Below are 54,719 nucleotides of genomic sequence, written 5' to 3'. Positions count from 1 at the left end.
TCAAAGCTTCTCTCATAACGTCCGTTTTATTATGGCAATCTTTCACTTCATGAAACGTGAGGCAGCTGACAACGACATCGAATTCCGCGTCCCGGAACGGTAGCTTTGAGGCACTTGCTTTCAAAAACTGAATTCGATCTGCAACCCCTTCGATTTCAGCGTTTTCTTCGCATTGAGTTTTTGAATATTCCCAGTTCTCTCCCCAGTAGTCGATGCCGGTCAACGAGGAGCCTGGGAACACTTTTGCGAGCTTGATGATCAGAGAGCCGCTGCCTGTACCGATATCAAGAATTTTTCCACCATCATTTTCTACTCTTGAGACAATGACATCATGAATCTTCGACTGGTAATTTCCGCCGAATCCTGAGAATTGATAAATAGAGTAAGAGAGGATAAAGACGATATAAAGAAACGGTACCGCCAGCATTCCTGATAGGACGCGCAGAAAAATGTGGATGGGGAAGAATGCGATCATCAGAAAAAGAAGGGATATCCCCAGGAAAATAAGAAGTTTATTCATTCGAATCCACGTTTGATACTTTGGTTTGGTTCTCAATCCATTCCCCGTCCTTAACATTTAAAATGAGTTTGTTATTATTATAAGGGAATAGACATTGTAAAAGAAGGTGCTCAAGTGGATATCAGACACTTAAAATATTTTATAGAGGTAACGAGATTCAAAAGTTTCACCCGTGCGGCGGATCATTTGTTTGTGACCCAGCCGACGATCAGTAAGATGATCCGGAACCTTGAGGACGAGCTCGGAGTGGAGCTGTTCGACCGTTCCCGGAAGCAGCTTGTACTGACGGATGCGGGACGGGCGATTTTGACGCAGGCCCAGACGATCGATAAGGCGTTCGAGAATGTTCAGCATGAGCTTGATGATCTGATCGGTTTGCAGCGGGGGCATATCCGCATTGGTTTGCCGCCGATCATGGATGCGGGTCAATTCATCAAGGTCCTGGGTGAGTTCCATGCGCTCTATCCGGGCATCACGTTTCAGCTGATTGAGAACGGGACGAAGAGGATTGAAGAGGATATCCTTGCCGATCAGCTGGATGTCGGGGTCGGAGTGCTTCCCGCAGCAGAAGAGGATTTTCATCATTTTTCCTTTATGAAAGAAGAATTGAGGATCGTGGTTCCGAAGACACACCGATTAGCGGACAGGAAGCAAGTGAAATTAATGGAGCTCGAGGATGAGCAGCTCATTCTTTTTAACAAGGACTTCGCGTTAAATGACCGGATCCGTGAGGCGTGTAAAGAAGCCGGCTTTCTTCCGAAAGTGGTATCAGAAAGCTCTCAATGGGATTTCATCGGGAAAATGATTGAGGCTAAGCTTGGGATTTCGATCCTGCCTTACAGCGTGTATGAACAGTTGAAGGAGGACTTGGTTTCCATCAGGGTCGTGAAGCCCGTCATCGAGTGGGACCTCGCCATCATTTGGAGGAAAAATCAATACTTATCGTATGCCACGAAAGAGTGGCTCACCTTTACCCAGGAACGATTGATGGGGAGCATTTCCGAATGAGGAATGCTCTTTTTTTTTCCCCGATTTAAGAAAAATGGGTATTGATACCATCCAATTGTAAGCCGTTGCATAGACAGTGTCTATGGTGATGATGAGGAACATTCATTTCACTTATCCTGTTTCGGGGCGTACACTTTGGGTATCAAACGTTTGAAATACCAATACACAAACAGAAGGGACTTGTTCTTCATGCCAAACAAGAAGCATCCGAAAGAGAGTCTGGTCGTCAGCACGGACCAGGTTATGATCAATGATTTAAACAACTACAATACCCTGTTCGGTGGGGTTTTGATGAAGAAGCTTGATAATAATGCGACGCTATCCGCCAGACGTCACGCCCGGGTGAAGGAATGTGTCACGGCGTCAACTGATTCCATCGACTTCCTGTATCCGATCCACCAAAGTGACTCCGTTTGCGTTGAATCTTTCGTCTCCTATGTGGGGAATAAATCGATGGAAATCTTCTGCAAAGTGATTGCCGAAGATATGATTACAGGCGAAAGACGAATGGCAGCGACGGCTTTCCTAACCTTTGTCGCACTTGATGAAAATAAAAATCCCGTCAAGGTACCGGAAATCGTACCAGAAACAGAAGAAGAGAGATTCTTATTCGAATCAGGAAAAGAGCGTGCGGAAAGAAGAAGGGTCCGCCGCAAGCAGAGCAAGATCCTGAATGACATCATCGGACTCGAAAAACCTTGGAACATGGGAGGGGAGGCATCATGAGCATGATGGTAGCGGGAATGAACGAACTGCACGAAGCAAAAAAAGATGTAGAAGCACTGAAACAGGATTACCCTGAACTGAATGAGCAGCTCGTCCACGTCACCAGCCTGACGCGACAACTGCAGTTGAAGTATGGCTATATGGGGTCCTTGCTTCGGGACAAGGAGCTGCCGGATTATGAACCACAGTTTGTCCGTGACTCCATCCTCTCACTCTATCAGGATGAGGTACAGAAACTGAAGGCACACCCGAATATCGTTCAGCTGAAGGACATCATGAAAAAGCATAGACAAATCAGTGACTCGAAATTATTTTTATTGATCCTTGGCGCGAAGCCGGAACTGCTGCAGGGATCCACGATTATAAAATAATGGAGAGTGAAGCCGGAAGAGGGGAGTCTTCCGGCTTTTTTAATCTTGAATTCGCGGGATTAACGGACTATCTCCACATCACTCCTTTTTTTCGCTCAATTATCATTTCCTGAATGGTTTCTGCCATGAGTGCAACGCCTTCTCTAATCATTTGATCCTTTACATGGGACACACTGAGCCTGAGCTCATCATATCTCATGAATTCCTCAAGGTACATGGATTCCGTGCTTTGCATCAGCACGTTTTTATCCTTTAACCGTTGGATGAAATCACTCGCTTTCAATGAAGAAGGTAGCCTGACCGTAGAGTAAAAGCCAGATGCAGGGCATGTATAGGACGTATCCTCCGGCATGAAAGCATGATACGCCCTGCAAAGCACCTCTCCCTTTTTCCGGTATAGGTTCCGGATCTTTTCAATGTGGGCAGCGAACATCCCGTTTTTTAAATAGATCTCCAGAGCCCCTTGGGTGATGACCGGTGTATGGACGTCTGCGGCAAACTTGGCACGTTTGAATCCTTCGATCAACTCAGTGGGAAGGACGGCGAGACCGAGACGCAGACCCGGCAAGAGGGTTTTAGAGAAGCTCTTCGTATAAATGACCCTTCCATTGGGTTGAAAGGCAAACATAGGATCCTGCTTCAGATCAGGATCGAGATCCCCCATATAATCGTCTTCCACGATATACACATCATACCGTTCAGCGAGCGCAACGATTTTTCTCCGTTCTTCGTTCGTGTAACTATGCCCGGTGGGATTATGGAATCTCGAGACAAGGTAGAAAAATTTAATCTCTTCATTTTGAAAAATGGTCTCGAGCTGTTCCAGGTCAGGTCCGTCCCTCCCGATGTCAATCCCCATACTGGGCTGGTCTTTCACAGACTCTATGAAACTCGGATGGGCGGGCTGCTCGGTCAGGATGGTCCGCTTGCCGTTGGGGAACGGAAGGCGGATCAAGAGATGGAGGGCCTGTTGGGATCCCGTCGTGACAGCAATGCGTGAAGAATCGGTAAACACCTGAAGGTCCCGGAGATGGCGGGCGAGTTCTTCGCGCAGGGAGAGAAGTCCAAGCAGCTCGGAATAGGTGAACATGTCTTCTTTGTACCGGTCGATGGCCTGGTTCATGCAGTGCTTGTAGTCGAGATAGGGCATGGCATGTTTGTCGGGACCGGCAGATAGGAAGTCATAGACGGGTACTGCTGAACCGGTCTGTTTTTTATAAGGATAATCTTCAACCAGGTAATAGCCGCTTTTACTCACGGCATAAATTTTATGGCTGAACTCTAGTTCTTTGTAGGCTTTGATGACAGTATTCAAGCTGCATGAGAACTCTCCTGCAAGGGATCTGATCGACGGCAGGCGGGTCCCGGGCTTGAGGCGGCCGGACTCGGCAAGCATTTCAATGTAATGGATGATTTCTTCGAACTTGGTATGGGGCACTTCTATTTCCTCCCATCTGTATGGGTACAGTCTATGAAAAACGGCGTTGGACCCTGCCGTTTCTGTCAGTATACTAAAAATCAAGAACGATAGGCCTGTCATTCTAGTAAACCTTAAGGAGTGGAATGCAATGAAGCGAATCGCTGTCCTAATCATGAGTATGGCCCTGGTCGTCATGGGAGGAACGTATGCCGACGCCAAGACCAATGTTCAACCGGAAATCGATGACATGTTGAATGGAAAAGACGCGACCATCGTCATCCGCAACCTGAAGACAGACAAGGAATTCGTTTACAACAAGGAGAGAAGCGAGCGGAGATATACTCCGGAGTCAACGTACAAAGTACCACACGCCTTGATTGGATTATCGACGGGTGCCGTCAGGGATGAATATGAAGTGAAACGCTGGGACGGAACAGTGAGGGAGTTCCCGGACTGGAATCGGGATCATACCCTCGCTTCCGGCATGAGATACTCCGTCATCTGGTACTATCAGTCTATGGCCCGTGATATCGGGGAAGAGAGGATGCAGGAAAACCTTGAAAAGATGGATTATGGGAACGAAGATCTATCTGGTGGCATCGACTCTTTTTGGCTCGACAGCAGTCTGAAAATATCAGCCCGGGAGCAGACGGATTTTTTCGAAGGTCTGGTGGAAGAAAGCCTGCCTTATGACAAACAGCAGATGAGAACCGTAAAGCGGATCATGATCAATGAAGAGCAGGACGACTATATCATCCACGGCAAAACCGGGACCCGGCTGTCGGATTTCGGACTCGGCTGGTACACGGGGTATGTGGAAACCGATAAGGGAGAGTGGGTATTCGCCGTCAATTTGGACGGAAGCGGGACAGATGCGAAGAATCTGACGGTAGAGGTGCTGGAGAAGCTGCACATCATTCCGGAAGAATAATGGAGAGAGCTTACCCAATGAGGGGGTAAGCTCTCTTTTACATCTTGTGAAAAGTTCTATTATTTGAAATAATTAGGAAAAAGATACTTGGGGGAATCGAATTGCATGATCTATCTTGTAAATGACATCTACGACATTCTGAATGGCGTGGGGATCGTCTTTTTGATTTTGATTTCCTTTTTGATTTTTACGATTTTGAAAGAGAAAAAATAATGTTGGGGTGCTCCATGATGAAACGATTGGTGGGAAGGCTCATTTATCTGGTCTTCACGTTGTTCATCTTTGTCTTGTTATGGAAAGGGACGGCTATTTTATGGGAGGCTTTCGTGCCGTGGAATTACAGGACCGATTTATTTGGCATTTTGATTGTAACGCCACTACTGATTGTCTTGTCGTTCATTCTGTCAACGCTTGCCTTTCAGTACAGGAAAGATTCTTGAGGAGGAACATGGATGAGATCAGAGATCATTCCCTTTGACCCGAAGTATGCCAAGGAAACCGTGGCCATGTGGCGGGAAAGTAAGGAGCGGGCCATTGGGCAAAAGGAAAAACATACTGTGGAAAGTCACCTCTATTTTTTAACCAACATCCTGACTCGCCAGTACCAAGTTGATCTGGCACTCATAAATGGAAAAGTAGCCGGAATGGCAGCATATAATAAAACGGAAATCAGTCAGCTTTACATTCACGTTGATTATCAAGGACTCGGGATCGGTCAATTGTTTCTGGATAAAGCAAAGGCGAAGTCAAGCGGGTGCTTGACCCTGTATACCTTTGAAGTGAATGAGAATGCCCGGAGGTTTTACGAAAAGAACGGATTTGTGGTGATCGGAAGAGGTCACGAAAATGAGGAGAATCTGCCTGATATTCAGTATGAATGGAGACGGACATGAGAAAATACTTTGGTCTTCTGTCAATAGGGATTCTAATCGGCACGTTTTTGGTTTTACAGTCCCTTGTCGGGAAACAGGTCGGTCACCTATGGGGGTGGATCATCGCCATCGGATATGTCGGGGCTGCCTGGGCATCCTGGTACAGTGATCCGGGTTTTTGGAGGAAGGCATCGGCTGTGATTCTGGTGTTGCTGCCGGTTGGGTTTATCCTTGTGGTCGGGTTGTTTATTGTGGGCCTGAGGGGGGCGGGGTTTTAATACGTGAAAGAAGCAATCAGGCTTTACTGGTTGCTTCTTTATTTTCCTCGAACTTTGGAAAAACAGGATTACGACTGGGTCTCGGCGAATAGTTTAGAAGAATGGAAACAATTGTATAAAAACGGGGAGGTAAAGGATATGACCGAACCCACGAATGAAAAGCAAAGGCGAGTACAAGAAGTGTACAGAAAGTATAAGAGAGAGGGATCTTCCAACCAAACCTGGACATGGATTCTCATCCTCTGCGTTATCCCGGTGCTCATCCTCATGGTGACGAGCGCGTTATTCGATCTCGGGGTTCAACTGCCGAGGTTCTTTGGAAGATAGGGTGTATGTGATGAAACGATTGTGGATTGGGATAACCTGTTTGATGGTCAGTGCGATTCTTTATGGGTCGACACTTATAGCGGCTGCGGTTTATTCAGGCTTGCTGATGGGAGATGGCGGACTCGGATGGGACTTTCGGTACGGTGTATTCGGAACTGCATTGATTGAGGTTGGGACCTTACCATTGGTGTTGGCGGTGATTGCAGGGGGAATGGGAATCGTGTTGATTCTGTTGGAGTTTCGAAAGAACATGGCAGGGAATGAGGAGCAGCCTAAGGAGATAGAGGGATGAAGAAGCGCTTGTGGATGGGGTTAAGGAGGGTCCCACAAATGCAAAACAAATGGATCGCTTGGACGACGGAACAGCCACAAAGGAAGACAGGATCTATGCCGTGAACGTGTTTCATGATGAGAAAGTCATGCAGGTGCAAATAGAGTATCAATCTTTAGGGATGACGTATAGAGAAACGGTGGACATTGAGTAGGGATGGATGATCTTTTTCCGAGCTCGAACCTAATCAAAACCGTTTATCTCTTATTGGCTAGTTTGAGGACGGGTGGAAGAGGACTTCACGAAGAGTCCTCTTTTTTATGTGGATCGCTCAACTTCCCTTTTTCCCAATCGCATCGATATCCCAATCGATATAACCGAAAGGGTGACGATCATCCACACCACACCCGGCCAGTTCCACTGGTGATAGAAGCTTCCACTAACTGTACCTCCCACACTTGATCCAACATAATAAGCAGAAAGGTAGAGTGCCGACGCCTGTGCTTTATCATGGAGTGCTAATCGTCCGACCCAGCTGCTGGCGATGGAGTGTCCTGCGAAGAATCCGTATGTAAAGACGGCGATTCCGATGATTTTCACCCATAGATTCGGGTGCAGGGTTGTCAGGACGCCTGCTAACATGATGATAAGCGACAAGGGAAGGATTTTATTTTTTCCATATTGATCGGCGAGCATTCCCATCCACGTGGAGCTGAAGGTGCCGACGATGTAGACGATGAAGATGAAGCCGACGACGGTCTGGCTGAGTGAGTAGGGTGGTGCGATCAGCTCGAATCCGATGTAATTGTAGAGGGAAACGAAGCCGCCCATCAAGAGAAAGCCGATGGTGAACAAGTATGTGAGTCCCGGGACCTTGAACTGACTGAAAAGGGAGCCTGACAGGGACGTGAGCTTAAAGCTCTGTGGCTCAAAATGTACAGACTTTGGAAGCAGGGTCATGAAGATGATACTTGATAATAGACTGATGAAGCCTATTCCCATCAGTGCAATATGCCAGCTGAAATAATCGGTCAGGACGCCGCTGATGATCCGGCCGGACATGCCCCCGATGGAGTTCCCGCTGATATATAATCCCATGGCCATCCCCAGGCTCTTCGCCTCGATTTCTTCACCCAAATACGCCATGGCGACGGCGGGAAGCCCGGCGAGCGTGATGCCTTGGAGGATCCGTCCGAACACAAGCATATGAAATCCGGTGGCAAAACCCGTACAGATGGCAAGGATGGAAGAAGCCAGTAATGAGAACGTCATCACGGATTTCCGGCCGTATACATCCGATAACGATCCTGCAATCAGCAGACTGATCGCCAGAGCAATGGTGGTGGACGATTGGCTGAGACTCGATGTGGCCGGGGAGACATTGAACTCACGGGCGATTTCCGGAAGCAGTGGCTGCGTTCCCCACAGGATCGCGAAGGTGCTGAAGCCTCCCGCAAACAAAGCCAGATTGGCATGCTTGAAAGCTGATGTTCCCCGCTTGATGTATTCCATATTGCAGGACTCCTTCGTACAATTCTTGTATCTTCATCATACACCTAGCGAGAAAGCACTTCTATTAAAAGGCCCTATCCCCAAAAAGTATAAATTAAATTACAGAAATGTTAAAAACCCCCAAAACTGTTTATCTTTCGAATCACGAGGTATATAACCAATGTACAATCGTACAACACCATTTAACCAAACATAAGGAGGATTTTATTTATGTCAAACAGTAACAACAACAGCAATAACAACGGTAAAATGAGCTACGAAGAAGCCGGTCGTAAAGGCGGGGAGCAGACAGCGAAGAACCATGACAAGGAATTCTACCAGGAAATTGGTGAAAAAGGTGGAGAAGCCACTTCAGATAATCATGATAAGAAGTTTTATCAGGAAATCGGAGCAAAAGGCGGAAGTCAGTCCAGCAACTTAAGCAACAGCAACTCGGGTAATTCAAACAGCTCAAACAGCTCGAATAATTCAAACAGCTCAAACAGCTCGAATAATTCAAACAGAAACAATAACTAGAATCTGAGTCCTTGATGATTTCATGAAATATAAACTTGTACTAACTTTAAGGAGGATTTTATAATGTCAACCAACAATAACAATAACAGCAGCAATAGCAATAACAATAACAATAACAACAAAATGAGCTACGAAGAAGCCGGCCGTAAAGGCGGGGAACAGACAGCGAAGAATCACGACAAGGAATTCTACCAGGAGATTGGTGAAAAAGGCGGAGAAGCGACGTCCGAGAATCACGATAAGAAGTTTTATCAGGAAATCGGAGCTAAGGGTGGAAGTCAGTCCAGTAACTCAAGCAACTCTAGTAACTCAAGTAATTCAAGTAATTCAAGCAACTCCAGCCGCTCAAACAATTCAAACAGCAATAACTAGCACCGGATAATGTCCGGAAACGAAAGAAGACCTGTCGATCGATAGCGGCGACGGGTCTTTTTTTTTGGAATTTCATATGTTTACCGAGCGGAGCATTTTAAATCATCTAATAATGATTCTAACCTGGCTAAAGCGGACGATAGGTCCGGATAGGTTTCCACTGAGTCATGTTGTGAGATGACAAAGGCTTTGGATTCATGGGAATAAGAAACCTTCAAGAGGTCAGTATCATGTTCAGAAAATGAATGGGTGATGTCACATTGGGAATAGGTCTCCAGTGTCCGTAAGATGGTGTACAGCTCATTATTTTCTGACATTATCTACATCTCCTTTCAATAAAGGGAAGAATTTTTGTCTGATTTTGGATTATTTTAACATGATTGAAAGAGGGGGTGAAGGGAGAAAAGTCATGTTTTACATACATGTTTAAACCAGCGGGTGTGTATGAACGTTAGTTGAAATGAAAAAGGGAGCAAACCTGCCCCCTCACTTTCTATTTTAAAAGAAATAAATAAAGAAAAGTCAGCCCGCCGACAAGCAGGCCGCTCGATAGAGAAAGCCACTTCCACTTTGTCAGGGGTGCTTTCGTTTTCATCAATACCGTCAACTGCAGGCTGATGGATAAAAGGGCAAGGAATAAGAGCAGGAGGAGAAGTGTTGAACGGTCAAGTTGCTCCCTGCTGTATTCTACGAGTACATATCCGCCGATCGCGGAACCGATCACGATGATATAAAGGAAGAAGAACGCAGCTTTTTTCACGTTTATCCCACCTTTCCAAACAGATAGACGAGGGTGAAGATCAAGACCCATACGAGATCCACGAAGTGCCAATATAGGGAGAACACCGAAAGCCTAGAGGATGTTTCCCGGCAAACCCCTTTCACTCCAACGTGAATGAGCAGGATTCCCATCCAGATGACTCCTGCCAGGACGTGCATGCCATGTGTCCCGACCAATAGATAAAAAGAGGATAGGAAAGGACTGGTGTCCAGTTCAAACCCTTTTTCATAGTAGTGGATGAATTCTCTTGCTTCCATGATCAAAAAGACGCCTCCGAGGAGAAGGGTCAGTAGTAATAAGAGCAGCGTCTGCCTCGTTTTTCCCTTTTCACTCGAGCTGACACAGGCATAGATGGTGAAGCTGCTTGATAGTAGGAGGACCGTCGAGATTACGACACTCTTCAATTCCAGCATTTCTTCACTGGAAGGACCATCGGATAGATGGGATCTAAGGGTTAAATACACCCCGAACAGGGAGGCGAAGATGACGACCTCCGCCGCAATAAAGAACCACATGGCAAGCTTCTTGTCCTGCTCTTGTTCGATTTCAAATGCGTGTTGATTCATTGTGACCTTTTCCTCCTTTCTGCCCGCAGTTCATCAGGCGTATAAGGCGTCCATGTGCGTCCCGCCGTGAAGGATCGGAGCGTCAACATACCGATTACACTGATAAAACCGAACCATTGCAGGGGTGGGAAACCAAAGATGAATCCAAAGGATGAGACAAACAAGGCTCCTGCGAGCATCATCGGCTGTGCCGTATGATTCGATACGAAAATGACGTCTTCTTCCTCTGCCGTACGAATGGTTCCATCCCCTTCCTGCTTTTCATACCAGAGCTGATCGATCGTGGTGACGAGTGGGCGCTTGATGAAATTGCCCAGGGGCGGGGGTGATGGAATCGACCATTCAAGTGTCCGTCCTTCCCAAGGATCACCGGTGAGATCCCGCTTTTCATTCCGGTAACTCCAGAAAATATTCCAAAGAAAGATCATCACGGCGAGAGCCATGAGGAAAGCTCCGATTGTGCTGATAAGATTCAGTGTCCCTAATCCGTCGCTCTTTAAATACGTAAACACGCGGCGGGGCATCCCGTTCAATCCCATGAGATGCATCGGGAAAAAGGTGACATGAAAGCCGATGGTGAACAGCCAGAAATGCCATTTTCCGAGTGCTTCATTAAGTAGGAAGCCGAACATTTTCGGCCACCAGTAATACACTCCTGCAAAGATCCCGAGGACCGTCCCACCGACGATCACATAGTGAAAGTGTCCGACAACAAAGTAACTGTCGTGGTACTGATAATCGGCAGGGGCCGATGAAAGCATGACACCCGTCGCACCGCCGATGAGGAAGGTAGGGATGAACGCCAGTGAAAATAACATGGCGGTCTTAAATCGTATGACCCCTCCCCGCAGTGTGAAGAGCCAGTTGAATACTTTAATGCCCGTCGGAACTGCAATCGACATGGTGGACAGGGCGAATATGGCGTTTGAGATCGGCCCGAGCCCGACGGTGAACATGTGATGGATCCACACCATGAATCCGAGGAACCCGATCAGGACGAGGGCGAACACCATGGCCGGATAGGCAAACAGATTGCGTCTTGAGAAGGTGGTGATCACATCGGAAAAGATGCCGAACGCCGGCAAAATCAAAATGTATACTTCCGGGTGACCGAAGATCCAGAATAAGTGTTGCCATATGATGGGGTTTCCTTCTGTCCCCGTGAGAAAAGCCGTCCCATACACCCGGTCCATCGTCAGGAGTAACAAGGCGACGGTCAGAGCGGGAAAGGCGAATAAAATCAGGATCGATGTCACAAAGGAAGACCACGTAAATAATGGCATTCTCATAAAAGTGAGCCCGGGGGCCCGTTTGCGGATGATCGTCACCAGGAAGTTAATGGCGGACATGATCGTCCCCGCACCGGCGATCTGGATCCCGAGGGCATAATAATCGAGACCGGGACCCGGTGTATATACATCAAGGCTTAAGGGGGCAAAGCCCGTCCAGCCTGCAGAAGGCGATCCCCCCAGAACGAAGCTGATATTCACCAAAGCCCCACCGACAAGGAACAGCCAAAAGCTCAACAAGTTGAGGTGGGGAAACGCCAAGTCCCTGGCTCCGATTTGAAGGGGGACGGCGACATTCATCAGCCCGATCAATAACGGCATGGCGACGAAGAAGATCATCGTCGTACCGTGTGTGGTCATCATTTGGTTATATTTTTCACCCTGGAAGACCCAGAATTGGTTCTCCGGAAGTGCGAGCTGAAGCCGTATGATCAGGGCATCAAGACCACCGCGAAGGAAGAAGGCTCCTCCTGCCGCAAGATATAAGATGCCGACTTTATGATGGTGAGTGGAGGTTGCCCACTCCCAGGCCCACTTCCACTTTTTATAACGGGTCAACAAGAAAAGGGCAGCCGCGGCCATGAGGATGATCGAGATGTCTGCCGCAACGATATCAGAGGGGAATACGAATTCCCGTCCGAAAAGGGTGTACTTGATATCCATATTCTCCACCTCCTATTCTAATTGGGAAAGATACGTGCTTAAGGCGTCAAGGTCTTCTTCTGTCAGATCAGGAAATGGAGGCATGTTGACGTCCGGTTTGAATGAGGACGGGTCCCTGATCCATTTCTTCCTATTTTCTTCTGTGTTGGGTAGAACATTCCCAATCCGCTCTTTACCGGCCATTCCGGAAAGATTCGGTCCTTTGCTTCTTTCTGAAGGCGATACGGCATGACAGGTCAAGCACTTGGAGATAAACAGTTTCTCTCCTTTTTCAGATGCAGTGGACACCGCATCTGGTGCCTTTTTCTTCTGTTCCTGGTCGATCCATTGAGCGAACTCCCTTTCTCCGACTGCTTGGACCTGGAATCTCATATAGGAATGGGAAGCCCCGCATAACTCGGCACATTGGCCTTTGTAGACGCCTTCCTTAGAGGCATTCAACGTCAGCGTATTCGTCTTTCCTGGTATGAGATCTTTTTTTCCGCCAAGCCTAGGCATCCAGAAGGAATGAATGACATCGTCGGATTTCAACTGGAATACGACAGGCCGATCCACTGGTATGTAAGCTTCATTGGTCAGGGTGATGCCCTGATCGGGATAGTGTACTTCCCACCAATATTGGTGTCCCGTGACCTCGATCTTCAGTGGGTTATCACTGTTTTCAGATGATTCGGCGAGGGAAAAGGTTCCCTTAACGGTAGGGACGGCAAGAATCACCAATAAGAGAATGGGAATGACGGTCCACGCCACCTCAAGCTTCTTATTCCCTTTGACGTAAGAAGGAGTGACATGTCGGCGCTCCGGCGTTTCTCGATACTTCCATGTGAAGTAGACGAACATGGAAAACACGACAAAAAAGACCAGCAGCATGATGGCAATGGAAATTTGGAATAAGTTCAATTGAAGTTCGGCCACGGTTCCTTTCGGATCGAGGACTTTAAAAGAGCTGCAGCCTGTGAGGAAAACTACGGCCGGCAAAATAGCGAAACGAAGACGTTTCATGGAATCCCCCTTTCTTTATTTCTCCTGTACCGTCCCTGGACATAGGGCGGTAAACCTTTCCATACATACCCTACCTCTAAATTCTAACGTTTAAACGAAAAATTTAGAAAATAGTGGGGATTAGGGGATTTGTACCATGACGGAGAATAATATCTCTTGCTTGGCCAATACTATGATTGAAATATAACCTGCATTCAGAGCCCTCTTAGATTATCTATGAGGGCGTTTTTTAAAAGGGGATAGTGTATGCAAGAACGATATGATCAAATAAGAGAAAAGTCTCTGGAAGTGACCAGGGAGAATATCAACTATTGGCTGGAGTATTGTTTTCTAAGTCCCCGCTGGTGGTCCATCCTCGCACTTTTCATTCTGACCTGGGTGGTGTTTGTTTATTTAACGAGAAACGAAACGAATAAGCCGAAACTGCTATTCCTGGGACTTGTATGGATCATCGTTGCCGCCAATTTAGACGGATATGGATTTGACCTCGGGATGTGGGGATACCCTGGACAGCTGATTCCGATTCTTCCGAAAGCATACTTATTCGACTATGCCTTGATACCGGTCACTTTCATGCTGTTATATAAATATTTTCCTAAAGGGAAGCCGTTCTTTTATGCCACCCTTGTCCTTGCCGGTGGAGCTTCATTTGTTGGAGAGAGCCTGTTTGAATGGCTCCATATTTACAAGACCTATCACTGGAAAATGTGGTGGTCATTTGTGATTTATTTTGTTCTTTCCTATTTGATCAGAGGAATGGTAGAGTATATTTTTAGAAAAAAGGATCCAAACGATGATTGAGTTGTGAATAGAATGGGTAGAAAGGCTAACGTATGGTGTTGGCTTTTTTTAATGGGATGAATTGGCAGGGAATACCATCATTCTTGCTATCTAGTAAAACAATCTGTATCGTAGGAGGAAAGGGAGTGATCGTGTGACCGTTTCGGTGGCAGAAGTAGATTATTTAGAAGTGATGGAATATTCAAGGGATCCACTAATCATTCACACGGACTATAAGGTCCTGTACATAAACCAAGCAGCGGAAGAGTTCTTTAGAAGCAACAAAGAGAGCATGATCGGTGCGAGTCCCCTCGATATTTTTCAGGAAAGCTCGAAGGATGCCATCAGTCGGAGAATTCAATCTGCGTATGGAAAGCCGGCGGATGTCATTGAAGAGACCGTCTTCCGGATAGACGGGACGAGAGTGGAGGTCGAGTTGTATTGCCACCCTGTCAAAATCGGGGATACAAGGGCGATTCAAACCTACGTCTGGGACATCACAAAGCGGAAAGAAACGGAAAAGAATCAACATGATATGAATGATGAGATCAACGAGTTATCAGCGACCATCGTACCGTTGATCGATGATGTGGCCGTTCTACCATTGAGAGGGAAAATAGATCAAGACAAAGCCATGACCTTACTTGATTTAATTCCGTGCAAAGTAAAGGATCGAAACGTCAATCGCTTAATCATCGATTTCTCCGGTGTGTATACCCTTGATCGCATGGTCATCGATTATCTCTTCAAGATTACGAACGTATTATCCCTGCTCGGTGTGCGTTCCATCATCACAGGAATAAGGCCGGAATTAGCCGTTGAAGCGATCGAGGTGGGAATCGATTTATCCGCGATCCCAACGGTGGCTACTGTGAAAGAAGCCCTGGCGCAAATCGGCATGACGCTACAAGAACAGAATGAATCATAGAAAAAGCCCCCAAAGATCATACTATTGGGGGCTCGGAACTGTGTTCATTAATTGGTTTGATCCGCAAGTTTTACTAACACATGAGCCATATGCTCACGCTCTTCCTTATTGGCTACATGCCACATCTCATTCAATACCTTCTGTTCCCGATTACGCGGTTCCTCATGCTCCGCTAAATAGTCGGCCACGCGTTTAGCCCCCTTCGAAAGAGCTTCCTCTCCGAGACCCAGCTTTTCACCCTTCTGAACCTGATTTCCCAAATAGTCCTTGAACGAATCGAAATGCTGCAGAATGTCTTCCTTTTTGTCTTCATTCATATTTGCCGCTGCTTGTTTAGGATCGTGTGCGATAATGAATTCCTCCTTTAGTTGGTTGTAGTAGTGTGTTTCCCTATAAAAATAAGGTTAAACTTTTAGAGCACATTAGAAGGGGTCTTCCAACTCATACAATTTATGGTATGATATTATTGTGAAGTATATCACAATCTCATTTAGGAGGTTGGAAGAATGAATAAACTAAAAACCGCTCTTTACACGAGTCTGATCCTTTCTACATTCATGCTGATGCTAAGCATAATGGACGGAGGGCTCTGGATTTTTCCGATTGTTCTGATCTATGCTTTGGCCGGAAACGTTGCGTATGGAATTCCTGTGTCCCTGCTGTCAGATTGGCTGACGAAAAAGATGTGGAAAGGGCGATTGATGACCGCAGGATTTATCCATGCTTTATTTGGTGGTCTTACATACTTTGTGATCGACGGGTTTGCCTGGTTTGCGGTCATTTGTGCCGTTATCTTTTTTTTCATTGATGAACGGTTGAAAAAGAAGCATAGGTCTAATGTAGATTCGGATAACAAGAAGTTTTACCTGAAATTAGGAAGCGTTGTTTTTGTTTTATCTGCCATGATTGTGGTTGTAAATTGGATACCTGGTAAGGAGAAGGAAGAAGGGATCAAGTCTCAGTACCTCATCCCAGAAGGACATGAGGGGACAATTGTTGTTTTCTATGGTGTTGTGGATCAGCCACCACTTGAAAAAGAGGATGGGTTTTCCATGGTTCCAGTCGGGATTGAAAGTTTGCCTACCCTTATGAGGACGGATATTGAACGATTCGGAGTCTATCGGACTTCGACAAAAGATCAAGTACATCATGTGAGTGAAAATCAATATTTCTATGTGGATGAAGAAGGGAACCGGGTTCTGATAGAGGATGAGTGCATTTATCTTAGCGGAGGCGGCAGGGTGACTCAATCCGACGGGGGTAATATGACGTACGATGCATTCCAAGTGACGAATTCTGCATGCGGGGAAGACTTCCATCTAAACGGAAATGAACGATACTCAGCACAGGGAAGGGAAATCGAAAAATATTATGAAGAGCATGGGGAGCGTGACGAGTGAGTCGGGCTTCTTTTTTATAGGGATTGAGATTGCGACTGCGTTTTGAAATAATTGGTAGATATAAAGTGTAGGAGGTTACAATGGACAATCAAACTTTTAGAGCAGATCTTGACGCGTTTTTACAAGCATGGAGGAATTCATCACTCACAGAATTGGAGACTTTCATTTCCGCTGACTATCAAGCGAGGGAAGTAAGGGATGGAGACATCGAGGCATTCGAATATAAGGAGTCGATAGAAGGCTGGAAGCAGGGATTTGCCTACGTGAAAGGCGAACAAGCAGAATGGGACATCCGCGAAATGTCGGTCATTCCAATGAAAGAGGATGAAAGGATGGTCATTCTCTACGCCACCATCGTACTGGACGGAAAACCGATGGAAACCGGAAATATGTTCTTCGACACCTTTAAGAAACGAGAAGAAGGTTGGAAGCTGGTGAGGAGTTATATTGAGACGGGGGTTTCTGTTGGAGGGACGGACCTCAAAAATGATCTTTAAGAGTTGGGGTGTTTGGGAACTGGAGGTCCGTCCCTCAGTGTAAGGTGGGGAAAATAATAGTAGGATTTATAAAAGGAGTACATAAGATGAATTCAAATCGTGGGGTTGAAACGGAAAAGAAAGTGGTCTTTTCTGTATTGGGTCTCTTTGCTGTTTGTGTGATTGGATTTGGGATCTATGCAGTCTATTGGGCATTTTATGATATGAACAGGCTGCCGGATGGGGAGTTTCTGACAGAAGAAGCGTCTCCTGACGGGAAATACACGTTGCGGGCATATGTCACCAATGGGGGAGCGACGACTTCTTATGGGGTAAGAGGTGAATTGGTTGATAACGAAAAAGAGAACAAGACGAAGAATATCTATTGGAACTATCGGGAAGAGACGGCCAAGATTTCGTGGACGGATGAGGATACGGTCGTAATCAATGGAGTAACGCTGAACGTTCCTGGTGAAGAATTTGATTTCCGGCATCAATGAAGGAGGTCTGGACCACTTTTCCCCTGTGGAAAATTGATATCAAAATCATTGATATAACAGGGGTTTCCCCATGTCAACGTGGGGTTGCGGGTGTGTGCAACGATTCCGTTCTTTACGTTTAGAAGATGATGGGCAACAATGAAACTATCAACAACGAAAGGTGACTGATGGAATGGTTTTTGGGGAGAAGTTAAAAAAGGAGAGAACCAATAAAGGGTGGTCCCAGGGTGAATTGGCCGAGCAGCTGTTTGTCAGCAGACAATCGGTTTCGAAATGGGAGAACGGTCAGAATTATCCGAGCATCGAAATCATTATTCGATTAAGCGATTTGTTCGGAGTGACAATTGATGAATTATTGAGGAGTGATGAAGAGTTGACTGAGAAGGTCATTCAAGACAGTAAACAACTCGCTTATCCTAGGCTGAAATTTATGTTCGACGTATTGTTTTTAATAGGTCTTATATTACTTGTCACTAAATTGATCGTCCTGGGAGTGAATCATTTCACTTCGATGGACACAGCTTTATATGGCGGTTCATTTTTGTGGAATTTCGGTCCACTGATCCTTATGCTGGGTGGGGGATTTGGTTCTGGCTTGGTGAAGGATAAGTTTAAAGAGGAGTAGGGGAGATTTGTGTTAAGAATATAATCATCAACTAAAAGGGGCTTCATAGCCTCTTTTTTTCATGCCAAGAAATTTGAGTTCCCCGTCCAGGTTTGGAATAATGAATAGTGAGAAAACTCATTGGAAAACAGGGGGCCGACATGAAAACAGTCATAGCATACAGCGGTGGAAAGGATTCCACTCTGGCATTATATAACATACAGCAAAATCCCGAATACGAGGTGGACTCGCTCCTCGTAACGCTGACGGAAGGGTTCGACCGGGTGTCGATCCATGGTGTGCGATACGAGATGTTGAAGCGGCAATCGAAGTCTCTTGGAATTCCACTGAGAGAGGTATGGATCCCGCAGGACTGTCCGAATGAAGTGTATCAGGATCGGATGGGGAAAGCCGTTTCCGGGATGCTGGAGGACGGGGTCACCAATATGGTCTTCGGGGATATTCATCTTGCTGATGTACGGGCATATCGGGAGAAGATGCTTGAAGGGACGGGCATTACGCCGATTTTTCCGTTGTGGGGTCAGGATGTAGGAGAACTGGGCCGTGAATTTATTGAGCGCGGCTTCAAAACCGTGCTCACCTGTATCGATATGGAACAGCTGGATCGGTCGTTTGCGGGAAGAGTATATGATGCGGATTTCCTAAAAGACTATCCTGAGAACTGTGATGTGTGCGGAGAGAATGGTGAGTTCCATACATTTGTGTTTGACGGTCCGAACTTTGAATTTCCAATCCGGTACGAGCTCGGGGAGGAGAGAGTGACCCCGGACGTGGTGACGGGTCGGGATCGCTTTTTGTTTCGGGATGTGGTCCCGAAGTAAGTCGAATCTAGGAATCGCTGATATATTCGGAATTCCGCTGATAAAATCAATTTTCCACTGATATATTGAAAATTTCGCTGATAAGTGACTCCTGAGAGCCCTTTTCACAACAAAGTATATTTCTAGTAAGGAAGTGTTCACATGAAACTGCACCACATCACCATCAAGGGGGACGGACCTCTAAACGAAGATGCATTGATCTTCAATGAGGGACAGTCCCTATTCGGTGTCGCGGACGGGGTATCGTCCCTGGTCCCTTTCACCTCAAAAGAACATCTGACAGGAGGCTATATCGCCTCCCATACGGTGAAGGATGGGCTTGAATCCATGGAGTCGGAGGATCAGTCACTCTATGAAGCACTGACCAGAATCAATGAACGTTTACATATGAAAATGACAGACTATCAAGTTGACGGCAATCGGAAGGAACAGCTGTGGGGGACGGCCCTTGCAGCTGTCCGCGTTGGGGTTAGCGGGATTGAGTTCATCCAGACCGGGGATTGCATGATCCTCGCCGTCTATGAAAGTGGGGAGGTCCGTCCCTTGACGAGGCTGCAGGTAGAACATCTGGAAGAAACGGCGATTGAAATGTGGAGGGAGTGCATCCGGAGAGGATTCAGGACGAAGGATGAAATCATGCCCCACGTGAAAGAACAGCTGATTGCAAACAGGCAGCTGAGCAATGGGGAAGGGGGATATGGAGTCCTGAACGGGGAGCCGGAAGCGGTCAAGTACTTTGAATACGGGAAGATCAATAAGGTCGGACTGACCCATTTGATCCTCTTGACCGATGGATTATTCCCCCCGGCTGAATCGATTCCAGAAGGAGAGCCGTATTGGGAATACACAGCGTGCAGTATCCTTGAAAAAGGAATCGAGAAATATGCTGCCGACCTGATCGACCTCGAAGAATCAGACCCCGAATGCATCACCTATCCAAGATTCAAGAAAAGCGACGACAAAGCCGGCATCGTCATGGACTTCGGGGGAGGGTCCTAGGAGAGGGACGGACCTCCAAACCCGTCCAAAAGAATCTCCCCTCAAGACAAAAAGAGGTCCGTCCCTCAAAAAGGGGCGAACCTCTCAATCTCTCTAGTTCCGAATCATATAGTCAAATGCGCCAAGTGCAGCGGTTGCTCCTGATCCCATGGAGATGATGATTTGGTTGTAGGCGCTGTCTGTGCAGTCTCCTGCAGCGAATACGCCAGGGACGTTGGTGGCACCGTGTTTGTCCACGATGATTTCACCGAATTTTGTACGTTCTACAAGGTCGCCGAGCCAGTCTGTGTTTGGAACAAGACCGATTTGGACAAATACACCTTGCAGTTCGACGTGCTTCTCTTCAAGAGTTTCACGGTCCTTGTAAGTGATACCGTTCACCTTATCTGTACCCGTGATCTCCTGCGTTTGTGCGTTCGTGATCACGGTCACGTTCGGCAGGCTGAACAGGCGTTTCTGTAACACGTCGTCAGCTTTCAGTTCTGAGTTGAACTCAAGGACCGTGACGTGCTTGACGATTCCTGCAAGGTCGATGGCTGCTTCGATACCGGAGTTTCCTCCGCCGATGACAGCGACATCTTTCCCTTCAAATAGAGGTCCGTCACAGTGAGGGCAGTATGCCACTCCTTTGTTCTTGAACTTCTCTTCACCCGGGACATTGATGTTGCGCCAGCGTGCACCTGTCGAGATGATCAGACTCTTACTCTTCAGGACTGCGCCGTTTTCAAGCTCAAGCTCCACAAGATCTTTCTTCTCGAGGCGTTTTGCGCGCTGAAGGTTCATGACATCGATGCCATAATCCTTCACGTGCTCTTCAAGACTTGCCACAAGTTTTGGACCTTCCGTCTGCTTCACGCTGATGAAGTTCTCGATGCTCATCGTGTCAAGGACCTGACCGCCGAAGCGTTCAGCAACGATTCCTGTACGGATTCCTTTACGTGCCGCATAAATCGCCGCACTGGATCCCGCAGGTCCGCCACCGACGACAAGAACGTCATACGGATCTTTATTCGATAGCTCATCCGCACCGGGACCTTCCACGATTTTAGAAAGGATTTCTTCCAACGTCGTACGTCCGCCGTTGAAGAATTCCGCATTCAGGTAGACAGCAGGAACAGCCATGACGTTCTTGCGTTCCACTTCTTCCTTAAATGCAGCTCCATCGATCATCGTGTGCGTGATGTTCGGATTCAGGACACTCATGATGTTCAGTGCCTGTACCACATCAGGACAGTTGTGACAGCTAAGGCTGACATACGTCTCGAAGTGGTGTTCACCTTTGACGCTCTTGATCTGGTCAATGACGCTTTGATCCACTTTTGGCGCTCTGCCGCTCACTTGAAGGAGGGCAAGAACCAGGGAAGTGAATTCATGTCCAAGAGGGATCCCGGCAAAAGTAATACCGGTCTCCTCACCAGGACGATTCACGCTGAAGCTAGGTGTTCTTGTCAGTTCTGCTTTTTCCACTGAGATGCGGGATGACATGGAAGAGAGCTCCTCTACAAGAGCAAGCATCTCCTTCGACGTGTCATCGTCACCTGCACTGACTTTCAGGACGATGTCGCCTTCCATCATTTGCAGGTATTGTTCTAATTGTGCTTTAATATCTGCTTCGAGCATGTTTAGCACTCCTTATAATTTACCAACTAGGTCAAGGCTTGGCTTAAGTGTTTCAGAACCTTCCTGCCATTTAGCCGGGCAAACTTCGCCTGGGTTGTTGCGCACATATTGTGCAGCCTTGATTTTGCTTACTAAGATGTCTGCGTCACGGCCGATTCCGCCAGCGTTGATTTCAACTGCTTGGATCACGCCATCCGGGTCGATGATGAATGTTCCGCGGTCAGCAAGACCATCTTCTTCATTTAATACATCGAATCCGCGAGTGATGCGTTGTGACGGATCACCGATCATTGCGTATTTGATTTTACCGATTTTTTCTGAGCTGTCGTGCCAGCCTTTATGTGTAAAGTGAGTGTCTGTAGAAACTGAGTACACTTCTACGCCAAGCTCTTTAAGAGTTTCATAGTTATTTTGAAGGTCTTCAAGCTCTGTCGGGCATACAAATGTGAAGTCCGCAGGGTAGAAGCAGAAAATGCTCCATTGACCTTTCAGGCTTTCGTCTGTAACAGTGATGAACTCACCATCTTTGAATGCTTCTGCTTTAAATGGTACGACTTGTGAACCGATTAATGACATAGTGTAAATTCCTCCTAGTAGTGGTATGTGATTGAGAATCATTAACAGATTGTAATAATTCTAATTCGATATTTATTATTATATAAATGCGTTTTTTTGTCAAGGGAAAAGATTCTGTTTTAGAAGAGAGGGATTTTATGTTCAAAAAAGCAATGATAGTACTATTCTTGCTCATACTTTTTCCACTACAGATCAATGCCGAAACATCCGAGATGATACAGGAAGGAAGTGCGGGCGGTTTTCATTATCAAATGAGCATGGAAAGTCGTACGCTATATTGGGAAATCGGGCATGAGAAACGTAAGAAGACGTTTCAGGAAAATAGTGAAAACGAAGAAACACTGGAAAGTTTTCGGAAAGCGGTAAACGAAGCTGCAGGTCACCGATTTACCATGATCATATCGGCTGTATATGTTGTCATTGTCTGCATCACGACCATGATTTTTTATAAAAAAACAAAGCATGTTCCTAGGTCAGCTGGGATCATTATTGCCTGTTTGGGAGGTATTGGGCTTTATTTTGCATTGACGAATTATATAGATATGAAGGCTGCGCTTCAGGATGCAGGGTATTATTATGTATCACTGCTGATGGATTGAGGCTATTTGATGTAGACCGATGCATATACGGACCCCCTTTTCTTATAAGGCAAGTATACCTATTTTTAAATAAATTTAAAAAGCTGGTTGCAAAAAGACACTCGTGTCGATATACTAAGATTAATAAAACGACAATAATGTCATTTTTAATAAAGGGGCGATGGGAAATGGGATCTTCTTTGCGGAAAAATAAGGGGTTCATCACGTTGATGACGGCGCAGGCGATTTCGGGACTTGGGGATTGGTTGAGTATTGTGGCGATCATTACGCTGGTTGGGTTAAAATGGGAAGCAACACCGATGCAGATGTCGTTAATCATCTTGAGCCTGGCGCTGCCGATGGCTTTATTCGGACCGATCACGGGAACGATCGCGGACCGGATGGAGAGGAAGACGCTGATGGTGTTTTCCGATGTGGTGAGGGGTGTGCTGATTCTGCTCCTGACGCTTGCGACGAATGTGTGGATGGTGTACGGCTGTTTGTTCCTGACGGGGATCTTCTCCTCCGTGTTCATTCCGGCAAAGAATGGGAAGCTGAAGGAGCTTGTGGCAGATGAGAACATCAAGGGGGCCATGTCGCTTTCATCCACCATCGACTCAGGCACGAAGGTCATCGGGCCGCTCGTAAGCGGGATCCTCGTGTCCCTGATCGGAACGTACAACGTCTTCTATCTGGACTCCGCCACCTTTTTCCTGTCAGCGATCTTCATCTTTCTTTTGCCGAAAGCGGTGAAAGAAGTGAAAGTGGAAGAGGAGAAGAGGGACGGACCTTCCTTCAAAGAGGAAATCAAAGTCGGATTCTCGTTCATTAAGAAAAGCCGTTTCTTATTATATGGATTGTTTTTACTTGGGGTCAGCTTACTGATCCTTCAATTATCGGACTCTCAATTCATTGTCCTGCTCCGACAGTTGACAGATGTTTCACCGAATCTCCTGGGGTATCTGGTGGCAAGTGCGGGTGTCGGAATGCTGATCACAGGGATTTATCTGTCGAAAAAGACCGATTATAACGCATTCGTCTATATGTGTATCGGGGTATTCGGAATCGGGTTGGGGTTTGGTCTGATGGGAGTCCTGACGCATTATGACCTCAGCCTGTCGATGCTGTGGGTTCCTGCTTTGGGCTTGATGGCAGGGGCATCTGCCGGCCTCGTCTTCATCCCGTTCCAGGCAGCGACCCAGGAGAAGACGCCGGTTCATATGACGGGAAGGGTATTCGGGGTCGTCAACAGCACCACGACGACAGCCACGATCATCGGACCGCTCGCAGGGGGAGCCCTTGCCACCGTGATCGGGATCATCCCGTCTTTCATCATCACCGGTTCATTATTGATCGTATTATTCTTCGTATCCATTGCAGTAAAACATAAAGTAGAGGAGGAGCCAGATGTCACCGAAAGTCAGTCAGGAGCACAAGGAGCAACGCCGCTCTAACTTATTGAAAGCCGCCAGGGAAGTCTTCTGCGAGCACGGTTATGAAAACACCACTATGAAGCACGTCATGGAACGGGCCGGTGTAAGCAGGGGAGGCTTGTATCAGTACTTTGAAAATAAAGAGGATCTCTTCGAAGCCTTGATCGCCGGAGAGCAGGAGGAGGTCATTGAGGGAAGTATCCAGGCCATGCTGAAACAACAGGGATCCTACTGGGATGTCCTGCTCATGAGCTTCCTCGGGGAAAGCAAGGAGGCAACCAATGACATGGACGCCCTGGCCCCTTCCAAGCTTGAATATTTCATCACGGGACGTAATGACGAAAGCAGGAAGGAACACGCGAGGAAACGGTTCCTACAGGCCTACCAAATGACCGTCAACATCATCGAAGAAGGCGTCAAGGCAGGGGAATTCTCTCCCCGATTTGATCCTGAAGTGATTGCCAAGAGCATCATCTCACATATCGATGGGATGGCGGTGGATCATGCCATCCTTGATTCCGAGACGATTCAGTTGAAGGAACAGACGGAGTTATTGATGGGATATTTGAAGTGGGGATTGGGTGTTGGAGAGTAGAGGAAGATTGCTGATAAAATTGGTATTTCGCTGATATATTAAAAATTTCGCTGTTAAAATCAGGATTTCGCTGATATATCCAATATTCCGCTGATAAATACATCATTCCCTATACAAAATGCAAAGGGAAAGGCACTCTGGACCAATCGGGTCCAGAGTGCCTTTCCCTTTTTCTGCATGCCAGATGCAAAATAAGGAATAATAGTAGCGACAAGTAATCAGGAGGTAGAAGAATGACCCACGTATTTGAAGCGATCTCAGCCATTATGAAGAACTTCACAGATGAAGCACCCAAGCCTCCGCTCCATGTCGGAGAGGTGATGGATCTTTGGACCGCGTTCACGGCATTTCACGAAGCCCATGCCCTTTATCAGGTGGGACTGAACACCACGACGGACAAGGATTTGAAACATGTGCTAGAGAGCGCATTGGAAGGAAGCAAGCTGGATACGAAAAAAATTGAGAAACTCCTACTAAAGGAAGGGGTCCCATTGCCCCTGGTCAACCCGCGAAAGCCGTTATCAGAACAAAGCGCCGTGCCGGAAGGGGTCAGGCTGTCCGATGACGAGATTGCGAACCTCATCTCAGCCAAGGTGGCAGCATCCATCACCTATTGCGCCCAGGCCATGTCAAAGACCGTCCGTACCGATGTCGGGCTGATGTTCTTTTCTATTCAAATCAACTTGATGAAATTCGCTGCTCCGTTGAAAAACTTGATGATCTCAAGGGGATGGCTCAGAGTCCCGCCGTTTTACAATCCTCCTGGGGCTCCGGAGAGAAAGTAGGCTTGTTCCGGATGCGTGTGCAAACAATGAAATTGGAGATCTCGGGATTTCGCCAATAAAACGAAAAAAATTAGGGGACAGGTACCTTGGTTCAATTAAGACCACGGTACCTGTCCCCTTAGCTGTCTCTTTTATGAAGCTCGTTTTCTCGTCTTCCAAAACACCACGATGCCCAATAACAAGGGGATGACGAATTGAAGCGGAATATGGAGATAGTAGGGGACGAGCTTCAGTCCCACATATAAATGCTCTGCGATGTTGCCGCTACGGTGTAGGGAGAGGAGGTACACGACTCCCATTAAAATGAAGACATGCCAATTCTTTTGCTTCCTCTTGAACAGTTGGGTGAGGACGACCCGTGCAGCGTAGATGAATACCGATACTTTAATGAATCCTCCACCGATCAAAAGAAGATACGTGAAGATTTCCATATTCTGGATGATTCCTAAATAGGAGATCAATTCCATCGCTTTCACAAAAGGGAAATAGTAGGTGTTGGCGAAAGGGGCATGAAGGATCCCTATGATCAGTTCCATGGTGATCATGATGATCATGCCTGCAATGACGATGGGAATCCACACGACTTTCTGTACTTTCTCTTTATGAGCAACGTATGGTAGAAACACAAGGAATACAACGAGTTCTCCGTAAGGGAAAGTCAGACCTGTAGGAAAGATCATCTTTCCTAGTTGTTTCCATCCATGTGAGAAGAGTGGCAGGAGGTACCTTGCCTGGAATTCTTCCGAAAAGAAACCGAGGAGCCATAATACGACCAGGATCAATAGAAAAAAGAAGGTCATGATGACAGCGCTTCTGGAGATCGCTTCAATTCCGAGCATCGCGCTATAGCCGACAACGAGTAAGAACGGGACGGAGGCAATCCAGTTTGGGGCATCCGGATAAAGGATCTGGGTCGTGAAAAAGGCAAAGTCATTCATGACCCTTGCCGCTATGTATAAGAAGTAAAAACTGAATAAGACGGCCAGGATCCTGGCTAAGACGGAACCGAACCCCATCTCCAAAAGGGGGACGAATTCCTTCCAGGAGCTCTTCTTCGCGATAAGAAGATAGAAGTAGAATAAAATGATCCCAAATCCTACTTCCATGGCAATCGCCAGGATGCTGTCTTCCAGGGCAGTAAAGTTCAAACCGACTACGATCGTGCTCCCTGTAAGGAAGAGAAGCATCATGGAACATAACTCAAGCGCGGACATGGATACCTTATTCATGTCTTCCATCCTCCTTCTGGTTTATTGTTTGATATGGCCGAAACGAATGAATTCCACTTTGACGCTGGTGTCCACATTCACTGTTGATAGAAAATCTTTCTCGTTCCGCTTCTTTTTCCACATCTTCGGCTCTTGCCGGTATAGGGCATCCTTCAGTCCAAGGACGTCTGTACCGTCTTCCTTAGACTTCTTGATGACTGCGTCCATATCGGATTTGATCTTCTTTTCTAATTGTGGTTCCAGTGTTTTTTGGGAAGAAAGCTTTGTCAGATCTTTCCCACACCCGAGTTGATCAAGGTTTCCTTTGATCTTCACCTTTAAGTGAAAAGAAACTGGTTCGGTGTCTGCTTTCAGGGAGGCAGAGGTGGAGATGGTATCGATCGTGAATTCATCATGTGAATCCCCGCATGGAGCGGAAATGTTCACAACCTGGTTAACCCCTCTCATAAGCGCTAATGTATTGCTTTCCTCGTTGGTCAAGTAGGAATTCAGCTTCTCCCCTTTAAACGTCGCAAACCCTTCGAGGGAAATATGGGAAGCAGGGGAGAATTTTTCGATATTCTCCTTCGTCATCCCTTTAGCGAGGTCGCCATGAATTTCCACATACGGTACGACGATATCCGATGTACGGTCTGTTAAATAACTCATGATGCGCTCCGATGATGTATTCACGAGACTTCCCCAGACGGCTTTTGAATTCCTCAGCATCGTATTGGTATAGAGGGCTGTCAGTTTCTCCTGGGGGGTGAACAAGGTTAAAAAGGATTCGGGACTATCATTTTTGACAATGATGGTGTTAATGCTCGCCGGTACACGGGGATTGCGGACCAGAAAATCCAATGTTTCATTCATGCCCTCTTCTTTCGCAAGCTTTTCGCCCAGGATGACCACTTGCAGGGTATCGAGTATTGGTTCCTTCAAGCTTTCTTTTTTGATTTTTTCGATGGCTTCCGGTATGGTTTTGCCGTTCTGGGTGTAGGTGAATCCGCCTGTCGGGTCCACCGAATTCTTCTGATTGGCAGAAGGGTTGAAGATTTGCAGGGTAACGGCATATTGACCATCTATCTGGTCAATCCCGAGGCCGGAGACCAATTCTACTTCATTTAATTGGTTGGCCTTTATATATCCCACAACAATGGTTCCCAACAGAATGAATAAAATCGTGATGAGACGCAGTTTGGATAGATTCACGAGTCATTCTCCTTTTTCGGCTGATCTTCCATCTGTTCTTCTTTATGAAAAACAGGAATGTTATGGTTGATTTCTGGCATCGGTTTCCGGATGAAGACATCCTTATCCATGTCCTGACGTGAGAAGGGTGAAATCGGTGCCAGGTAAGGGACCGAGAACGATCTCAGGTAGCAGAGATGAACCAAGAGAAGTAATGTGAATAGAGCGATCCCGTATAATCCAAGCAGGGCTCCGATCAAGATCAAACTGATCTTAATGATCCGGACCGAATAGTTTAAAGCAGCAATCGGGATGATGCTTGAAAAGGTGAACGATATACTGATGATAACCAGGGTGACAGGCTGTACAAGCTGTGCTTCCACTGATGCCTGACCGAAAACAATGGCACCAAACAGCGAGATGGTGATGACGAGATTCTGTGGAAGACGACTTGACCCTTCATAAATGGCGTCTGTCAAACTTAATACAAGTAGGGTCTCAAATACGGTGGGAAAAGGTACGGCTTGCTGCTGTGCCGTGAAACCAACCAATAAATTGACCGGCAGGAGACCTTTGTGGAAGGTCGTGAAGGCCACATACAATCCGGGTATGTAAAGAGACAACCAGAAAAAAATAAACCGCAATGGCCGCACATATTTAGTGGCTTCGCTGCTTAAGTAATAATCATCAGGCGACTGGAAGAACTGAATGAGGACAGCTGGTGCAATCAGCACGAACGGGGTACCGTCCACCACGATGCACACCCTCCCCTCCAAAATCTCCGCTGCCGCCACATCCGGTCTATCAGAGTTCAAGATTAACGGGAAAAGGGATTTTGACTCTTTTGTCAAATACTCGGTAATATAATTCGAACCGATGACAGAATCATAGGACATGTCGTTCAGCTTTTGTTGGATGCTTGATAATATTTCGGAATCGACCATATTCTCAAGATAAACAAGTGTGACAGACGTATTGGTGATCTTTCCATAGGTTTCGGTATGAACCTGGAGCGTCGGGTTTTTGATGTATTTCCGGATAAGAGCTACATTCCCGCTGCGGCTCTCCGTAAAGCCAATATCCGGGCCCTGGACCGTACGCTGTCCCTTCGGATTGGAGAGGGATCTCTCCACCCATTTGGAAGTATCAGCTGAAAGAACCTCTGACTCTCCATCGAAGAGAATGACCGTGGATCCATTCACCAGCTTATCAGGGACTTTGTCCATGTCTTGAACGACCTCTATATCAGAGATCTGAAGGACCTCCTGTATGATAAAAGGGAAAAATGATTCCTTTCCTTCGGGCATCGGTTTTTGCACCAAAGGTTCAATGATATGTTCCTGAATGGCCATCGTATCCACGATGTTTTCTATGTAAAGGAGGCAGACAGACAGATGGTCGCCGGGTAACGTTAAAAAACGGGTTTTGACATCCGAACTTTCCCCGAAACATGCAAGGAGCTCCGAGACTTTATCTGCTAAATTGCCTGAATGGTTCTGATTCATTCCGCTCACCCTTTTGGTAGTGTCGATAGGATAGTATGTGCGGAAGGGGCGGATGTCATTCTTTGTGGGTGGGGAATTTTGGGGTTGTTTTGGCTGATAAAATAGGGATTTCGCTAATGAATTTGAAATTTGGCAGATAAAATCCGTTTACGCTGATAAATGATCCAAGCTCAAGGAATCACATATGAAAACGCATACCCAATCCCCCATCCGCACAACCTTAGGACATATGTCCTTTCACAAAATCACCACCTCCTATTTAATAGAACAAAGAATAGGAGGATGAACGATGAAAGGTGCTATTTTTGCCCTGTTTGGGGGTCTTTGCATTACGATGCAGGGAATTTTCAATGCGCGGATGAGTGACGCGATCGGAGGGTGGCATACGACGTCGATGGTCCACCTCGTGGCGTTTGCGATTTCGATGACCATATATATGAAAACAAGGGATGGAAAAGGGAAGAGCTTCAGACAGGTGCCGTTCCTGTACTTGATCGGTGGTACGTTCGGCGTGATCGTGGTGTTCTCGGAACTGACGGCGATCCACACGATCGGACCGGCAGCGGCGATTGCGATCCTGCTTGTGGCACAGATCGGGACGGCCTTTCTCATCGAGTCTAAAGGATGGTTCGGGGAAAAGAAAATCCCGGTTACAACGCGGCAGGTGGTCGGACTTACGATGATGCTTGCAGGAGTCATCCTGTTTCAATTGTAGAAAAGGAGTCGGATGATGAAAGAAATTCAAGGTGCAAGTCCAGACCAATATATTACTCAATTTGAGCTGAACGATTTATTTCCGGCTGAATTCAGAAAACATATCCATATCTATTCCTTTGAAAAAGGAGATGTCCTTTTTTCAACAGGTGAAGAACTAGATGCACTGTACTGCCTCATGGAAGGGAAGATCAAGATTTTCACCCATACACCGGAAGGAAAGCTATTGATCAACCGGTTCAAGCGGCCCCTTGCCTTGATCGGGGATGTGGAATATTCGAAGGGAACGGCGGTTCTCAATTCGGTTGAAGCCGTCACGGACGGGGTGTTCCTGTCGGTGTGTTTCGAAGATTTGGCTGCCCTTGAGAAGGAGAATCCCGCCATCATGCGCTTTCTGTTTGATACGGTGGCCCACAAGTTCTACACGGAATCCCATATCACGAGCATGCACATGCTGTACCCCGTCGAAGTGCGCCTCGCAAGCTACTTGCTGTCGATTTCGGAAGCAGGGGAAGGGACCATGTTTCATCAGGAGATGCATACGTCGAACCTTATGGAACTCGCCGAATGGATCGGCACGAGCTATCGTCATTTGAACCGGGTGCTGAAGAAGATGGCGGCAGATGACCTCATCGAACGGGTCAACGGCTCCATCACCATCAAGGATCTGGATAAACTCAGCACTCTTGCAAAAGGAAACATCTATGAATAAGGAGGATCTCATATGTTCGGAATCGGATTAGCCATCATCGCAGGTATATTAATCAGCCTGCAAAACGTATTCAACGCACGTGTCAGTGAAAAGACGGGACCATGGGCCACCACGAGCCTGGTACTTGGACTCGGTCTCGTCTGTTCGCTGCCGGTTTTTTATAGTATGGAAGATAAGAGTTTGTTTGATTTTAGCGGCGTCAATCCTGTGTTTCTATTCAGCGGGGTGTTCGGTGTCGGAATTGTGTTTTTCCTGATGAGGGGAGTCACCTTGATTGGACCGGCGTATGCCATCTCGATCGCACTTATTTCGCAGATCACGATCGCGTTCATCGTTAACACGGGAGGCTGGTTCGGGTTTGAACCGTCTTCATTGTCGTGGGAAAAGATGCTCGGAATCGCTTTGTTGATCGGTGGGGTGCTTGTGTATAAGTTGGAGAAGCGGACGGAAGTAAAAGAGGAAGAAGTACGTGAGAGTATCGGGGCTTGATGCCCGGTCACATAGGAAAAACGCCTGTCCCTTGGTGGGGAGCAGGCGTTTTTTAATTTTTGTAGTAGAAGCAGTTACGGTAAAATAAGCGGAGATATTCCGGTTATATGTAGGATGGAAGCTGTTTTGGGGATGAATAAGCGGAAATATTCCGCTTACACCTCGAAAAAACATTTATATTTGTATTTTTTAAGTGAATAGGCGGAATATTTCCGTCTATTTCAGCATTCTTAACGATTCATTCCTATATAAGCGGAGATATTCCGGTTATCTACCAAGTCTGGTGCTGAACATGAACTCCCCACGCATAAGTGAGGCACCCTTTTTAAGAATGGCACTTCCCGATTTCTTCCCCCATCTTCACCGGTCCTTTTTCCCGGGTGAAGCTGAACTTTCCTTTCGGCACACAAACTACGACCGTCGAGCCGAATGAGAAGTATCCATAGGGATCCCCCCGATGGACAACGTCAGCCGTATTCGTCCGGACGATCGAGTTCACGTTCAGCGCCCCGACCATGACGTGGGCAAGAGGCGATCCATCCACATCAAAGCGGGAAACAAGGCGGTAATTACGTGTGAGGGGACGGACACCGTGGGTCAGTCCGAGCTCATTCACGGGATCGGCGTGTCTACCGAGTGTGTAGACTTCTTCAACGGTGGCATCGATCGGCACGTGAACCCGGTGATAATCGGTGGGGCTCAGGTAAAAGATAAGAACCTTTCCTCCGGCATATGCTTCTGCCTTGGCCGGAGACCCCAGCAGTTCTTCCACGGTATAATCCTGTCCCTTGACCGTAAATGTGCTTTCCATAGTCAAATCATCGACAACGGATAAATAGCCGTCGCACGGGCTGACGAATGCACCCTCAGAACCTGAGACCGGTCGGGCATCGGGCTTCAGCTCCCTTGTAAAGATGTCATGAAGGGTACCGTACTCTCGGAGTTCCCGCGTGGCTTCCTCCATGTTCAACTTATAGACTTTGGCAAAAGAAGCGATGAACGGTTTGCTCATCTTGGATTCGGCGAATGAGCGTAATCCTTTGGCGATGATGGGATGGCCGTTTAATTCAAATATTTTTCGGTAAAATTTTGTCCTGATCATGTATGGTCACGTCCTTTAGGTTCTGGGATAAGCATTTGGATGAGGGAAATCTTTTCGTTTTCATCCGTCGGTCTGTTCGATTTGAATTTACTCAGAAGCTCATTCATGCCTTCAGTCAATTCTTTGAGCTCGTCCGGTGTCACGTAAAGGTCCAGCTGGTTATATCCGAAGTAATTCCGGGCAAGATCCGGGTCGTTCAGAAGATAGCTCCTGGCCTGTCCGGTCACGGAGGAAAGAAAGGTCATGAACAGTTTAAGATGTTCTTCGCCTGACAGCTGCTCCAATTCTTCTACGGTCATATAGGGGCTGTCTTCCTGCATGGCATAGGTTTTCTCGATCGCACCCCGGATTTTCCGTTCATCGACGATATGAATAATCTTATTCTTCGTCAGTCGATTCAAATGCCGGTAAAGGGTGGCCTGCGGGACATCTGCCATCCATTCTTTCAGCTCATGTACCGTCGCGGTCCCCTTTGAAAGGTGTTGGATGATCCGCATTCGGACCGGGTGGAGAAATAGGTCGGTATCTATTTGGGTCATTCGATTACATCCTTTTGTTATTGTTATCGATATTGATAATAATGGAGGGGAGGGGATTTGTCAATGGAATATTGGGGACGTGGAGACAGGATGAAAAAAGCCCCTCCCATCAAGGAAGAGGCCCACTACACACATTATCTTAAATCAAACCGGTCTGCATCCATCACCTTCACCCATGCGGCAACAAAGTCACGGACAAATTTTTCTTGGTTATCATTCTGCGCGTACACTTCTGCCAGGGCACGGAGCACGGAGTTCGAACCGAACACAAGGTCAAAGCGCGTAGCCGTTCTCACGACTTCACCGGTCTTGCGGTCGCGGCCTTCATACTGATTGAAGCCGGCCGGTTTCCATTCGATGCCCATGTCCAGCAGATTCACGAAGAAATCGTTGTTCAGGGTACCGACGCGGTCCGTGAAGACGCCGTGTTTTGAATCGCCATGATTGGCGCCTAATGCACGCATGCCGCCGATCAGGACAGTCATTTCAGGGGCAGTCAGTCCAAGAAGCTGTGATTTATCCACAAGCATTTCTTCCGGGCTGACGGCGTATTCCTGCTTCTGGTAGTTTCGGAATCCGTCTGATACAGGCTCCAATACTCCGAAGTTTTCGGCGTCGGTCTGTTCCGCCGTTGCGTCCCCGCGTCCAGGTGAGAATGGGACGGTCACATCAAAGCCAGCTTCACGTGCCGCTTTTTCGACGCCAGCGTTCCCGCCAAGCACAATCAGGTCGGCAAGGCTGACTTTTTTATCAAGCTTGCTTTGAAGATCTTGGTAGACACCAAGGACCTTTTCGAGCTGAGCCGGCTCGTTTACTTCCCAGTCCTTCTGAGGAGCGAGACGGATACGGGCACCGTTCGCGCCGCCGCGCATGTCGGAACCACGGTAGGTGCTGGCGGATGCCCAGGCGGTTTTCACAAGCTCGCTTACGGTTAAGCCGGTGTCGAGGATCTGTTCTTTCAGCGAAGCGACTTCACTGTCGGAAAGATCGTAGTCCACTGAAGGAACCGGATCCTGCCAGATCAATTCTTCGTCCGGTACTTCTGGGCCCCAGTATCGTGCTTTCGGTCCCATGTCGCGGTGAAGAAGCTTGAACCAGGCACGGGAGAAGGCGTCAGCGAATTCTTCGGGATTTTCATAAAAATGACGGGAAATCTTCTCGTAATCCGGATCCATACGGAGGGCCATATCCGCCGTCGTCATCATTGTCTTCACTTTGATGGATGGATCTTCCGCGTCAGGTGCCATATGTTCTTCGGTCATGCCGACCGGTGTCCATTGGGAAGCGCCGGCTGCACTCTTCGTTTTCTCCCACTCGTAGCCGAAGAGAAGGTCGAAGTAGCCGTTATCCCATTTCGTCGGATTCGTCGTCCAGGCACCGTCGACACCGCTTGAAATCGTGTCGCGGCCTTTTCCGCTGCCGTATGAGCTGATCCAGCCGAGGCCCTGGTTTTCAATATCGGCGGCTTCCGGATCGTCGCCGACAAGCTCGGCGTCACCGGCTCCGTGGGCCTTACCGAATGTGTGACCGCCTGCGATCAGGGCGACGGTTTCATAATCGTTCATCCCCATGCGTCCGAATGTATCGCGGATGTCGCGAGCACTTCCCAGGGGATCCGGTTCTCCGTTCGGTCCTTCAGGATTCACGTAGATGAGACCCATCTGTACCGCAGCAAGTGGATTTTCAAGCTCCCGGTCACCTGAGTAACGGTTGTCTGCAAGCCATTCCTTCTCATTTCCCCAATACACATCTTCCTCAGGATGCCAGATGTCTTCGCGGCCGGCACCGAATCCGAAAGTCTTCAAGCCCATGGATTCAAGGGCGACGTTACCTGTCAGGACGAGGAGGTCCGCCCAAGAGATCATGTTGCCGTACTTTTGCTTGATTGGCCAAAGGAGGCGACGGGCTTTATCGAGGTTGACGTTATCCGGCCAGCTGTTCAGTGGAGCAAAACGCTGTGAACCTGATGAACCGCCTCCGCGACCGTCTGTTTCGCGGTATGTACCTGCTGCGTGCCAAGACATACGGATGAAGAAGGGACCGTAGTGACCGTAGTCTGCGGGCCACCAATCCTGGCTGTCTGTCATGAGATTGTGGAGATCCTGCTTTAATGCATCATAATCAAGCTTTGCGAATTCTTCTTTATAATTGAAGTCTTCCCCCATAGGATTGGACTTCCGGTCATGCTGGCGAAGAATGCTCAGGTTCAGCATGTTCGGCCACCATTCTTTGTTCGTCGTTCCTCCAGGAGCTGTCGTCGTCGTGATGGCACTATCCTTGTGATGAGTGAACGGACACTCTCCGGATGCGGCGGAGTGATCCTTTTGATCAGGGCGATTTTCTTTTTCCATTACGATTCACCTTCCTGTTTTAAAATATGGGGCAAAGCAAACTACCACACAAATAGTGTGATAATTATAATAATTCTTAATTATCATTATAAAAGATTAGAATGGTTATTGAAAGCGTGAAGCTTCTCTGGATGGTGAATTTTTACAAGGGGTGGTTTGAAAGAGGGGGGAGGAGCTGGGAAGGGCTCATTGTTTGGTCGATCCTTTCTTCCTTTTCTTGATCACCTCATAAGCCGTTTCACCAAAAAAGAGGAAGAGGAGGATGAAAAGGACAAACAATTCGGCCACTTCCATGACGCGGAATGGACTGACGGCATTTTGAAAGGCATCTGACACGTCGAACCCTTGAAGAATATCGAGGCCTAACGAAAAGCCCATTAAACATCCCATCATTAATAGTGTAATACCCATGATTTTCATGTTGATCACGCTCCTATTCTTAGGTTCCTCCCATGGATGGAGGTTCATTCCTTTGTTAAAAATTACATAAATATCCCTCTTATGGTTACAGTAATAAAAAATGAGAGAAGGGTGCCGGAATCTATGTCTTCGTTCTTTAAAGGTCGTCGTAAACCAAAGAAGAACCAACAACCAGAAAACCAAGCTTCTGATACTTCAGAAGAATATATACAGCGTTCATTATCCACAAATCTCGATATGATCCGGCAGAAAACGGGGAACAGTCCAGATGTCATCATCCGCCGCTTAAAAATGGGAAAGGACGCCTCTATTGAAACGGCAATTGTGTATGTGGAAGGGATCGTTGACAATCAATCGATTCAGGAGTTTCTGCTGCAGTCGATGATGAAGGATGATCATAAGGAAGAGTTGAATGAAGACGATGCGATCAGTCTCATTTCGGAAGACATGATGACGGTGGGGAATATGTCATCGACCGATCAGTGGGTGGAGCTATTCGGTTCGTTGATGGCAGGTGACACGATTGTCCTGGTGGACGGGACTGCGAAGGCGTTGAGTGCGTGCACGAAAGGGGGCGAAACGCGCTCCATTTCTGAATCCACCACTCAAATGGTCGTCCGTGGGCCGAAGGGGGCGTTTACGGAGTCGATCGGGACCAATACGGCGATGGTACGGCGCATCATCAAGACCCCCGACTTATGGCTCGAGTCCATGAAAATCGGTCGCGTGACGAAGACCGATGTGACGCTGATGTACATACATGGCATTGCCAATGAAGAAGTGATCGAGGAAATCCGGCAGCGGTTAAAGAAGATCGACATCGACAGCATTTTGGAATCGGGGTATATCGAACAACTGATAGAAGATCAAACGATGACGCCGTTTCCGACGATTTTTAACACGGAACGGCCGGATGTAGTGGCAGGGAATCTGTTTGAGGGACGGATCGCCATCTTTGTGGATGGGACCCCTTTTGTGCTGATTGCCCCTGCCCTCTTCATTCAATTTTTTCAATCGGCAGAGGATTATTATGCCCGTTTCGATATTGCGACATCGATCCGGCTGCTGCGGATCTTGATGTTCACGATCTCCCTCATTGCCCCTGCGACCTTTGTGGCGGTCACGACCTTTCACCAGGAAATGGTGCCGACGACCCTCATTGTCGCGATTGCCGCCCAGCGGGAATCGGTTCCGTTTCCGGCATTCGTGGAAGCCCTCCTGATGGAAATCACGTTTGAAATCCTGCGGGAAGCGGGGATCCGATTGCCGAAAGCGATCGGTTCTGCCGTCTCGATCGTCGGTGCCCTTGTCATCGGACAAGCAGCCGTGCAAGCGAGCATTGTGTCACCGGCGATGGTCATTATCGTATCGATCACAGCGATTGCGAGTTTTGCCACGCCATCATTTGATATGGCGATTTCGGCCCGTCTCATCCGCTTCTTATTCATGATCGGTGCCGCGACCTTTGGATTCTACGGGATCATACTGATTTTCCTTTTGATGGTCGTTCATTTATGCAGTCTGCGTTCCTTTGGGGTGCCTTATATGGCCCCGTTCGCTCCGTTCATCCCGGTGAATAATATAGATACCTTTGTACGGCTGCCTTGGTGGACACTCAGGCAGAGACCGCGCCTCATAAGCGCAAATGCGGTAAGGGAAGGGACCAATCAAGGTCCAAAGTCGCCAGCTTCCCGTACGATGGTCAATGGGGACGGCAAAGGAGGGGGAAATAATGGCTCGTAAAATAAAGATTCTCTTCATTCTCATGTCCATTTCCTTCTTATTGTCCGGCTGTTGGAGTAAGAAAGAGTTGACCGACCTTGCCATCGTGGCCGCGATGGGTATCGATAAAGCGGAGGACGGGAAGTATGTCATGACGCTTCAGATCATCAATCCCGCTAACGTGGCTGGAGGCATGCGGGGCGGTGGTTCTCAAAGCCCGCCCGTGACGCTTTATTCGGCTACGGGTGACAATTTAGTAGAAGCAAGCAGGCGCGCATCCAGCAAGATCTCCCGGAGACTGTATTATGCCCATACGAATCTGGTCGTGATCGGGGAGGACCTTGCGAGGGAAGAGGGTGTGGCGACCTTCATCGATGCCATCGACCGGGATCATGAATTCCGGATCACGACGACGATGGTGATCGCGAATCATTCTTCGGCAGAAGACCTGCTCCGTACCTTGACCCCCGTTGATAAAATACCGGCGAATAAGGTGCTGAAGACATTGGAATTCTCCCAGAAGAAATGGGGACATAACGTAAAGACATCGATTCAGGACGTGATGAAAGGATTGCATTCCTCCAAAGGGGCGACCGTTGTGTCGGGGTTTCGTCTCCTTGGCGATCCGAAACATGCGGGCCTGCCTGAAAACATCCAGGAAAGTGAGCCGGAATCCACCCTTGAAGCCAGTGGGATCGCGATTATCAAAGACGGGAAGTTAGTCGATTGGCAATACGGCAAAGCGGCAAGGGGGACCGTATGGATCAGGGACGAGATCCAGGGAACGGACATCAACATCGATTGGAAAGGAAAGAAAGAAGTCATCGCCTATCAAACGAACCGGCAGAAAACGAACGTGTCAGGTGCTATGAAAAAAGGACGGCCACATGTCTCGATTCACACACGGGTCGAAGGTAGCATAGGGGAGATGAATGTGCCGATCGATATCACCGATGGGAAGATGATTTCACAGATGGAAAAAAAGATCGAGAAAGAGATTGAGGGAGAAATAAAAAAAGCGATCGAACAGGCCCAAGCCAATCAAGCGGACATCTTTGGTTTTGACGACGTCATCCGCCGTTCGAGACCGGATGATTGGAATAAGCTGAAAGAGATGTGGAACGAGGTTTATTTTCCGGATGCAAAGGTGGATATTAAGGTGGAAGCCTACATACGCCGGGCCGGACTGCGGAATAAATCGTTTCTTTCAAGTTTAGAAGAAGCGTGAGGAAAAGGAGGGACCAAGTACAGTGGAAAAGGCGAAAATCAGTAGCATTCAGCTCTTTGTCTTAATGGTGTTATTTGAAATGGGCAGCTCTTTACTCGTCCCCCTTGCCATCGATGCGAAACAAGATGCGTGGCTTGCGATCATGTTTGGGATGATTGCAAGTTTCGTCCTGCTGCTCGTCTATCATAAACTGTACACGTATTATCCAGACCTCCTGCCGACCGAATACATGCAGAAGATTCTCGGGAAAGTGGCAGGGACGGTCCTTGCCTTCGTTTATCTGTTCTATTTCATGTATGAAGCTTCTAGGGTTCTCAGGGACTTTGGTGAAATGCTGTTGACCTTTGCGTATCCGGAAACTCCTCTATTCATTGCCAATGCCCTCCTGATGCTGGTCATTATTTATACGGTCCGGAAGGGGATCGAAGTCATCGGGCGGTCGGGAGAACTACTGTTTATGTTCATGTTTACCCTTTCGGTCGTAGGATTCATCCTGATCGTCGTTTCCGGTTTGATCGATTTTACCAACCTTCAGCCGGTACTCGAAGAAGGGCTGATGCCGGTCTTGAAAGTGACGTTCACCCAAACCTTGTATTTCCCGTTTACGGAAGCCTTTGTCTTTACAATGATCCTGCCGTATTTGAATAATCCGAAGAAGGCGAAGTTGACAATGTTTTCTGCCATTGGATTAAGTGGAATCAATTTGATCCTGACCATGATCATCAATATCAGTGTGCTTGGGGTGGATCTGACGGCCCGTTCGCAATTCCCCCTTCTTAGTACGGTCCAGTCGATACAGGTGGCTGACTTTCTGGAACGCCTGGATGTCTTCTTTATGCTGGGCTTGGTGATCGGGATATTCTTGAAAATCAGCATCTTCTTTTATGCAGCTGTTATCGGGACCGCAAGCATGTTCAAAATTCAATCGCCATCACGACTCGCCTATCCACTCGGTCTGATCGTCCTCTTCATATCGATGTCGATTGCGAGCAATTTCCAGGAACATATCCATGAAGGGCTGAAGGTCGCCATGTATGTGCTGCACATGCCTCTGCTTGTCTTCATTCCGATTCTCCTCCTTCTCATTGCTTTCGTGAAAAATAGAAAAAATAAAAGGGACAGGGCAATGTAAGAAGAATACATATAAGATGGACAAATAAAGGAAGTGGATGGAATGGATCTGGAAACGGTGATGAAGGAACTGGAAGCCCTCGGCAAGGAACGAATGAAGAAAATGTACCTATCGAACGGTGCCCGTGAGCCGGTGTTTGGCGTCGCGACGGGTGCCATGAAGCCGATGGCGAAGGAAATCAAGAAGGATCAGGCACTCGCCGAGAAATTATACGCTACAGGAAATTACGATGCCATGTACTTTGCCGGTGTCATTGCCGACCCAGAAGCGATGACTGAAGCGGACTTTGATCGCTGGATCGAAGGGGCATACTTCTATATGCTGTCCGATTACGTAGTGGCGGTCACCTTGTCAGAAGCCCCTATCGCACAGGACGTCGCCGATAAATGGATCGCAAGCGGGGACGAATTGAAAATGTCAGCGGGCTGGAGCTGCTACTGTTGGCTCCTTGGGAATCGGAAGGATGAAGAGTTTTCCGAAGAGAAGCTTCGGGGGATGCTCCAGAAAGTGAAAGACACGATCCACGATGCACCCGAACGGACGAAATCGTCGATGAATAACTTTGTCGGGACCGTGGGAGTGTCGTATGTTCCCCTTCATGAAGAGGCCCTCGAGACCGCAAAGAAAATTGGTCCTGTCGAGATGGTGCGGGAAGGGAAGAAGAACAGTGTCCTGAAGTCAGCCGATGATATTCAGAAGCAGGTGGAGAAGGGACGGATCGGGTTTAAGCGGAAGTATGTGAGGTGTTAGGTTTATTTTGATAGATTAAAAGAAACCATAGGTGAAATTTTTCTCAGAGAGGAGGGAACACTCTGACCAATAAAATATCCTTTATTCGATCAGCACAATTGGCACATGTTGATTATGCCTACGCTTCAAGAGTACCTTCAGACATGGACCTCCTTTTTTTAGCGGGAGCCTGTCCTTTGAATAAAAATGGAGTAGTTCCTCATGCACAGGATTATGAACTCCAAGCCAAGCTCTGTGTGGAGAATATGAAGGAAGTACTGAAAGAGAGCGGTGCCTCCCTGAAGGACGTCGTCTACACCCGGGTCCTTGTAGCCTCTCATCAACAGGCCGATTTAGTGACGGCTTGGGAGTCGATAAGAAAAGAGTTTGGGGATCATGATGTTCCGAGTACATTATCAGGAGTGACAGTTCTCGGTTACACGGATCAGTTGGTGGAAATTGAAGCGGTGGCGGCAATCAAGACCGTATAAAACCAGAGGGGCAGGTCCCGCGGCTCATTTTGAGACTCGGTACCTGTCCCTCTGGCGTATGTGAAAGGGGAAACAGATGCATGTTGACAAAACCTGAGTTCAACCAGGGGAAAATCATCGATGGATTAAAAGAACACTTTCATATAGCAGCGAAAGAAGTGACGTTCCTGCCCATCGGACATGATCCGAAAGCGGCAGTCTATCGTGTAACAGGGGGGAGTGGCGAAATCTTTTTTCTGAAAATGATTCAAGGTGACTTTGATGACACTGGAATCAGGATCGTTCATTTCCTCTCTACTCAAGGGGTCGACGCGGTCATACCGCCCATGCCGACATCTAGTCATGAGCTGGCAGTCCATCATGAAGGATACCACTGGATTTTCTCGCCGTTCGTAGACGGGCGAACGGGTTTCGAATCACCGTTAAGCGAGCAACAGTCGATTCGTTTTGGTCAGATCCTGAAATCCATTCATTCTGCAGGGGTCCCTCATGACCTTCAAGAGCAGCTGCGTCAAGAAGATTTCTCCGGTCCTTGGTGTGAGAAAGTCATGGAACTCGACCGGGAGATGGATTCAGACCTTCCACGTGACGAAGTGGCAGAGAAACTCATTGATTTTTGGAAAAGAAAGCGCGGGGACATCCTGACCCTAGTCGAGCGGACGGAGGAGCTTGGACAGAGGCTGCAGGTTCATGATAAAAGTGCATTTGTTTTATGCCACGGGGATATCCATCCCGGGAATGTAATGATCGATGGGGATTCAAAGCTATTCATCGTCGATTGGGACGATCCCGTCATTGCCCCGGTTGAGAGGGATTTAATGTTCCCGGGAGTAGGGTTGGGGTTGTGCTTCAAAGATGAAAGCCCTGAGCATATTGATCTTTTCTACAAGGGCTATGGAGACGTGGAGGTGGATCCGGTCCTTCTCGCCTATTACCGGAATGAGCGGGTGGTGGCGGATATCGCTTCGTACGGCACGCAGTTAATGGATGAAGGCGGGAATGTTGAAGACCGGAAGAATGGATTGCGGTTGCTGATGGGGCAGTTTGAAGCGGGGTATGAGGTGGAGGTTGCGGGGAGGACGTATGAGGAGATGATTGGGAAACTTGGGTGACTGCCTTTTTTATATGAAAGTAGAGTGAAAGAGACATTAAATTAAGGAGGAACGCCATGTGTGAAAACAATCTAGAATATCGCCTGATGGGAGAAGGAAAGCAGGTCCTCGTTCTTGAAACAGGGATCGGCAATTCTTTCTATAGCTGGCTTCCATTTGTGGACGTGATCAAGAACGATTTTACCATCGTCTTGTATCACCGTGCAGGTTATGGAAAAAGCGGGACATCACCGGCGCCTCGGACTGCAGCGAATATCGCAAGGGAACTCAATGACCTCATGGAATACCTGGAGATCGATCGGTTTCTATTAGCCGGCCATTCATTCGGCGGACTTTGCGCTCAAGCATATGCGAGGATGTACCCTGAAAAACTGGACGGGGTCCTCCTTATTGATGCGACCTCCCACCACTTTCAACGACTCTATGAGCTCAATCTGCCGGTCATGTATTCTATGATTTCTTTGGAGCAACTGATTGAAGCTAACGAGGAGAACGCAGGGAAGAGCAGAGCTGAATTGGAAGAATGGTATAAAGAAAGGAATAGCGAATTGTCAGATGAGGAGGAAGCGTTTCTTACAAATCCTGTCCTCTACCAGACGATTGCCGATGAATTTACCAACTGGTCCACCAGCAGCGACGAAATCAAGTCTGGTAAACCATTTCCGGATATCCCCCTGATTGTCATCGCAAGAGATGAAGCACTTTCTGCCAAGCCTTACATCGAATATGGCATACCGGAAGAGGAGGCAATGCTTCATGAAAAGGTGTGGCGTGAATTACAAGTGGAGCTTGCACAGTTATCAGTAAACGGAGAACTTATGATTGCTGAGGGGAGTGACCATGAGGTACATAAAGATCAACCGGAGATTGTGGTGGAATGTTTACAGAGGCTAAAAGAGGGACAGGTTCCCCGGCTCTAGATATGCCAAGGAACCTGTCCCTCTGGTGAAAAAGGAAGCACGAGAACCGTCCCCATGCTTACGTTTTCGGAAATGTAAATCCTTCCCCGAATACATCCCGCACATCGTGGACGACGACGAATGCTTTTTCGTCGATTTGCTGGATCATTTTTTTCAGGAGGAAGAGTTCCTGTTTATTAATGACGACATAGAGAATATCTTTGGATGACTTGGAATAATGGCCCCGGGCGTTGATGATGGTGACGCCACGGTCCATTTTGGCGCTGACTTTCTCGGCGATGGCATCGGTATCCTGGGAGATGATCGTGACCGCCTTCCGTGTATCGAATCCGTCAATCAGGTAATCGAGGATCTTCGTGCTGATATAGATGGAAATCCCGGTGTACATCGTGTTTTCAATTCCGATGACGAACATGGAACTGAGAACGACAATAATATCAAACACGAACATACTCGTACTGACACCCCATCCGAATCGCTGGTTCAGCATGCGGGCCACAATCGTGGATCCACCCGTCGTCCCTCCTGAACGCAGAACAAGGCCAAGTCCGATTCCGATGAATACACCGGCAAATACGGTGCCGAGCATGATGTCGACAGAGTCCCCCATCCCTTCTGTTAATTGAATGAAGAGGGAGGTAAAGAAAATGGCAAGCATGGTGTACCATGTCACCCGTTTATTTAAAACCTTATATCCAATGGCGAGCAGAACCCCGTTCATGGCGAAGTTCGTGATACCCGGCGACCAATCGAATACATAGTAAAGAATCATCGAAATCCCCGTTACGCCGCCTTCCCCAAGCTCATTCGGGATCGCAAACAAATTGACACCGAGGGCGAAGAATAAGGAGCCAATGATGATCAATGTGATTTCTTTCGTTGTTGAATTCATATGCTCACTCCGTTCTCAATTGATACTAGGATACTATAGCACATGGGAAGCCGCGGGGACAGGTCCCTTGGTTGTTTTTTGAAAGGTGGATGATGGGTTGTTGAGAAATGCTGAGAAGTACACGGACAGTCAGTACCTCAGAATAACAAGCCGCCTCCATTCAGGAAAACGAATCCAGCGTCGACTTGCTCAATGGCATGGCCTTATATGTCAGTGGTTTTTATGTTGCAAATGCAACATAAAAACTAGTATATTGAATTTATACTTATATGATTGCATTTACTTGAAAGAACGTACTGGGGAGGGTAAGTATGACAGGGATTCTTCGTGAAATTGGCATGATTGCACGGGCGCTGGATTCGATCAGTAATATTGAATTTAAGGAATATGACCTGACAAAGGGGCAGTATCTGTACCTTGTGCGCATATGTGAAAACCCGGGCATCATCCAGGAAAAGGTAGCCGAGATGATCAAGGTGGACCGGACAACAGCGGCCCGTGCGATTAAAAAACTTGAAATCAATGGCTTTGTTGAAAAGAAAGAAGACAAGGAGAACAAAAAAATAAAAAAACTGTTCCCAACAGACAAAGGGAAGACGGTCTATCCTTTGATTAAAAGAGAACATGATCATTCGAATCTCGTGGCATTAGAGGGCTTTTCCGAAAGCGAAGCCGAAATTCTGGAGGATCTCCTTCAAAGAGCCAGAAAGAATATTGAAAAAGATTGGGAATATGTGAAAAAGGGGAACAAAAGACAGTATTGATGGGGGGAGCCGCTTATGACGATCATATTGAAAAAATGTACCATTGACGATGCACATACACTTCAAGAAATCAGTTATGACACATTCAATGAAACCTTTAAGCATCAAAATTCACCTAAAAATATGAAATCTTATTTGGAAAAGGCGTTTAACGTGGAACAAGTAGAAACCGAATTATCCCATCGTTCTTCACACTTCTATTTGGTATACGTTCATGAGGACGTCGCCGGATATTTAAAGGTCAATACGGGTGATGCCCAATCAGAAGAGATGGGTGATGAATCACTGGAAATAGAGAGGATCTACATCAAGCGCAGTTTTCAAAAACATGGGCTCGGCAAATATCTGCTGAATAAAGCATTTGAAATGGCTACGGAACGACACCTGAAAACCATCTGGCTAGGGGTATGGGAAAAGAATGAAAACGCCATTGCCTTTTATAAAAAAATGGGGTTTGTCGAGACGGGGTCTCATTCTTTTTATATGGGGGATGAGGAACAGAGAGACCTGATCATGACCAAATCAATCCTTTGAAAGGTGGATCACAATGTATATTCCAAAAGACTTTAAGATCACCGATGAATCGGTGACGTTTGGTGTCATCCAAGAACACAGCTTTGCGACGCTTTTTTCCCAACACGATGGGAAGCCGGTTGCAACGCATTTACCGCTCCTGTTAAACAAGGAGAAAACCCACTTATACGGACACTTTGCCCGTCCGAATCCCCAGTGGAAAGAGATTGAACAGCAAACAGTGCTGGCCATTTTCCACGGTCCTCATTGTTACATCTCCCCGTCCTGGTACGAAACGAATCAAACCGTCCCGACGTGGAATTATGTATCGGTCCATGTGTACGGGGAAGTAGAGCTTATCGAGGACAATCATGAACTCGTAGAATCTCTAAAAGAATTGGTATCAACCTTTGAAGCCCCAGACAGTTCCTACAGCTTGGAGGATCTTGACCCTGCGCTGCTCGCCGGCATGGGTAAGGGAGTACAGGGGTTCAAGATCAAGATTAATCAGATGGAAGGTAAAGCGAAACTAAGTCAAAACCATTCAACTGAGAGGCAGGAGCGGGTGATCCGAGAGCTTGAGCAGAAGCCGAGCACGGATGAGCAGCAGATTGCTGCTTGGATGAAGGGGAATTTGGAGTAGAGGTTTCATCTATTAAGGTCTCGTCTGTTCGATTTTAACTAATGAAGAGCAGTATCATAGAGTTATCATCTATATACGTAACAAAAGCCAGGTGCACACGATACGTTGTCCACCTGGCTTTCGTGCGTTTTCAACAAACCATCGTTTTTCTCTCTTTCAAAAAACCCCTCCCCATTTTCCATTTATTAACCATTCTGTCACAATTCCTTGTCTATTAAGAAAATACGGTAAATAACCCTATACATCCTACACGGGATACCTTACATTTAAGATGAAAAAGGATATATATGGTATTGGATTCGCCCCGAAAGGAGGAAGACCATGGACACTCAACTGATCATCTCACTCGTTATCCTGATTGTACTGGCGGACATCGGTGCCATCATTCTTTTTATAAAATATAGAAGAGGGCACATGGAGAAGAATCCCTTCATCACGATTCTAAAGAAAGAGGCAATGGTCTTCTATTATGCCCTATTCAAGTGGAAAGTGGGGAGAACTGAACGGACCTATGCTTATCACAAAGGCTCCAATTATTTCTGGCTGTTCATCGCGCTTCTTCATGAACAGGTGATTGAAGCGTTCGCGTTTCATTACTATTTAAAGGACGTGGATTCACTTCGGGCGGATATCCTTGTCGTGCTGCATGTCTACAGCATTCTTTATATGCTCGGGGATTATAATCTTGTCCGGAACTCACCGATTGCGTTCAAAGGGAACCAGGTGCAGATGAAAATCGGCGTGCGGAGGTCCCTTCGATTTAACATAGAGGATGTGTCGGCCATTCAGCCGGCCAGGACCCAATATGCAAAAAGCGGGGGCATCATCCATGGGAAAAATGTGTTTCATGTCGCCATGCTGCCAAGGGTGTTCACCCGCGTATTCGGGATGATCGATGAGTTGAGGTATGAAATCATCTTCAAGGAACCGATTGAGGCGAGAGGGTATTTCGGGCAGAGGAAAGTGGTCAAGAAGGCGTTGATTTATATGGAGGATGCGGAGCCTTTCATCCAGAACCTACGGAAAAGGGTGTTGGAGGAGGATGAGGCATTGGCATAAGGGAAGCATGGGGGGAATCATGGGGACGGTTCTCGTGCTTCTTCTTCGGAGAAAATGGGAGCAGAAGAACCGTCCCCGTGCACACGGTAAAAAAAACAGCCGGCACTCGCCGACTGTCCTTCACTCATTAACCCTTCATCGCTTCCATTTCTTCCTTGCTCGGACCATACACGCCAGGTACTTTTAAATCAGCCTGACGCATGAGAACCGTCAATTGACCACGGTGATGAGCCTGATGCTGAATCAACAGGCGGAATACGGCTTGAACCGGCATTTCCATCCCAAAGAGATTCACCATTTCGTTCATTTTCTCATCTGACACTTGCTCAGAAACGGCTTCTACGAGGCGGTCGCTGACGAGCTTATAGGTTTCGCTGATTTCTGCAGCAGACGTCGGTGCTTCTTTGCGAAGGTCCGGCACTTCGAACGTGATGCCGACTTGAGCCGGGAAGTAGTATGTAGCTCCCGTGATGTGCCAGGCAACGCTTCCGATGCTGTACAGGTCAGGTGCTACTTCCTGTTTCAGTGACTCGTCCGTCAGTGCGTCCATTACCTTTTGGGTGACTGCGGCTTCTTGTTTCCATTCTTGTAGGAAATCATTTTTGGATGTGAACATGGTATTCCCTCCTGAATTTTGAATGATACTTTCCTGTTTATTGTATCACGGGAAGGTAAAATGAGGCTTCTGTGAAGAGTTGATTCGAAGGAAAAAAGAAACGCTATGAAAAGAGATATCTATCCAGGCAGTGATTGAAGTATGATGAATATGAAGAGGTATAAACAGGCAAGGGGGAAAGAGGATGAACTTTACATTGAATGAAGGAATCGAGATTCTGGAGCGCACTCCGGTCACGCTTGAACATTTCCTGACCGGTTTGTCAAAAGGATGGCTTGAGTGTAACGAAGGCGATGGGACGTGGAATGCGATCCAGGTAGTGGATCATCTCATTGAAGGGGAAAAACACAATTGGATCCCGAGATTAACGATGATTCTTCAAGAAGGTGAACATGCAGTGTTTCCTGTATTTGATCGAGATTCGCATTTGAATGGAAATGCTTCAGGGACTCTTGCGGAGAAGCTACAGGAATTTGCCTCCCTACGAGCCCGAAACATCAATAGGTTAAACGAGTTATTAACTCATCATGAAAATTCCCTTGAACGAACGGGTGTGCATCCCGCTTTCGGTACAGTCACCGCCCGTGAGCTCATCTCGACTTGGGTGGTCCATGATTTGACCCATCTGTCGCAAATCGTGAGGGTCTTTTCAAAACGATATGCAGAAGACGTGGGGCCGTGGCAGGAGTATTTGGGAGTGTTGAGGTAGAAGCAGGGGGACGGTTCTCCTGCTTCTTTTTTTGTGCGGTTCCTGTGGACCCATGGGGAAAGAAGGAGTTTCCAACTAAGGTGAAGAATAGGGTAAGGGATGGATAAGAATAGGTTAAGCAGGTGAGGAAATGATACATTATTCTGGTACACCAACGTTAGAAACGGATCGTTTAGTACTGAGGAAGATTGAACGTTCAGATGCTCAAACTGTCTTTGACCATTGGCTTTCCGATGATCGCGTAATGGATAATCTCATTAAGGGGGCACACAAGTCTGTAGAGGAAACCATTAAGAGGGTAACGGAAATCGTTGGTCAGTATGAAACGGAAGAGTTCTGTTATTGGGGAATCGAACTGAAATCAAGTGGGGATTTGATTGGGGCGATTGACCTTTTTCATTTTGACCCGATGACGGAGAATTGTGAAGTGGGGTATACCATCGGTTATGATTGGTGGAATAAGGGGTATGGAACCGAGGCCTTGAGTGCGGTGATCGGATTTGGCTTTAGAACGATGAACATTCACAAGATATCAGCAGCCCATAATACGGATAACCCCGCCTCCGGAAAGATTATGAGTAAAGTGGGAATGCATAAAGAAGGAACCTTTAAACATATGATCCGCAATGCGAAGAATCAGTATAAGGACTGTGCGGTCTATGGGCTTCTTCAGGAAGACTATTTTAATGATGTGAAGTGAAGCAGGGGGACGGTTCTCTTGCTTCTTTTTTATATCAAATGGAAGCAGGAGAACCGTCCCCTTGCACCTTCTAAAGTATCGCCCTCATGAATTTTTGGTAAGGGGGAGGTTCTATTTTTAAAAAAAGAAGAATGTACGATTGCGATGAAAAATTGGTATAATGGCGTAATATACATTTTTAACCAAGGGGGCCCATATATGCGTCAAGAAGCAGCCGTAGAAAAAGTACTTGAAAGCTTAAAAAAGGATCCAAGCGTCCGGAGCGTATTCCTAAAAGGATCCATGGGACGGAAAGAACACGATGAACACTCCGATATCGACCTGTACTGTTTAGTGGAGGAAGGGGAAGAAGAGGGATTTATGAACCGCCGCCTCGATCATTTGAAAGCGTACAAGGACCTCATCTTTCACGATGACATTTTCATCATCGCCCCGCAGATCATCGCCATTTATGAAGACTGGCTGCACATCGATCTGTTCACGGTGACAGAGAAGACCATACAGGAGAAGGATTTCTTTACGGTGTTATACGATCCTGACCATCTGATGGGAAAATATGAATCTAGCCAAAACCTCACCGTTTCAGAAGAGGAGTTCAGGGATCAGGTCCTCGACGCCGCCTGGTTTCTGTTTCAGTATCAGAAAGCAGCGGCGAGGGGGAACCATACGTGGGCCGTTGAAATGCTGCGGCACTCGATGAGAAACGTGACGATCATTCTGCTATCGCGGTACGCGAAGGAGCGGGCGGGGCTTGGGTTGAAGACGATTCACCGGGATTTGCCACAAGAGCGTCAAGATCGTGTAGTGGAGATTTATGAGGCGATGACACCGTCACACCATGGGGAAGCGGTGCGGAAGATTGCGAGTCTGTTAGAAAGTGAGTTTGATTGGATTCGGGAAGAGCTTGGTGAGGGAGAGATAGTATCGTTTATGGGATTGATGGTTGGGAAAGTGTTGGTGGGATGAAAAAGCACGGGAGGCATGGGGACGGTTCTCGTGCTTCTTTTTTACGTCAGGGGGAAGCAACAGAACCGTCCCCATGCTCCCTCATGGATTAACAATTTCAATCTTTTTCCCCTTATGAACATCTTCGGTACCTGCCTCCAAGGCGGTCTTGTAGTAGCTGCATTTGTGGTCGATGACTTCCATGGTTTGCTGGAGTTCTTTGATCTTTGCTTCTACGGATGCTTTTCTTTCGAGGAACATGTCATAACGGTGTTGCAGGGTGGCGTCGCCTTCTGCGCACCAGTCGATGAAGTGCTTGATCTCCTTGATGGGCATGCCGGTGGATTTCAGACATTCGATGATGTGTAGGGCGGAGATATCGGATTCTTTAAATCGTCGGGTACCGTTTTCGTTTCGTTCGACAAAAGGCATGAGGCCTTCCTTGTCATAGTATCGCAAAGTATAGATAGAGAGATTCAGTTCTTTTGCCACTTCTCCAATAGAATAAGTCTTCATGTTCGTGCTCCTTTTGTTGGGAAATCTAGACGTCGAGTTAACTCTATATCTGTGAAAAAATCGTAGCACGGTCATCACTCGCTGTCAAAACAGATTCAAGGAGGGTTATCTCTTGACCTAGAGTTAACTATAGGGATTACCATGGGTATAACAAGAGTTCATCAGGTTTGTTCACCTGTCTCTTGAAAGCTACTATTACAGGAGGTTATTATTCATGGTAATTGCTAAAGCACGAGCTGTAGACGGTCCTGACAAATCTTTCAGAGAGGCTGAAATCGAGAGGCGGGATCTTGATAAGCATGATGTTTTGATTGAAATCAAGTATGCAGGGATCTGCCATTCCGATATCCATACGGCACACGGTGAATGGGGAGAAGTGAAGTATCCACTTGTTCCGGGACACGAGATTGCGGGGTTCGTAACGGAAGTGGGATCCGAGGTAACAAAGTACAAGGCCGGAGACCGGGTAGGAGTAGGATGTATGGTTGGTTCCTGCGGCGAATGTAAGAACTGCCGAGATGGGGAAGAGCAGTACTGCCTGGAAGGAAATATCCCTACGTACGCAGGAGTGGATAAATATGGCGAATTGACTCAAGGCGGTTATTCGACCCATATCGTTGTAGAGGAAGATTTCGTCCTGAAGATCCCTGATAACATCGAGCTGGATGCTGCGGCACCTCTTCTATGTGCGGGAATTACGACGTATTCTCCCTTGAATCATTGGAATGCGGGCCCAGGGAAAAAAGTTGCGGTTGTCGGCATGGGTGGACTCGGTCATATGGCAGTCAAGATTGCACATGCCATGGGAGCTGAAGTAACGGTCCTTTCCCGTACGTTAAATAAGAAAGAGGATGGCTTGGAATTTGGGGCAGAAGCTTATCATGCGACGAGCGATCCTGAGACGTTCGAGAAACTTGCCGGTACGTTTGATCTGATTATAAACACAGTGAGTGCCAAGATTGACATCAGCGCATATCTTTCCCTGTTGACACTCGATGGGGCAATGGTGAATGTGGGTGCGCCTGCAGAGCCACTCGAAGTGAATGTGTTCTCATTGATCGGCCACCGCCGTTCATTTGCCGGTTCCCTGATCGGAGGCATCCGCGAGACCCAGGAAATGCTCGATTTCTGTGGGGAGCATGGAATCGTGCCTTCGATTGAAGTGATTTCGGCGGATTATATTGATGAAGCGTATGAACGGGTATTGGGTTCAGATGTGAAGTATCGATTTGTGATTGATACTAGTACGATTTAAATAGAAGGAAGCACGGGGACGGTTCCCTTGCTTCTTTTTTATATTATATGGAAGCATCAGAACCGTCCCCATGCTTCTTGTCCCCATGCTTCACCCATACATCATCTAACTCATATTTCTGCCGCAGATGGTGACGGAAATGCATTCCAACGAGGTCAAACCATTCCTGGGCATTCAGCCATCCGAAGCCTCCGTGCTTCTGTTTGTAGTTTGGGTTGATTTCATGTACCTTCGCTTTCAACTCTTTCATTCGTTCCATTAGTTGATCGAGATCACAATTAATATCCTCATTCGTTTTTGTATTATCCGGGGCAGCATTAAGTTCGGGCGGTAATTGAATTTTAATAGGCGGGAATCCACCAAGGTTAAATAAATAGTCTCCAAACTCTGTTTTCCCCTGCGTTTGCTCTTCGCCAGCCAGTGCACAGGCTTCCACACTGTCCAGATATTCATGAGCCACAACAAGGAGATGGTCATACATTTGACCGATGGACCACACCCCTGGTTCGGGGATATACCTTAGCTGCTCAGGAGAATATGCTTGTAAAAAGTGTTTATATGTCTCAATCAATGTAAGGTCATTCATGTCATTCCCCCATCTTGATTTCTACTTACTTATCATTCTTAAAGTAATGAACAGGACGAATCTCGATGCGCCACCCAAATTCTTCTCCTATATTCAATTGTGTGGTTGGATGAATAGAGGCAAGTTTAATTGCTTCATCCATGTCTTCTGCTTCAAAAATAAAGACGCTGCCGATCATCTCTTTCGATTCAGTAATCGGACCATCTGTCACCATGACCTTCCCGTCCACACGGCGCAAGTTTTTGATCTCTGACTCTAGACCTGCATCCAGCAACACCTTCCCCGTTTCATAAAATTTCTCCGTGTGCGGCTGGCATTCAGCCATCACCGCCTCAATCTCGGCACTTGGACGTGCATCCATTTTTTCAGGATTGAAATAGCCCATACATAGGAATATCATCATCATCTCTCCCAGGTTCACTCAAATTTTTTGGTACCCACCTGAATATATTTAAAATTTCTGACAATAACATCTTACCATGATTGAACAAGCGGGAACGATGCTCGTCCTTCTTTTTTTCATCAAGAGGAAGCAACAGAACCGTCCCCATGCTTCTTGCTTTCGTTTTCAGGTGGTGAGTGAGATAATTTGAGCAACCACAAAACTGAAGGAGGAGTTATGAATGAAGAAAGTCATGAATGAACCTGAAGATTTGGTCGTGGAGATGTGCAATGGGATGGCCATGGCTCATCCGGAGCTTGAGTTTATGAAGAAGTATAAGGTGATGAAGAAAAAGGATTTGAATGAAGATAAGGTAACGTTGATCAGCGGCGGCGGAAGCGGACATGAGCCTGCGCATGCAGGGCTTGTGGGGAAAGGGATGTTAGACGCTGCCGTGTGCGGTGACGTATTTGCATCGCCTTCGCAGATCCAGGTTTATCAGGCGATTAAGGCGACGGCGGGTAAAAAGGGAGCCCTGCTCGTCATTAAGAATTACAGCGGGGACATCATGAATTTTAAAAATGCCGCTCACATGGCTTCAGAGGATGGCATCCCCGTGGAATATGTCAAAGTGGATGATGATATTGCCGTGGAAGACAGCCTTTATACAGTGGGACGGCGTGGTGTCGCGGGAACCGTGTTGGTACATAAAATCGCCGGAGCGGCTGCGGAAGAAGGACGGGACTTGCTGGAAGTGAAAGCCGTGGCGGAGAAGGCCGCCGAAAATGTCCGGAGTATTGGCTTTGCACTGACATCCTGTACCGTCCCGGCCAGTGGCTCTCCGACGTTCAAATTAGCCGACGACGAAATCGAATATGGTGTCGGAATTCACGGGGAACCGGGAACAAGACGGGAAAAAACCGCGTCTGCGGACGAACTGGCAGAGCGCATGGTCAACGACCTTCTGAAGGATCTGAAGATGGAAGAGGGGAATTCTTCTGAAGTAGCGATTCTGGTGAATGGTTTTGGTGGAACGCCGCTTCAGGAGCTCTATCTCTTTAATAATAGCGTTACCCGAATTTTGGCCGGGAAAAAGGTATCCATTAACCGTGCCTTTGTCGGCAACTACATGACCAGCATCGATATGGCTGGTGTTTCCCTGACCGTGATGAAGCTGGATGAAGAGTTGAAAACATTGCTGTCCAGTGAAAGTACAGCGCCTGCGTTCAGGGTGGATGGGCCGGTCCCTGGCGTGGAGTACATCGATCTCGAGGAAGAAGAAGAGGCGAAACCAGTCTCCTTCGAAGTGGAAACGCCGGAAGAACATGTTGTGATTCAGAACGATAGAGCAACACTCGAAAACATCATCTACCTCGTGGATAAAATGAGTGACATCATCATCAAGAACGAAGTACCATTCTGTGAACTGGATTCACATGCAGGAGACGGGGATTTCGGGATGAGCGTATCGAAAGGCTTCAAGCAATTGAAGAGGGAATGGAAAGATATCCTGGATCAAGAGAATCTCACAATCGGCAGCTTCCTGGATGCGAGCTCCATGGTCATCATGGAATACTGCGGCGGTGCATCCGGTCCGATCTGGGGATCTGCATTCCGGGCAGCAGGGAAATCGGCAGGGGACCGATCGGAACTGACCGTGAAAGAATTCGCGGATATGCTGCAGGCGGCTGTGAAAGGAATTCAGGATACAGGTGAAAGATCCTTCGGCAGAGGAGCTGAAGTCGGCGACAAAACCCTAGTGGATGCACTCGTTCCATGTGCGGACTCCTGGTCGCAAAGTGCCGGAGACGGAGATGACTTCAAGACCGCGTTTGAAAAAGGAGCAGCGGCCGCTGTTGAGGGTGCCGAGAAAACCAAGGATATCGTTGCCCGGATGGGACGAGCAGGTACCGTTGGAGAACGAAGCCTCGGTCATCCAGATGCAGGTGCTTATGCGCTTGGGGTAATCTTTACGGAGTTAGCGGAGAGTTTAAGGTAAAAGTTGAAGAAGCAAGGGGACGGTTCTCTTGCTT

General features: G+C 47.4%; 65 protein-coding genes and 1 pseudogene (1 of these 66 running past the window's edge). 43 read left to right on the top strand and 23 right to left on the bottom strand.

What is annotated here, in order from left to right:
- Positions 1–520, bottom strand: partial view of a class I SAM-dependent methyltransferase gene (locus BVI01S_RS02360; RefSeq protein WP_082804649.1) — the 5' portion only. 212 nt of this gene lie to the left of the window's left edge; the window shows 520 of its 732 coding nt (coding positions 1–520); its start codon is at positions 518–520; the stop codon falls past the left edge of the window.
- Between the two features lie 114 nt (positions 521–634).
- Between BVI01S_RS02360 and cidR the strand changes: the two genes are divergently transcribed.
- The 3 genes from cidR to BVI01S_RS02345 all read left to right on the top strand — a co-directional run bounded on the left by cidR (position 635) and on the right by BVI01S_RS02345 (position 2,625).
- Positions 635–1,528: a cidABC operon transcriptional activator CidR gene (cidR, locus tag BVI01S_RS02355; protein WP_061809094.1), complete on the top strand. Its 894-nt coding sequence runs from the start codon at positions 635–637 to the stop codon at positions 1,526–1,528.
- A gap of 189 nt (positions 1,529–1,717) precedes the next feature.
- Positions 1,718–2,254, top strand: coding sequence for an acyl-CoA thioesterase (locus BVI01S_RS02350; RefSeq protein WP_034761531.1), 537 nt, complete (start codon positions 1,718–1,720; stop codon positions 2,252–2,254).
- On the top strand, positions 2,251–2,625 hold the full coding sequence (locus BVI01S_RS02345) for a hypothetical protein (RefSeq protein WP_034761534.1): 375 nt from the start codon (positions 2,251–2,253) through the stop codon (positions 2,623–2,625). The genes BVI01S_RS02350 and BVI01S_RS02345 overlap by 4 nt, the downstream gene beginning before the upstream one ends.
- 67 nt (positions 2,626–2,692) lie before the next feature.
- Here BVI01S_RS02345 and BVI01S_RS02340 read toward each other — a convergent pair whose 3' ends face one another.
- A complete protein-coding gene (locus BVI01S_RS02340; RefSeq protein ID WP_244886837.1) occupies positions 2,693–4,063 on the bottom strand; it encodes an aminotransferase-like domain-containing protein in 1,371 nt (456 codons plus the stop codon).
- Positions 4,064–4,193: 130 nt separating this feature from the next.
- Between BVI01S_RS02340 and blaOXA the strand changes: the two genes are divergently transcribed.
- The 7 genes from blaOXA (at position 4,194) to BVI01S_RS22425 (ending at position 6,938) form a co-directional block, all read left to right on the top strand.
- Positions 4,194–4,976: a class D beta-lactamase gene (blaOXA, locus tag BVI01S_RS02335; protein ID WP_061809093.1), complete on the top strand. Its 783-nt coding sequence runs from the start codon at positions 4,194–4,196 to the stop codon at positions 4,974–4,976.
- 227 nt (positions 4,977–5,203) lie between these two features.
- Complete coding sequence (locus BVI01S_RS02330; RefSeq protein WP_034762687.1) at positions 5,204–5,416, top strand: hypothetical protein; 213 nt, start codon at positions 5,204–5,206, stop codon at positions 5,414–5,416.
- A gap of 12 nt (positions 5,417–5,428) precedes the next feature.
- Positions 5,429–5,869, top strand: a complete 441-nt coding sequence (locus tag BVI01S_RS02325) for a GNAT family N-acetyltransferase (RefSeq protein WP_061809092.1) — start codon at positions 5,429–5,431, stop codon at positions 5,867–5,869.
- Positions 5,866–6,126: a hypothetical protein gene (locus BVI01S_RS02320; protein WP_034761546.1), complete on the top strand. Its 261-nt coding sequence runs from the start codon at positions 5,866–5,868 to the stop codon at positions 6,124–6,126. Before BVI01S_RS02325 ends, BVI01S_RS02320 begins: the two co-directional genes overlap by 4 nt.
- Before the next feature lie 138 nt (positions 6,127–6,264).
- Positions 6,265–6,453: a hypothetical protein gene (locus BVI01S_RS22705; RefSeq protein ID WP_142245343.1), complete on the top strand. Its 189-nt coding sequence runs from the start codon at positions 6,265–6,267 to the stop codon at positions 6,451–6,453.
- A 10-nt stretch (positions 6,454–6,463) separates the two neighbouring features.
- Positions 6,464–6,745 carry a hypothetical protein gene (locus tag BVI01S_RS02310; RefSeq protein ID WP_061809091.1) on the top strand — a complete coding sequence of 94 codons (282 nt, stop codon included), beginning with the start codon at positions 6,464–6,466 and terminating at the stop codon, positions 6,743–6,745.
- A 10-nt stretch (positions 6,746–6,755) separates the two neighbouring features.
- Positions 6,756–6,938: a hypothetical protein gene (locus tag BVI01S_RS22425; RefSeq protein ID WP_142245344.1), complete on the top strand. Its 183-nt coding sequence runs from the start codon at positions 6,756–6,758 to the stop codon at positions 6,936–6,938.
- A 104-nt stretch (positions 6,939–7,042) separates the two neighbouring features.
- On the opposite strand, the gene BVI01S_RS02305 is transcribed toward BVI01S_RS22425, so the two are convergent.
- A complete protein-coding gene (locus tag BVI01S_RS02305) occupies positions 7,043–8,236 on the bottom strand; it encodes an MFS transporter (RefSeq protein ID WP_061809090.1) in 1,194 nt (397 codons plus the stop codon).
- Between the two features lie 210 nt (positions 8,237–8,446).
- Here BVI01S_RS02305 and BVI01S_RS02300 point away from each other — a divergent pair, with 210 nt between their 5' ends.
- Positions 8,447–8,752, top strand: coding sequence for a KGG domain-containing protein (locus BVI01S_RS02300; protein ID WP_061809089.1), 306 nt, complete (start codon positions 8,447–8,449; stop codon positions 8,750–8,752).
- A 63-nt stretch (positions 8,753–8,815) separates the two neighbouring features.
- Positions 8,816–9,035: pseudogene (locus BVI01S_RS02295) on the top strand (KGG domain-containing protein); the annotation flags it as partial.
- 169 nt (positions 9,036–9,204) lie between these two features.
- On the opposite strand, the gene BVI01S_RS02290 reads toward BVI01S_RS02295, so the two are convergent.
- The 5 genes from BVI01S_RS02290 to coxB all read right to left on the bottom strand — a co-directional run bounded on the left by BVI01S_RS02290 (position 9,205) and on the right by coxB (position 13,425).
- Positions 9,205–9,441 carry a hypothetical protein gene (locus BVI01S_RS02290; protein ID WP_061809087.1) on the bottom strand — a complete coding sequence of 79 codons (237 nt, stop codon included), beginning with the start codon at positions 9,439–9,441 and terminating at the stop codon, positions 9,205–9,207.
- 176 nt (positions 9,442–9,617) lie between these two features.
- On the bottom strand, positions 9,618–9,884 hold the full coding sequence (locus tag BVI01S_RS02285; protein WP_061809086.1) for a hypothetical protein: 267 nt from the start codon (positions 9,882–9,884) through the stop codon (positions 9,618–9,620).
- 2 nt (positions 9,885–9,886) lie between these two features.
- A complete protein-coding gene (locus BVI01S_RS02280) occupies positions 9,887–10,471 on the bottom strand; it encodes a cytochrome c oxidase subunit 3 (RefSeq protein WP_034761563.1) in 585 nt (194 codons plus the stop codon).
- On the bottom strand, positions 10,468–12,342 hold the full coding sequence (locus BVI01S_RS02275) for a cytochrome c oxidase subunit I (RefSeq protein ID WP_082197475.1): 1,875 nt from the start codon (positions 12,340–12,342) through the stop codon (positions 10,468–10,470). The genes BVI01S_RS02280 and BVI01S_RS02275 overlap by 4 nt, the downstream gene beginning before the upstream one ends.
- A 93-nt stretch (positions 12,343–12,435) precedes the next feature.
- Positions 12,436–13,425, bottom strand: coding sequence for a cytochrome c oxidase subunit II (gene coxB / locus BVI01S_RS02270; RefSeq protein ID WP_061809085.1), 990 nt, complete (start codon positions 13,423–13,425; stop codon positions 12,436–12,438).
- A gap of 246 nt (positions 13,426–13,671) precedes the next feature.
- Between coxB and BVI01S_RS02265 the strand changes: the two genes are divergently transcribed.
- Positions 13,672–14,226, top strand: a complete 555-nt coding sequence (locus BVI01S_RS02265) for a CBO0543 family protein (protein WP_034761566.1) — start codon at positions 13,672–13,674, stop codon at positions 14,224–14,226.
- Between the two features lie 133 nt (positions 14,227–14,359).
- Positions 14,360–15,133, top strand: coding sequence for a PAS domain S-box protein (locus BVI01S_RS02260; RefSeq protein ID WP_156477286.1), 774 nt, complete (start codon positions 14,360–14,362; stop codon positions 15,131–15,133).
- Between the two features lie 47 nt (positions 15,134–15,180).
- Here the strand turns inward: BVI01S_RS02260 and BVI01S_RS02255 are convergent, their stop codons facing one another.
- On the bottom strand, positions 15,181–15,450 hold the full coding sequence (locus BVI01S_RS02255) for a DUF3243 domain-containing protein (protein ID WP_061809084.1): 270 nt from the start codon (positions 15,448–15,450) through the stop codon (positions 15,181–15,183).
- A gap of 189 nt (positions 15,451–15,639) precedes the next feature.
- On the opposite strand from BVI01S_RS02255, the gene BVI01S_RS02250 reads away from it, so the two are divergent.
- From BVI01S_RS02250 to BVI01S_RS02225, 6 genes are all read left to right on the top strand, one after another.
- Positions 15,640–16,533 carry a DUF6843 domain-containing protein gene (locus BVI01S_RS02250; RefSeq protein WP_061809083.1) on the top strand — a complete coding sequence of 298 codons (894 nt, stop codon included), beginning with the start codon at positions 15,640–15,642 and terminating at the stop codon, positions 16,531–16,533.
- 80 nt (positions 16,534–16,613) lie between these two features.
- On the top strand, positions 16,614–17,030 hold the full coding sequence (locus BVI01S_RS02245; RefSeq protein WP_061809082.1) for a flavoprotein: 417 nt from the start codon (positions 16,614–16,616) through the stop codon (positions 17,028–17,030).
- 86 nt (positions 17,031–17,116) lie between these two features.
- Positions 17,117–17,509 carry a DUF5412 domain-containing protein gene (locus tag BVI01S_RS02240; protein WP_061809081.1) on the top strand — a complete coding sequence of 131 codons (393 nt, stop codon included), beginning with the start codon at positions 17,117–17,119 and terminating at the stop codon, positions 17,507–17,509.
- Between the two features lie 172 nt (positions 17,510–17,681).
- A complete protein-coding gene (locus BVI01S_RS02235; RefSeq protein ID WP_034761578.1) occupies positions 17,682–18,134 on the top strand; it encodes a helix-turn-helix domain-containing protein in 453 nt (150 codons plus the stop codon).
- A gap of 140 nt (positions 18,135–18,274) precedes the next feature.
- The gene (locus BVI01S_RS02230) at positions 18,275–18,955 is read left to right on the top strand and encodes a Dph6-related ATP pyrophosphatase (protein ID WP_082804640.1); all 681 of its coding nucleotides are present in this window, start codon (positions 18,275–18,277) and stop codon (positions 18,953–18,955) included.
- A gap of 141 nt (positions 18,956–19,096) precedes the next feature.
- The gene (locus tag BVI01S_RS02225) at positions 19,097–19,954 is read left to right on the top strand and encodes a protein phosphatase 2C domain-containing protein (protein ID WP_061809080.1); all 858 of its coding nucleotides are present in this window, start codon (positions 19,097–19,099) and stop codon (positions 19,952–19,954) included.
- A 93-nt stretch (positions 19,955–20,047) separates the two neighbouring features.
- Here the strand turns inward: BVI01S_RS02225 and ahpF are convergent, their stop codons facing one another.
- Positions 20,048–21,574, bottom strand: coding sequence for an alkyl hydroperoxide reductase subunit F (ahpF, locus tag BVI01S_RS02220; RefSeq protein ID WP_061809079.1), 1,527 nt, complete (start codon positions 21,572–21,574; stop codon positions 20,048–20,050).
- Positions 21,575–21,586: 12 nt separating this feature from the next.
- Positions 21,587–22,150, bottom strand: coding sequence for an alkyl hydroperoxide reductase subunit C (gene ahpC, locus BVI01S_RS02215; RefSeq protein ID WP_034761584.1), 564 nt, complete (start codon positions 22,148–22,150; stop codon positions 21,587–21,589).
- A gap of 137 nt (positions 22,151–22,287) precedes the next feature.
- On the opposite strand from ahpC, the gene BVI01S_RS02210 reads away from it, so the two are divergent.
- From BVI01S_RS02210 to BVI01S_RS02195, 4 genes are all read left to right on the top strand, one after another.
- Entirely contained in the window at positions 22,288–22,749 is a 462-nt protein-coding gene (locus tag BVI01S_RS02210; protein ID WP_061809078.1) for a geobacillin-26 family protein, read from the top strand.
- A gap of 167 nt (positions 22,750–22,916) precedes the next feature.
- The gene (locus tag BVI01S_RS02205; protein ID WP_034761588.1) at positions 22,917–24,182 is read left to right on the top strand and encodes an MFS transporter; all 1,266 of its coding nucleotides are present in this window, start codon (positions 22,917–22,919) and stop codon (positions 24,180–24,182) included.
- A complete protein-coding gene (locus BVI01S_RS02200) occupies positions 24,136–24,756 on the top strand; it encodes a TetR/AcrR family transcriptional regulator (RefSeq protein WP_034761590.1) in 621 nt (206 codons plus the stop codon). The genes BVI01S_RS02205 and BVI01S_RS02200 overlap by 47 nt, the downstream gene beginning before the upstream one ends.
- A 233-nt stretch (positions 24,757–24,989) precedes the next feature.
- Positions 24,990–25,541, top strand: a complete 552-nt coding sequence (locus BVI01S_RS02195; RefSeq protein ID WP_034761591.1) for a DUF3231 family protein — start codon at positions 24,990–24,992, stop codon at positions 25,539–25,541.
- Positions 25,542–25,672: 131 nt separating this feature from the next.
- Here the strand turns inward: BVI01S_RS02195 and BVI01S_RS02190 are convergent, their stop codons facing one another.
- From BVI01S_RS02190 to BVI01S_RS02180, 3 genes are read right to left on the bottom strand one after another with little or no spacing between them, the layout of a single operon-like run.
- The gene (locus BVI01S_RS02190; protein WP_061809077.1) at positions 25,673–26,770 is read right to left on the bottom strand and encodes a GerAB/ArcD/ProY family transporter; all 1,098 of its coding nucleotides are present in this window, start codon (positions 26,768–26,770) and stop codon (positions 25,673–25,675) included.
- Positions 26,771–26,791: 21 nt separating this feature from the next.
- Positions 26,792–27,961, bottom strand: coding sequence for a Ger(x)C family spore germination protein (locus BVI01S_RS02185; protein WP_061809076.1), 1,170 nt, complete (start codon positions 27,959–27,961; stop codon positions 26,792–26,794).
- Complete coding sequence (locus BVI01S_RS02180) at positions 27,958–29,445, bottom strand: spore germination protein (protein ID WP_061809075.1); 1,488 nt, start codon at positions 29,443–29,445, stop codon at positions 27,958–27,960. Before BVI01S_RS02180 ends, BVI01S_RS02185 begins: the two co-directional genes overlap by 4 nt.
- Positions 29,446–29,734: 289 nt before the next feature.
- Here BVI01S_RS02180 and BVI01S_RS02175 point away from each other — a divergent pair, with 289 nt between their 5' ends.
- The 3 genes from BVI01S_RS02175 to BVI01S_RS02165 are packed head-to-tail and all read left to right on the top strand — an operon-like array spanning position 29,735 to position 31,360.
- Positions 29,735–30,160 (top strand): DMT family transporter, encoded by a 426-nt coding sequence (locus BVI01S_RS02175; protein WP_034761600.1) that lies wholly within the window; start codon positions 29,735–29,737, stop codon positions 30,158–30,160.
- Between the two features lie 15 nt (positions 30,161–30,175).
- Positions 30,176–30,871, top strand: a complete 696-nt coding sequence (locus BVI01S_RS02170; protein ID WP_034761602.1) for a Crp/Fnr family transcriptional regulator — start codon at positions 30,176–30,178, stop codon at positions 30,869–30,871.
- 12 nt (positions 30,872–30,883) lie between these two features.
- Entirely contained in the window at positions 30,884–31,360 is a 477-nt protein-coding gene (locus tag BVI01S_RS02165; protein ID WP_034761604.1) for a DMT family transporter, read from the top strand.
- Positions 31,361–31,685: 325 nt separating this feature from the next.
- Here BVI01S_RS02165 and BVI01S_RS02160 read toward each other — a convergent pair whose 3' ends face one another.
- From BVI01S_RS02160 to BVI01S_RS02145, 4 genes are all read right to left on the bottom strand, one after another.
- Positions 31,686–32,462, bottom strand: a complete 777-nt coding sequence (locus BVI01S_RS02160) for a phosphatidylserine decarboxylase (RefSeq protein WP_061809074.1) — start codon at positions 32,460–32,462, stop codon at positions 31,686–31,688.
- Positions 32,459–33,001, bottom strand: a complete 543-nt coding sequence (locus BVI01S_RS02155) for a helix-turn-helix domain-containing protein (RefSeq protein WP_061809073.1) — start codon at positions 32,999–33,001, stop codon at positions 32,459–32,461. Before BVI01S_RS02155 ends, BVI01S_RS02160 begins: the two co-directional genes overlap by 4 nt.
- Before the next feature lie 134 nt (positions 33,002–33,135).
- The gene (katG, locus tag BVI01S_RS02150; RefSeq protein WP_061809072.1) at positions 33,136–35,352 is read right to left on the bottom strand and encodes a catalase/peroxidase HPI; all 2,217 of its coding nucleotides are present in this window, start codon (positions 35,350–35,352) and stop codon (positions 33,136–33,138) included.
- A gap of 186 nt (positions 35,353–35,538) precedes the next feature.
- Entirely contained in the window at positions 35,539–35,772 is a 234-nt protein-coding gene (locus BVI01S_RS02145) for a YczF family membrane protein (RefSeq protein ID WP_061809071.1), read from the bottom strand.
- Positions 35,773–35,895: 123 nt separating this feature from the next.
- On the opposite strand from BVI01S_RS02145, the gene BVI01S_RS02140 reads away from it, so the two are divergent.
- The 7 genes from BVI01S_RS02140 (at position 35,896) to BVI01S_RS02110 (ending at position 43,106) form a co-directional block, all read left to right on the top strand.
- Positions 35,896–37,515: a spore germination protein gene (locus BVI01S_RS02140; RefSeq protein WP_061809070.1), complete on the top strand. Its 1,620-nt coding sequence runs from the start codon at positions 35,896–35,898 to the stop codon at positions 37,513–37,515.
- On the top strand, positions 37,505–38,722 hold the full coding sequence (locus BVI01S_RS02135) for a Ger(x)C family spore germination protein (protein WP_061809069.1): 1,218 nt from the start codon (positions 37,505–37,507) through the stop codon (positions 38,720–38,722). The genes BVI01S_RS02140 and BVI01S_RS02135 overlap by 11 nt, the downstream gene beginning before the upstream one ends.
- 22 nt (positions 38,723–38,744) lie before the next feature.
- Complete coding sequence (locus BVI01S_RS02130; RefSeq protein WP_061809068.1) at positions 38,745–39,854, top strand: GerAB/ArcD/ProY family transporter; 1,110 nt, start codon at positions 38,745–38,747, stop codon at positions 39,852–39,854.
- Between the two features lie 42 nt (positions 39,855–39,896).
- Positions 39,897–40,604, top strand: a complete 708-nt coding sequence (locus BVI01S_RS02125; RefSeq protein WP_061809067.1) for a DNA alkylation repair protein — start codon at positions 39,897–39,899, stop codon at positions 40,602–40,604.
- Between the two features lie 143 nt (positions 40,605–40,747).
- On the top strand, positions 40,748–41,074 hold the full coding sequence (locus tag BVI01S_RS02120) for a RidA family protein (protein WP_082804638.1): 327 nt from the start codon (positions 40,748–40,750) through the stop codon (positions 41,072–41,074).
- A gap of 80 nt (positions 41,075–41,154) precedes the next feature.
- A complete protein-coding gene (locus tag BVI01S_RS02115; RefSeq protein ID WP_061809065.1) occupies positions 41,155–42,186 on the top strand; it encodes a phosphotransferase in 1,032 nt (343 codons plus the stop codon).
- Between the two features lie 56 nt (positions 42,187–42,242).
- Complete coding sequence (locus BVI01S_RS02110) at positions 42,243–43,106, top strand: alpha/beta fold hydrolase (RefSeq protein WP_061809064.1); 864 nt, start codon at positions 42,243–42,245, stop codon at positions 43,104–43,106.
- A 58-nt stretch (positions 43,107–43,164) separates the two neighbouring features.
- Here BVI01S_RS02110 and BVI01S_RS02105 read toward each other — a convergent pair whose 3' ends face one another.
- Positions 43,165–43,998, bottom strand: a complete 834-nt coding sequence (locus BVI01S_RS02105) for a YitT family protein (protein ID WP_034761627.1) — start codon at positions 43,996–43,998, stop codon at positions 43,165–43,167.
- 311 nt (positions 43,999–44,309) lie between these two features.
- On the opposite strand from BVI01S_RS02105, the gene BVI01S_RS02100 reads away from it, so the two are divergent.
- The 4 genes from BVI01S_RS02100 (at position 44,310) to BVI01S_RS02085 (ending at position 46,977) form a co-directional block, all read left to right on the top strand.
- On the top strand, positions 44,310–44,762 hold the full coding sequence (locus tag BVI01S_RS02100) for a MarR family winged helix-turn-helix transcriptional regulator (protein WP_034761629.1): 453 nt from the start codon (positions 44,310–44,312) through the stop codon (positions 44,760–44,762).
- Positions 44,763–44,777: 15 nt separating this feature from the next.
- Positions 44,778–45,296, top strand: a complete 519-nt coding sequence (paiA, locus tag BVI01S_RS02095) for a spermidine/spermine N(1)-acetyltransferase (RefSeq protein ID WP_034761631.1) — start codon at positions 44,778–44,780, stop codon at positions 45,294–45,296.
- 13 nt (positions 45,297–45,309) lie between these two features.
- The gene (locus tag BVI01S_RS02090) at positions 45,310–45,918 is read left to right on the top strand and encodes an FMN-binding negative transcriptional regulator (RefSeq protein ID WP_061809063.1); all 609 of its coding nucleotides are present in this window, start codon (positions 45,310–45,312) and stop codon (positions 45,916–45,918) included.
- A gap of 321 nt (positions 45,919–46,239) precedes the next feature.
- A complete protein-coding gene (locus BVI01S_RS02085) occupies positions 46,240–46,977 on the top strand; it encodes a hypothetical protein (protein WP_061809062.1) in 738 nt (245 codons plus the stop codon).
- 127 nt (positions 46,978–47,104) lie between these two features.
- Here the strand turns inward: BVI01S_RS02085 and BVI01S_RS02080 are convergent, their stop codons facing one another.
- A complete protein-coding gene (locus BVI01S_RS02080) occupies positions 47,105–47,593 on the bottom strand; it encodes a DinB family protein (RefSeq protein WP_034761640.1) in 489 nt (162 codons plus the stop codon).
- 184 nt (positions 47,594–47,777) lie between these two features.
- Between BVI01S_RS02080 and BVI01S_RS02075 the strand changes: the two genes are divergently transcribed.
- The 3 genes from BVI01S_RS02075 (at position 47,778) to BVI01S_RS02065 (ending at position 49,968) form a co-directional block, all read left to right on the top strand.
- Entirely contained in the window at positions 47,778–48,302 is a 525-nt protein-coding gene (locus tag BVI01S_RS02075; protein ID WP_061809061.1) for a DinB family protein, read from the top strand.
- 130 nt (positions 48,303–48,432) lie between these two features.
- Positions 48,433–49,002: a GNAT family N-acetyltransferase gene (locus BVI01S_RS02070; RefSeq protein WP_061809060.1), complete on the top strand. Its 570-nt coding sequence runs from the start codon at positions 48,433–48,435 to the stop codon at positions 49,000–49,002.
- Positions 49,003–49,200: 198 nt separating this feature from the next.
- The gene (locus tag BVI01S_RS02065; RefSeq protein WP_061809059.1) at positions 49,201–49,968 is read left to right on the top strand and encodes an aminoglycoside 6-adenylyltransferase; all 768 of its coding nucleotides are present in this window, start codon (positions 49,201–49,203) and stop codon (positions 49,966–49,968) included.
- 81 nt (positions 49,969–50,049) lie between these two features.
- Here BVI01S_RS02065 and BVI01S_RS02060 read toward each other — a convergent pair whose 3' ends face one another.
- Positions 50,050–50,463 carry a MerR family transcriptional regulator gene (locus BVI01S_RS02060; RefSeq protein ID WP_034761649.1) on the bottom strand — a complete coding sequence of 138 codons (414 nt, stop codon included), beginning with the start codon at positions 50,461–50,463 and terminating at the stop codon, positions 50,050–50,052.
- Positions 50,464–50,677: 214 nt separating this feature from the next.
- Between BVI01S_RS02060 and BVI01S_RS02055 the strand changes: the two genes are divergently transcribed.
- Positions 50,678–51,718, top strand: a complete 1,041-nt coding sequence (locus BVI01S_RS02055; protein ID WP_061809058.1) for an NAD(P)-dependent alcohol dehydrogenase — start codon at positions 50,678–50,680, stop codon at positions 51,716–51,718.
- 43 nt (positions 51,719–51,761) lie between these two features.
- On the opposite strand, the gene BVI01S_RS02050 is transcribed toward BVI01S_RS02055, so the two are convergent.
- Positions 51,762–52,304: a DinB family protein gene (locus BVI01S_RS02050; protein WP_061809057.1), complete on the bottom strand. Its 543-nt coding sequence runs from the start codon at positions 52,302–52,304 to the stop codon at positions 51,762–51,764.
- A 25-nt stretch (positions 52,305–52,329) separates the two neighbouring features.
- On the bottom strand, positions 52,330–52,710 hold the full coding sequence (locus tag BVI01S_RS02045) for a YciI family protein (protein WP_244886834.1): 381 nt from the start codon (positions 52,708–52,710) through the stop codon (positions 52,330–52,332).
- 217 nt (positions 52,711–52,927) lie between these two features.
- Between BVI01S_RS02045 and dhaK the strand changes: the two genes are divergently transcribed.
- On the top strand, positions 52,928–54,685 hold the full coding sequence (gene dhaK, locus BVI01S_RS22005) for a dihydroxyacetone kinase subunit DhaK (RefSeq protein WP_082804637.1): 1,758 nt from the start codon (positions 52,928–52,930) through the stop codon (positions 54,683–54,685).
- Positions 54,686–54,719 lie beyond the last annotated feature (34 nt).

Source organism: Rossellomorea vietnamensis NBRC 101237 (genome assembly GCF_001591825.1).
GTDB lineage: Bacteria > Bacillota > Bacilli > Bacillales > Bacillaceae_B > Rossellomorea > Rossellomorea vietnamensis.
Note: the sequence above shows the minus strand (reverse complement) of the source record. Positions and strands in the feature narration are given on the sequence as shown.

Coding starts and splice junctions, on each gene's coding strand:
- BVI01S_RS02320 (WP_034761546.1), top strand. CDS start 5,866: ATGAGAAAATACTTTGGTCTTCTGTCAATAGGGATTCTAATCGGCACG.
- BVI01S_RS02330 (WP_034762687.1), top strand. CDS start 5,204: ATGATGAAACGATTGGTGGGAAGGCTCATTTATCTGGTCTTCACGTTG.
- BVI01S_RS02325 (WP_061809092.1), top strand. CDS start 5,429: ATGAGATCAGAGATCATTCCCTTTGACCCGAAGTATGCCAAGGAAACC.
- blaOXA (WP_061809093.1), top strand. CDS start 4,194: ATGAAGCGAATCGCTGTCCTAATCATGAGTATGGCCCTGGTCGTCATG.
- BVI01S_RS02240 (WP_061809081.1), top strand. CDS start 17,117: ATGAATTCAAATCGTGGGGTTGAAACGGAAAAGAAAGTGGTCTTTTCT.
- BVI01S_RS02115 (WP_061809065.1), top strand. CDS start 41,155: ATGTTGACAAAACCTGAGTTCAACCAGGGGAAAATCATCGATGGATTA.
- BVI01S_RS02235 (WP_034761578.1), top strand. CDS start 17,682: ATGGTTTTTGGGGAGAAGTTAAAAAAGGAGAGAACCAATAAAGGGTGG.
- BVI01S_RS02160 (WP_061809074.1), bottom strand. CDS start 32,462: ATGATCAGGACAAAATTTTACCGAAAAATATTTGAATTAAACGGCCAT.
- BVI01S_RS02155 (WP_061809073.1), bottom strand. CDS start 33,001: ATGACCCAAATAGATACCGACCTATTTCTCCACCCGGTCCGAATGCGG.
- BVI01S_RS02250 (WP_061809083.1), top strand. CDS start 15,640: ATGAATAAACTAAAAACCGCTCTTTACACGAGTCTGATCCTTTCTACA.
- BVI01S_RS02085 (WP_061809062.1), top strand. CDS start 46,240: ATGGACACTCAACTGATCATCTCACTCGTTATCCTGATTGTACTGGCG.
- BVI01S_RS02110 (WP_061809064.1), top strand. CDS start 42,243: ATGTGTGAAAACAATCTAGAATATCGCCTGATGGGAGAAGGAAAGCAG.
- dhaK (WP_082804637.1), top strand. CDS start 52,928: ATGAAGAAAGTCATGAATGAACCTGAAGATTTGGTCGTGGAGATGTGC.
- ahpC (WP_034761584.1), bottom strand. CDS start 22,150: ATGTCATTAATCGGTTCACAAGTCGTACCATTTAAAGCAGAAGCATTC.
- BVI01S_RS02145 (WP_061809071.1), bottom strand. CDS start 35,772: ATGAAAATCATGGGTATTACACTATTAATGATGGGATGTTTAATGGGC.
- BVI01S_RS02050 (WP_061809057.1), bottom strand. CDS start 52,304: ATGAATGACCTTACATTGATTGAGACATATAAACACTTTTTACAAGCA.
- BVI01S_RS02300 (WP_061809089.1), top strand. CDS start 8,447: ATGTCAAACAGTAACAACAACAGCAATAACAACGGTAAAATGAGCTAC.
- BVI01S_RS02070 (WP_061809060.1), top strand. CDS start 48,433: ATGATACATTATTCTGGTACACCAACGTTAGAAACGGATCGTTTAGTA.
- BVI01S_RS02055 (WP_061809058.1), top strand. CDS start 50,678: ATGGTAATTGCTAAAGCACGAGCTGTAGACGGTCCTGACAAATCTTTC.
- BVI01S_RS02265 (WP_034761566.1), top strand. CDS start 13,672: ATGCAAGAACGATATGATCAAATAAGAGAAAAGTCTCTGGAAGTGACC.
- BVI01S_RS02275 (WP_082197475.1), bottom strand. CDS start 12,342: ATGGCCGCGGCTGCCCTTTTCTTGTTGACCCGTTATAAAAAGTGGAAG.
- BVI01S_RS22705 (WP_142245343.1), top strand. CDS start 6,265: ATGACCGAACCCACGAATGAAAAGCAAAGGCGAGTACAAGAAGTGTAC.
- BVI01S_RS02280 (WP_034761563.1), bottom strand. CDS start 10,471: ATGAATCAACACGCATTTGAAATCGAACAAGAGCAGGACAAGAAGCTT.
- BVI01S_RS02065 (WP_061809059.1), top strand. CDS start 49,201: ATGCGTCAAGAAGCAGCCGTAGAAAAAGTACTTGAAAGCTTAAAAAAG.
- BVI01S_RS02120 (WP_082804638.1), top strand. CDS start 40,748: ATGGACCTCCTTTTTTTAGCGGGAGCCTGTCCTTTGAATAAAAATGGA.
- BVI01S_RS02230 (WP_082804640.1), top strand. CDS start 18,275: ATGAAAACAGTCATAGCATACAGCGGTGGAAAGGATTCCACTCTGGCA.
- BVI01S_RS02090 (WP_061809063.1), top strand. CDS start 45,310: ATGTATATTCCAAAAGACTTTAAGATCACCGATGAATCGGTGACGTTT.
- BVI01S_RS02075 (WP_061809061.1), top strand. CDS start 47,778: ATGAACTTTACATTGAATGAAGGAATCGAGATTCTGGAGCGCACTCCG.
- BVI01S_RS02310 (WP_061809091.1), top strand. CDS start 6,464: ATGAAACGATTGTGGATTGGGATAACCTGTTTGATGGTCAGTGCGATT.
- BVI01S_RS02175 (WP_034761600.1), top strand. CDS start 29,735: ATGAAAGGTGCTATTTTTGCCCTGTTTGGGGGTCTTTGCATTACGATG.
- BVI01S_RS02350 (WP_034761531.1), top strand. CDS start 1,718: ATGCCAAACAAGAAGCATCCGAAAGAGAGTCTGGTCGTCAGCACGGAC.
- paiA (WP_034761631.1), top strand. CDS start 44,778: ATGACGATCATATTGAAAAAATGTACCATTGACGATGCACATACACTT.
- BVI01S_RS02205 (WP_034761588.1), top strand. CDS start 22,917: ATGGGATCTTCTTTGCGGAAAAATAAGGGGTTCATCACGTTGATGACG.
- BVI01S_RS02190 (WP_061809077.1), bottom strand. CDS start 26,770: ATGAATAAGGTATCCATGTCCGCGCTTGAGTTATGTTCCATGATGCTT.
- BVI01S_RS02080 (WP_034761640.1), bottom strand. CDS start 47,593: ATGTTCACATCCAAAAATGATTTCCTACAAGAATGGAAACAAGAAGCC.
- BVI01S_RS02225 (WP_061809080.1), top strand. CDS start 19,097: ATGAAACTGCACCACATCACCATCAAGGGGGACGGACCTCTAAACGAA.
- BVI01S_RS02200 (WP_034761590.1), top strand. CDS start 24,136: ATGTCACCGAAAGTCAGTCAGGAGCACAAGGAGCAACGCCGCTCTAAC.
- katG (WP_061809072.1), bottom strand. CDS start 35,352: ATGGAAAAAGAAAATCGCCCTGATCAAAAGGATCACTCCGCCGCATCC.
- coxB (WP_061809085.1), bottom strand. CDS start 13,425: ATGAAACGTCTTCGTTTCGCTATTTTGCCGGCCGTAGTTTTCCTCACA.
- BVI01S_RS02100 (WP_034761629.1), top strand. CDS start 44,310: ATGACAGGGATTCTTCGTGAAATTGGCATGATTGCACGGGCGCTGGAT.
- BVI01S_RS02165 (WP_034761604.1), top strand. CDS start 30,884: ATGTTCGGAATCGGATTAGCCATCATCGCAGGTATATTAATCAGCCTG.
- BVI01S_RS02210 (WP_061809078.1), top strand. CDS start 22,288: ATGTTCAAAAAAGCAATGATAGTACTATTCTTGCTCATACTTTTTCCA.
- BVI01S_RS02170 (WP_034761602.1), top strand. CDS start 30,176: ATGAAAGAAATTCAAGGTGCAAGTCCAGACCAATATATTACTCAATTT.
- BVI01S_RS02105 (WP_034761627.1), bottom strand. CDS start 43,998: ATGAATTCAACAACGAAAGAAATCACATTGATCATCATTGGCTCCTTA.
- BVI01S_RS02195 (WP_034761591.1), top strand. CDS start 24,990: ATGACCCACGTATTTGAAGCGATCTCAGCCATTATGAAGAACTTCACA.
- BVI01S_RS02305 (WP_061809090.1), bottom strand. CDS start 8,236: ATGGAATACATCAAGCGGGGAACATCAGCTTTCAAGCATGCCAATCTG.
- BVI01S_RS02345 (WP_034761534.1), top strand. CDS start 2,251: ATGAGCATGATGGTAGCGGGAATGAACGAACTGCACGAAGCAAAAAAA.
- BVI01S_RS02135 (WP_061809069.1), top strand. CDS start 37,505: ATGGCTCGTAAAATAAAGATTCTCTTCATTCTCATGTCCATTTCCTTC.
- BVI01S_RS02180 (WP_061809075.1), bottom strand. CDS start 29,445: ATGAATCAGAACCATTCAGGCAATTTAGCAGATAAAGTCTCGGAGCTC.
- ahpF (WP_061809079.1), bottom strand. CDS start 21,574: ATGCTCGAAGCAGATATTAAAGCACAATTAGAACAATACCTGCAAATG.
- BVI01S_RS02290 (WP_061809087.1), bottom strand. CDS start 9,441: ATGTCAGAAAATAATGAGCTGTACACCATCTTACGGACACTGGAGACC.
- BVI01S_RS02255 (WP_061809084.1), bottom strand. CDS start 15,450: ATGAATGAAGACAAAAAGGAAGACATTCTGCAGCATTTCGATTCGTTC.
- BVI01S_RS02140 (WP_061809070.1), top strand. CDS start 35,896: ATGTCTTCGTTCTTTAAAGGTCGTCGTAAACCAAAGAAGAACCAACAA.
- BVI01S_RS02245 (WP_061809082.1), top strand. CDS start 16,614: ATGGACAATCAAACTTTTAGAGCAGATCTTGACGCGTTTTTACAAGCA.
- BVI01S_RS02125 (WP_061809067.1), top strand. CDS start 39,897: ATGGATCTGGAAACGGTGATGAAGGAACTGGAAGCCCTCGGCAAGGAA.
- BVI01S_RS02060 (WP_034761649.1), bottom strand. CDS start 50,463: ATGAAGACTTATTCTATTGGAGAAGTGGCAAAAGAACTGAATCTCTCT.
- BVI01S_RS02045 (WP_244886834.1), bottom strand. CDS start 52,710: ATGATGATGATATTCCTATGTATGGGCTATTTCAATCCTGAAAAAATG.